At 44.7% G+C, this 48111-nt stretch carries 43 protein-coding genes; 18 read left to right on the top strand and 25 right to left on the bottom strand.

Features of this window, described 5'->3' with window-relative positions; genetic code table 11:
* Nucleotides 1-260 precede the first annotated feature (260 nt).
* From lpxA to JGK22_RS27605, 3 genes are all read left to right on the top strand, one after another.
* Entirely contained in the window at nucleotides 261-1055 is a 795-nt protein-coding gene (gene lpxA, locus JGK22_RS27615; RefSeq protein WP_293183966.1) for an acyl-ACP--UDP-N-acetylglucosamine O-acyltransferase, read from the top strand.
* Between the two features lie 169 nt (nucleotides 1056-1224).
* Nucleotides 1225-2397, top strand: a complete 1173-nt coding sequence (gene lpxB, locus JGK22_RS27610) for a lipid-A-disaccharide synthase (RefSeq protein ID WP_293183963.1) — start codon at nucleotides 1225-1227, stop codon at nucleotides 2395-2397.
* A 23-nt stretch (nucleotides 2398-2420) separates the two neighbouring features.
* On the top strand, nucleotides 2421-3686 hold the full coding sequence (locus tag JGK22_RS27605) for a DNA cytosine methyltransferase (protein ID WP_293183960.1): 1266 nt from the start codon (nucleotides 2421-2423) through the stop codon (nucleotides 3684-3686).
* 199 nt (nucleotides 3687-3885) lie between these two features.
* Here JGK22_RS27605 and JGK22_RS27600 read toward each other — a convergent pair whose 3' ends face one another.
* The 12 genes from JGK22_RS27600 to JGK22_RS27545 all read right to left on the bottom strand — a co-directional run bounded on the left by JGK22_RS27600 (nucleotide 3886) and on the right by JGK22_RS27545 (nucleotide 20852).
* The gene (locus JGK22_RS27600) at nucleotides 3886-4257 is read right to left on the bottom strand and encodes a four helix bundle protein (protein WP_293183958.1); all 372 of its coding nucleotides are present in this window, start codon (nucleotides 4255-4257) and stop codon (nucleotides 3886-3888) included.
* Nucleotides 4258-4399: 142 nt separating this feature from the next.
* A complete protein-coding gene (locus JGK22_RS27595; RefSeq protein WP_293183956.1) occupies nucleotides 4400-5731 on the bottom strand; it encodes an adenylate/guanylate cyclase domain-containing protein in 1332 nt (443 codons plus the stop codon).
* A gap of 412 nt (nucleotides 5732-6143) precedes the next feature.
* Entirely contained in the window at nucleotides 6144-7163 is a 1020-nt protein-coding gene (locus JGK22_RS27590; RefSeq protein WP_293183954.1) for a chemotaxis response regulator protein-glutamate methylesterase, read from the bottom strand.
* 498 nt (nucleotides 7164-7661) lie between these two features.
* Nucleotides 7662-10667, bottom strand: a complete 3006-nt coding sequence (locus tag JGK22_RS27585; protein ID WP_293217133.1) for a hybrid sensor histidine kinase/response regulator — start codon at nucleotides 10665-10667, stop codon at nucleotides 7662-7664.
* Between the two features lie 221 nt (nucleotides 10668-10888).
* A complete protein-coding gene (locus JGK22_RS27580) occupies nucleotides 10889-11557 on the bottom strand; it encodes a chemotaxis protein CheW (RefSeq protein WP_293183950.1) in 669 nt (222 codons plus the stop codon).
* Between the two features lie 274 nt (nucleotides 11558-11831).
* The gene (locus JGK22_RS27575) at nucleotides 11832-12038 is read right to left on the bottom strand and encodes a hypothetical protein (protein ID WP_293206718.1); all 207 of its coding nucleotides are present in this window, start codon (nucleotides 12036-12038) and stop codon (nucleotides 11832-11834) included.
* A 196-nt stretch (nucleotides 12039-12234) separates the two neighbouring features.
* Complete coding sequence (locus JGK22_RS27570) at nucleotides 12235-13215, bottom strand: transposase (RefSeq protein ID WP_293217136.1); 981 nt, start codon at nucleotides 13213-13215, stop codon at nucleotides 12235-12237.
* A gap of 283 nt (nucleotides 13216-13498) precedes the next feature.
* Nucleotides 13499-15091 carry a methyl-accepting chemotaxis protein gene (locus JGK22_RS27565; protein ID WP_293190600.1) on the bottom strand — a complete coding sequence of 531 codons (1593 nt, stop codon included), beginning with the start codon at nucleotides 15089-15091 and terminating at the stop codon, nucleotides 13499-13501.
* The gene (locus tag JGK22_RS27560; RefSeq protein WP_293230422.1) at nucleotides 15084-16718 is read right to left on the bottom strand and encodes a CHASE3 domain-containing protein; all 1635 of its coding nucleotides are present in this window, start codon (nucleotides 16716-16718) and stop codon (nucleotides 15084-15086) included. Before JGK22_RS27560 ends, JGK22_RS27565 begins: the two co-directional genes overlap by 8 nt.
* Before the next feature lie 92 nt (nucleotides 16719-16810).
* On the bottom strand, nucleotides 16811-18565 hold the full coding sequence (locus tag JGK22_RS27555) for a methyl-accepting chemotaxis protein (RefSeq protein ID WP_293206711.1): 1755 nt from the start codon (nucleotides 18563-18565) through the stop codon (nucleotides 16811-16813).
* Between the two features lie 169 nt (nucleotides 18566-18734).
* Complete coding sequence (locus JGK22_RS27550) at nucleotides 18735-20153, bottom strand: CheR family methyltransferase (protein ID WP_293314203.1); 1419 nt, start codon at nucleotides 20151-20153, stop codon at nucleotides 18735-18737.
* A gap of 213 nt (nucleotides 20154-20366) precedes the next feature.
* The gene (locus tag JGK22_RS27545) at nucleotides 20367-20852 is read right to left on the bottom strand and encodes a chemotaxis protein CheW (protein WP_325315537.1); all 486 of its coding nucleotides are present in this window, start codon (nucleotides 20850-20852) and stop codon (nucleotides 20367-20369) included.
* Between the two features lie 144 nt (nucleotides 20853-20996).
* On the opposite strand from JGK22_RS27545, the gene JGK22_RS27540 reads away from it, so the two are divergent.
* From JGK22_RS27540 to JGK22_RS27530, 3 genes are all read left to right on the top strand, one after another.
* Nucleotides 20997-21341: a BON domain-containing protein gene (locus JGK22_RS27540; RefSeq protein WP_293126189.1), complete on the top strand. Its 345-nt coding sequence runs from the start codon at nucleotides 20997-20999 to the stop codon at nucleotides 21339-21341.
* A gap of 348 nt (nucleotides 21342-21689) precedes the next feature.
* Entirely contained in the window at nucleotides 21690-22052 is a 363-nt protein-coding gene (locus JGK22_RS27535; protein ID WP_293206709.1) for a DUF4278 domain-containing protein, read from the top strand.
* A gap of 184 nt (nucleotides 22053-22236) precedes the next feature.
* A complete protein-coding gene (locus JGK22_RS27530) occupies nucleotides 22237-22887 on the top strand; it encodes an RNA ligase family protein (protein WP_293183938.1) in 651 nt (216 codons plus the stop codon).
* Nucleotides 22888-23030: 143 nt separating this feature from the next.
* Here JGK22_RS27530 and JGK22_RS27525 read toward each other — a convergent pair whose 3' ends face one another.
* The 5 genes from JGK22_RS27525 to JGK22_RS27505 all read right to left on the bottom strand — a co-directional run bounded on the left by JGK22_RS27525 (nucleotide 23031) and on the right by JGK22_RS27505 (nucleotide 27220).
* Nucleotides 23031-23267 carry a DUF4070 domain-containing protein gene (locus JGK22_RS27525; RefSeq protein ID WP_293183936.1) on the bottom strand — a complete coding sequence of 79 codons (237 nt, stop codon included), beginning with the start codon at nucleotides 23265-23267 and terminating at the stop codon, nucleotides 23031-23033.
* A gap of 99 nt (nucleotides 23268-23366) precedes the next feature.
* A complete protein-coding gene (locus JGK22_RS27520) occupies nucleotides 23367-24122 on the bottom strand; it encodes a hypothetical protein (protein ID WP_293314201.1) in 756 nt (251 codons plus the stop codon).
* Between the two features lies 1 nt (nucleotide 24123).
* Nucleotides 24124-25266: an AAA family ATPase gene (locus JGK22_RS27515; protein ID WP_293314199.1), complete on the bottom strand. Its 1143-nt coding sequence runs from the start codon at nucleotides 25264-25266 to the stop codon at nucleotides 24124-24126.
* A 138-nt stretch (nucleotides 25267-25404) separates the two neighbouring features.
* The gene (locus tag JGK22_RS27510) at nucleotides 25405-26586 is read right to left on the bottom strand and encodes an RtcB family protein (RefSeq protein WP_293183930.1); all 1182 of its coding nucleotides are present in this window, start codon (nucleotides 26584-26586) and stop codon (nucleotides 25405-25407) included.
* Nucleotides 26587-26833: 247 nt separating this feature from the next.
* A complete protein-coding gene (locus JGK22_RS27505) occupies nucleotides 26834-27220 on the bottom strand; it encodes a DUF2358 domain-containing protein (protein ID WP_293314197.1) in 387 nt (128 codons plus the stop codon).
* Between the two features lie 163 nt (nucleotides 27221-27383).
* Here JGK22_RS27505 and JGK22_RS27500 point away from each other — a divergent pair, with 163 nt between their 5' ends.
* On the top strand, nucleotides 27384-27998 hold the full coding sequence (locus JGK22_RS27500) for a glutathione S-transferase N-terminal domain-containing protein (RefSeq protein ID WP_293242755.1): 615 nt from the start codon (nucleotides 27384-27386) through the stop codon (nucleotides 27996-27998).
* A 225-nt stretch (nucleotides 27999-28223) separates the two neighbouring features.
* Here the strand turns inward: JGK22_RS27500 and JGK22_RS27495 are convergent, their stop codons facing one another.
* The 4 genes from JGK22_RS27495 to JGK22_RS27480 form a co-directional block, all read right to left on the bottom strand.
* Nucleotides 28224-29648: an NADP-dependent isocitrate dehydrogenase gene (locus JGK22_RS27495; protein WP_293242752.1), complete on the bottom strand. Its 1425-nt coding sequence runs from the start codon at nucleotides 29646-29648 to the stop codon at nucleotides 28224-28226.
* 160 nt (nucleotides 29649-29808) lie between these two features.
* Nucleotides 29809-30423, bottom strand: coding sequence for a DedA family protein (locus JGK22_RS27490; protein ID WP_293183920.1), 615 nt, complete (start codon nucleotides 30421-30423; stop codon nucleotides 29809-29811).
* A gap of 300 nt (nucleotides 30424-30723) precedes the next feature.
* Nucleotides 30724-32001, bottom strand: a complete 1278-nt coding sequence (gene ahcY / locus JGK22_RS27485) for an adenosylhomocysteinase (RefSeq protein ID WP_293242746.1) — start codon at nucleotides 31999-32001, stop codon at nucleotides 30724-30726.
* A gap of 135 nt (nucleotides 32002-32136) precedes the next feature.
* On the bottom strand, nucleotides 32137-32748 hold the full coding sequence (locus tag JGK22_RS27480) for a VTT domain-containing protein (protein ID WP_293277355.1): 612 nt from the start codon (nucleotides 32746-32748) through the stop codon (nucleotides 32137-32139).
* A gap of 152 nt (nucleotides 32749-32900) precedes the next feature.
* On the opposite strand from JGK22_RS27480, the gene JGK22_RS27475 reads away from it, so the two are divergent.
* The gene (locus tag JGK22_RS27475) at nucleotides 32901-33698 is read left to right on the top strand and encodes a mechanosensitive ion channel domain-containing protein (protein ID WP_293183911.1); all 798 of its coding nucleotides are present in this window, start codon (nucleotides 32901-32903) and stop codon (nucleotides 33696-33698) included.
* 927 nt (nucleotides 33699-34625) lie between these two features.
* On the opposite strand, the gene JGK22_RS27470 is transcribed toward JGK22_RS27475, so the two are convergent.
* Together JGK22_RS27470 and JGK22_RS27465 are read right to left on the bottom strand one after the other, a co-directional pair.
* Complete coding sequence (locus JGK22_RS27470) at nucleotides 34626-35309, bottom strand: PEP-CTERM sorting domain-containing protein (RefSeq protein WP_293183908.1); 684 nt, start codon at nucleotides 35307-35309, stop codon at nucleotides 34626-34628.
* 761 nt (nucleotides 35310-36070) lie between these two features.
* Nucleotides 36071-36670, bottom strand: a complete 600-nt coding sequence (locus tag JGK22_RS27465; protein WP_293190608.1) for a sulfite oxidase-like oxidoreductase — start codon at nucleotides 36668-36670, stop codon at nucleotides 36071-36073.
* Nucleotides 36671-37102: 432 nt separating this feature from the next.
* On the opposite strand from JGK22_RS27465, the gene JGK22_RS27460 reads away from it, so the two are divergent.
* The 10 genes from JGK22_RS27460 (at nucleotide 37103) to psbM (ending at nucleotide 46372) form a co-directional block, all read left to right on the top strand.
* Nucleotides 37103-39661 carry a sigma 54-interacting transcriptional regulator gene (locus tag JGK22_RS27460; protein ID WP_293314195.1) on the top strand — a complete coding sequence of 853 codons (2559 nt, stop codon included), beginning with the start codon at nucleotides 37103-37105 and terminating at the stop codon, nucleotides 39659-39661.
* A gap of 27 nt (nucleotides 39662-39688) precedes the next feature.
* A complete protein-coding gene (locus tag JGK22_RS27455; protein ID WP_293183901.1) occupies nucleotides 39689-39931 on the top strand; it encodes a hypothetical protein in 243 nt (80 codons plus the stop codon).
* Nucleotides 39924-40292: a type II toxin-antitoxin system RelE/ParE family toxin gene (locus JGK22_RS27450; protein WP_293183899.1), complete on the top strand. Its 369-nt coding sequence runs from the start codon at nucleotides 39924-39926 to the stop codon at nucleotides 40290-40292. The genes JGK22_RS27455 and JGK22_RS27450 overlap by 8 nt, the downstream gene beginning before the upstream one ends.
* Before the next feature lie 45 nt (nucleotides 40293-40337).
* Entirely contained in the window at nucleotides 40338-40673 is a 336-nt protein-coding gene (locus JGK22_RS27445) for a hypothetical protein (protein ID WP_293183897.1), read from the top strand.
* A 122-nt stretch (nucleotides 40674-40795) separates the two neighbouring features.
* Nucleotides 40796-41071, top strand: coding sequence for a hypothetical protein (locus tag JGK22_RS27440; RefSeq protein WP_293183895.1), 276 nt, complete (start codon nucleotides 40796-40798; stop codon nucleotides 41069-41071).
* On the top strand, nucleotides 41068-41436 hold the full coding sequence (locus tag JGK22_RS27435) for a clan AA aspartic protease (protein WP_293183893.1): 369 nt from the start codon (nucleotides 41068-41070) through the stop codon (nucleotides 41434-41436). The genes JGK22_RS27440 and JGK22_RS27435 overlap by 4 nt, the downstream gene beginning before the upstream one ends.
* A gap of 363 nt (nucleotides 41437-41799) precedes the next feature.
* Nucleotides 41800-43278: a DUF512 domain-containing protein gene (locus tag JGK22_RS27430; protein WP_293183891.1), complete on the top strand. Its 1479-nt coding sequence runs from the start codon at nucleotides 41800-41802 to the stop codon at nucleotides 43276-43278.
* Nucleotides 43279-43418: 140 nt separating this feature from the next.
* Entirely contained in the window at nucleotides 43419-45320 is a 1902-nt protein-coding gene (locus tag JGK22_RS27425; protein WP_293314193.1) for a TolC family protein, read from the top strand.
* A 395-nt stretch (nucleotides 45321-45715) separates the two neighbouring features.
* Nucleotides 45716-46012 carry a 2Fe-2S iron-sulfur cluster-binding protein gene (locus tag JGK22_RS27420; protein ID WP_293151570.1) on the top strand — a complete coding sequence of 99 codons (297 nt, stop codon included), beginning with the start codon at nucleotides 45716-45718 and terminating at the stop codon, nucleotides 46010-46012.
* A 246-nt stretch (nucleotides 46013-46258) separates the two neighbouring features.
* Nucleotides 46259-46372, top strand: a complete 114-nt coding sequence (psbM, locus tag JGK22_RS27415) for a photosystem II reaction center protein PsbM (protein ID WP_193970859.1) — start codon at nucleotides 46259-46261, stop codon at nucleotides 46370-46372.
* Nucleotides 46373-46470: 98 nt separating this feature from the next.
* Here psbM and JGK22_RS27410 read toward each other — a convergent pair whose 3' ends face one another.
* Both JGK22_RS27410 and JGK22_RS27405 read right to left on the bottom strand, forming a co-directional pair.
* A complete protein-coding gene (locus JGK22_RS27410) occupies nucleotides 46471-47325 on the bottom strand; it encodes a universal stress protein (RefSeq protein WP_293183883.1) in 855 nt (284 codons plus the stop codon).
* 422 nt (nucleotides 47326-47747) lie between these two features.
* A partial coding sequence (locus tag JGK22_RS27405; RefSeq protein ID WP_293314191.1) for a zinc ribbon domain-containing protein occupies nucleotides 47748-48111 on the bottom strand: 364 nt, incomplete at its 5' end.

Here is a 48111-nt window from a genome sequence, read left to right as displayed (position 1 = left end):
TCTTGAAGGAGTCAGTAGAGGCGCTTTGATTTCGCCTTTGAAAGTTCGCATTTGGACTCTTCAAGAATCCCCGTCCCGGAGCGGGCTGGGGAGTATCAAGGGACTACTGATACTAAATTCTGGTTTGTTACTCCTTGATGATTCGGCGATTGAAATCGCTACTACACAAGCGAAGTCCGCCTCCGCGGACTAAGAAATAAACGGGGTATTTAAGCTTGATTTGGCATGAAAACTGAAAACTGACAACTGAAAACTGAAAAATGCTTACTTTGATTCACCCAACTGCTGTGATTCATCCCCGCGCCGAACTGCACCCGACTGTAGAAGTGGGTGCTTATGCTGTAATTGGGGAAAGAGTGAAAATCGGGCCGGAGACTAAGATTGGTGCCCATGCAATTATCGACGGGCTAACAGAAATAGGTGCTCGCAATCAAATTTTCCCTGGTGCGGCCATTGGTTTGGAACCTCAAGATCTCAAATATGAGGGTTCTCTGACTAGGGTGACAATTGGCGACAACAATGTGATTCGGGAATACGTGACAATCAACCGCGCTACTGGAGCGGGGGAAAGCACGACGCTCGGCAATAATAATATGTTGATGGCTTACGTTCATGTGGGCCATAATTGCGATATTGCCGATCGAGTAATCATTGCCAACGCTGTAGCCCTAGCGGGACACGTCAAAATTGAGTCTCAAGCCAGACTCAGCGGGGTTTTGGGCGTTCATCAGTTTGTCCACATCGGCCGCTTATCCATGATCGGTGGCTTGAGCAGGATCGATCGAGATGTGCCACCCTATATGCTAGTCGAAGGGAATCCTTCGCGAGTGCGAGCTATCAACAAAATAGGCCTCGAACGTGCAGGTTTAACTCCAGAAGATTTGCTAGTTTTAAAGAAAACTTTTCGGATTTTATACCATTCTGGCTACACTCTCAATCAAGCTTTGGAACAATTGGATTTGTTACCGGAAAATCATCACTTGCAGCACCTGCGGAGATTTGTGCAACAGTCTGTAACCAAAGGGCGGCGAGGCTTGATTCCTGGTAAAAAATGAATGAGCCTTATATTAATTCTTGCGGACTCAAAGAATTAGTATTATTGAACCGCGAAGACGCGAAGGACACGAAGGAAGAGAAGGAAGCTGTACGGTGCGTCAGTCACCAGCTATAGGTAACTCAAACAGTTTTTGTCTGACGCACCTTACCGAGGATATTGAGGAGTTTATGAAAATTTTTATCAGCACTGGTGAGGTTTCTGGCGATTTGCAAGGAGCTTTGTTAGTTGCAGCTTTAAAACGTCATGCTGTCGCCGCTGGTTTGGAGTTGGAAATAACCGCATTGGGCGGCCCTCGTATGGCTCAAGCTGGCGCTACTATTTTAGGCGATACTCTGGGTATTGGTTCTATGGGTATTATAGAATCTGTGCCGTATATTTTGCCAACGATCGCAGTTCAGCAAAAAGCTAAACAATATCTCAAAAAATTCCGTCCCGATGTTGTTGTATTGATTGATTATTTGACTCCCAATCTCGGTATTGGTAGCTACATTCGCCGCTGTTTGCCCGATTTACCTGTGGTTTGGTACATCGCACCTCAAGAATGGGTTTGCTCGATTTCTCCTCGCAATACGGATCTGATTGTCAATATTGCCGATCGCATTTTGGCGATTTTCCCCCAGGAAGCTACTTATTATCGCGCCAAAGGCTCTCAAGTCAGTTGGGTTGGTCATCCTTTGCTGGATAGAATGCAATCTGCGCCCAGTCGGGAAGTTGCCCGCAAAACTTTGGGAATTGAGCCGGAACAGGTTTCAGTCGCTCTAATTCCTGCTTCTAGAAAGCAAGAACTCAAGTACCTGATGCCGGTGATATTTGAGGCTGCTCGCATTATCCAAGCTAAAATCCCGGAGGTTCATTTCTGGATTCCGGTTTCTCAAGCAGCTTTCCGCAGCAAAATCGAACAAGCGATCGAGAATTACGGTTTGCGGGCTACTTTGTTGGAAAATCAAAATCTGGAAATATTGGCTGCTGCCGACTTTGCGATCGCCAAATCTGGTACTGTTAATTTGGAATTAGCTTTGCTCGGCGTTCCGCAAGTTGTCGCCTACCGCGTCAGTCGCATTACGGCGATGATTGCCCGCCACCTGCTGAAATTGTCGATTCCTTTTATCTCTCCGCCCAATTTGGTGCAAATGAAGGCGATCGTTCCGGAGTTGCTGCAAGACGAGGCTACTGCCGAAAATATAGTTTTCCACGCCCTGGAATTGCTGCAAAATGCCGATCGACGCCAGCAAACTTTGACGGATTATCGCCAAATGCGGGAAAGTCTGGGAGATGTCGGTGTGTGCGATCGCGCTGCTGCCGAAATAATCAAAAATGTTAAAATAAATACAGCTTCTTAAAACAATTTTAGTATTGAAATATTATGTCAAGCTATCGGAAAAAGCGACCGATCGCTGTTGATTTATTTGCAGGTGCAGGCGGCATGACGCTGGGCTTTGAACAAGCAGGTTTTGATGTACTTGCTTCAGTCGAAATTGACCCCATCCACTGCGCTACCCACGAGTTCAATTTCCCGATGTGTTCTGTATTGTGCAAAGATGTCTCAGAGCTGACGGGAGCAGAAATTCGGCAAAAATCTGCGATCGGCAAGCGCGAAATCGACGTAGTAATCAGCGGTTCGCCCTGTCAAGGATTCTCGCTGATGGGGAAGCGCGATGTCGGCGATCCGCGAAATTCTCTAATTTTCCACTTTCAACGCTTAGTTTTGGAGCTCAAACCCAAGTTTTTTGTAATGGAAAATGTGCCGGGAATTGTAGCAGGCGAACACAAAGAACTCCTGAATCTTTTAATTAGCTCTTTTCTGGAAGCAGGCTATCAAGTAGAAGAAAACTATCAAGTTCTTAACGCAGCTCACTACGGAGTACCGCAAGCTCGCAAACGATTGTTTCTGATTGGTTGCAAAAAAGACTACGATCTGCCAAACTATCCTCAGCCAACTACTTTTTTGCCTAAAAAGAAACTTCCTAAACGCTATAAAAAAGTTAATTTACCTGCGGTTCCGACAGTTTTGGATGCGATTGGAGATTTGCCGGAAGTAGAAAAGTATAGCGAGTTGCTACACCGAGATTGGGTAATGGTGGAGTACGGAAAGTGCAGCAGCGATTACGCGAGTTTTTTGCGCGGATTCGATGATTTTGATAATGATTATGCTTACGATCGCCAGTACGATCGACAAATCCTCTCATGCAGTCGGCGCACCAAACATTCTGCCGAATGTATGGAAAGATTTGCAGCCGCAGCCTACGGCGAAAAAGAGCCGATCAGCCGTTTTTACAAGCTGCACCCCGACGGAGTTTGCAACACTCTCAGGGCTGGAACCGACAGGGCGAGGGGCGCTTATACTTCGCCAAGGCCAATTCACCCGATCGCGCCTCGGTGCATTACAGTCAGAGAAGCAGCGCGATTGCATTCCTATCCTGACTGGTTTAGATTTCACGTCACAAAATGGCACGGTTTTCGCCAAGTCGGAAATTCTGTACCGCCACTATTGGCGAAAGCTGTAGCAGCGCAGATTATTAGCGCTTTGGGCGTAAAACCAATTAAGCCGAGTTTCAAGCTTTCAAGTGGAGAAGATTCGTTACTTAAACTAAATTGGTCGGAAGCAGAACAATATTATCTCGAAACATAAGAGTTAGATTTAATAATTGGTAATTGGTAATTGGGAATGGGTAATTGGTAATTGGTAATTGGTAATTGGTAATTGGTGTTTCATAGCGGTTCTAAACTTTCGCGATCTACTCGCTATTTGTCTTGCTAATTAGCCATTACCAATTACCAATACTGTACCTCACTTGATAATTGCTATATATACTCTGATTATTAATCAATTATTTTTCTTGATTGTTACCTATTGACTGTAGATAAGCATTCAGCTTCGGTGACAATTCATCAATTATTGGTTGGAATCTTTTTACCTGTTCACTTCCCACTAATTTTCTGGCATATGCTAGCCTCAAAAAGCTGATTGTTTCATACAAAGAACCTCTGGCAATCTTGACAAAACGCCGATTGTCTTGATAATTATATCTACCACGTCCTTCTGCAATATTAGCGCAAACGCTATCGGCGGCGCGTACAAGTTGCTTCCCGATAGTATCTTTTGTAAAATAGTCCCATTCTTTGACGATAAACCAAACCTCATTTGCCAATTTTTCAGCCAACTTGTAAACATCCAAATCCTCAAAATCTGGTCTACTCATATCTCACACCCCTTAATCAATAATTACCAATTACCAGTTACCGGTTCCCAATTACCGATTACCAATTCCCAATTACCAATTCCCAATTACCGATTACCAATTCCCAATTACCAATTCCCAATTACCCATTCCCAATTCCCAATTAAAAATCAACTTCCAATCTTCCTTTTAATAAATAAGCAGCCATTTGGCCCTTACCTTTGACATTGATTAAACCGCGTTTTTCAAACTCATACTTGTCTTCTATAAGCAAATAAGTTGCGTCGGAAATCTGAATTCCGTCCGGGATACCGTGAGATTCCATGCGGGAAGCGGTATTTACTGTATCGCCCCACAAATCGTAAATAAACTTTTTTGTCCCGATGATTCCAGCTACCACTGGGCCCGAATGAATGCCGATGCGGATGCTAATAGTGAGACCGAACTCTTCTCTGTATTTCACTATGGCTTCTTGCATATCTATGGCCATTTCGGCGATCGCATCTCCGTGATCTGCTCTCGGATTTGGCAACCCCGCCACTACCATATAAGAGTCACCAATTGTCTTAATTTTTTCTAAACCGTGTTTTTCGGCGAGATCGTCGAACTTGGAAAATATATCGTTGAGTAAATGTACTAATTTTTTGGGCGATATTGATGCTGACAACTGGGTGAAGCCAACAATATCCGCGAACATCACGCTAACTGCTGCGAATTCGTCGGCGATTACACCTTGTTCTTTTTTTAATCTTTCGGCGATCGCCTCTGGCAATATATTTAACAGCAACTCCTGAGATTTTTTTTGTTCTATCTCTAATTTGACTAGATAATCCTGCATGGTTTGATAGGCGAGATTCCTTTCTTGCAGGTGCATATAAGCTTTTGAGTGATAGCGAATTCTAGCAATGAGTTCGACTGGATTGGGCAGTTTTACTAAATAATCGTTAGCACCCAAGGAAAATGCTTGCGCTTTTAGTTCCGCTTCTTCTTTACTGGAGAGAACAATCATCGGAATGTCTCGCGTCAGCGAATTCCCTCGAAAAAAGCGCAGCAACTGCAATCCATCTATTTCTGGCATTACTAAATCTTGGAGGATGACTGTTGGCTTCACCTCTAATGCTTTCTTAATTGCTTGAGCTGGATCGTTACAGTAATAAAATTTAATGTCTTTTTCATTAGCAAGCATTCGGCGCACCGCTTCGCCGATCATTTCCTGATCGTCAATCAGTAAAACTGTAACAGTGTATTCGGTCAAGCTAGATATTTTTTTGCTTTCTGAATTTAAAGGTAAATTTAAGTCGATCGAGTGACGGCTTTTCTCCAATTTGAGGTTACTGAGAATGGCGCTATCTCTGGCGGTAACTGGGTTTTTCCCATTGTTTCCCCTATCCTCAAACTTCAACTTTACCACGTTGCCGTTGACTATTTGACTTTCTCGTTGATTTAGTGCACAACTGCAATCGAATTCAATAGCCTGAGAGTGAGTTAATTTCATAACTAGATCGGGCAACGGCCATTGTCTGGAGAGGATCGAAACTTTTACTTAAATATTTTCTAAGTGTCAATAGCGACCCGGTATTATTTAAGTACGCTTACCAGGTGATAATACCAGGTTGGTAAAGTTTTATCCGCTGATTTTTGTAAAATCTTTACACAGCCTAGCACGCTTGACATTGATTGCAAGGGCTACGATCGCTAATTGTTGGGTCAGCCGACTGCTGCTTGCTAGCAGGTGCCCGGTAACCGCAGCATTCCGTGAAATTACAGACTGCTGGCAAGATACACGCGCGATCGCGATCCCAAAACATCACCCCAATAGATTGATTATGATCGCTGAGAGTCTGGCACGACCTCGGCCATTGTGCTCAACCACTTAAGCCTTATGGCCCAAACATCTCTAGTATTTTCTACACGAGATATTTCATGCAGGCTGGGGCGATCGCCTCGATCGGCAAAACCTGCACAGCCGCATTCAAATCAGCAGCAGCTTTCGGCATCCCGTAAACTACTGAGGTAGCGCGGTCTTGGGCGATCGTGTGCCAGCCAGCCGATCGCAAAACTTTGAGCCCTTTAGCGCCGTCTTTGCCCATACCGGTTAACAGCACTGCCACCCCTTTGCCCGGCCAGTATTGAGCGACACTCTCAAAAAAAGTGTCCACTGAAGGGCGGTAAGGATATTCTAAAGGTTCTTTCGTATACTTAAGTGTTAAATTCGATTGTAATACTAAGTGGTCGTTAGTCGCGGCAATTATCACCTTACCGACTTCCAAAGGTCGATCGGCAACTGCGACACTCACCGCCAACTTACTTTTTTGACTCAGCCAATCTGCCAAACCAGGAGCAAACTCAGCATCTACGTGTTGGACGATCGCCACAGCCGCCGATAAATTGGCAGGTAAAGCCGATAGCAGAGTTGCCAAAGCTTGGGGCCCGCCAGTCGAAGAGCCGATCGCCAGCAGCGGCGGAGTCAGGCATTTGGGAGTTGCGCTGTGAAATAAAGAAGTCGAGTTACTTTTACCAATCAATCTAGCGACTTTAGAAATAGTTTTTAACAACTCCATACCGCCGCTTGGGGAATTGCCCATCAACCCCAAAATTGGCGTATTAATAGCATCCAGAGCTCCATATCCCATAGCTTCAAAAACCCTGCCCGCATTACCTGTCACCGAAGATGTCACTAGCAGAATCGCGCAGGGAGATTGCTTCATGATCAGGCGCGTCGCCTCAACACCATCCATCACCGGCATGATCAAATCCATCAATATCACATCCGGTGTATTGCGGGCGCACTTGGACACAGCTTCGGCCCCATCCGCCGCTATCCAAATAATTTCATACTCCGGTACCGTCACCAAAACTCGGCGCAAAGCTTCAGCAGCAATCAACGTGTCGTTGACGATCGCTATTTTCATGTTGAAATTGCTCATAGTTAATTAATTTTCAGTTGCGGGTAGTTGTCGAAGTCTGCCGATCCAGTTTCTTAGGCTGTGGCCTTTTCTTTAAAACTGAGATATTGCACTATGGTCAATAAGCCTTTTATGAACAGGCAAGATGCCTGTTCCACAAGAGATGAATTTTTTTGTGGAACAGGCATCTTGCCTGTTCCTGAGAATGGTGCTCGTCGGTCAGTTAAAACTAAACTTGTAGACGGAGGCAGCAAACAGCTTCTCAATTAGCGATCGATACTGTTGGGTTAACACTTTTTCGGGCCCGAAGATCCCCCTAAATCCCCCTTAAAAAGGGGGACTTTGAGTGCTTCCGGTTCCCCCCTTCTTAAGGGGGGCTAGGGGGGATCTCCGGGTTCGGAGCCAAGCGTATTGAATTACCGATTGAATTACGAACTATCACGCACCCTACGACTATTCATACCACATTTTGGTCGTATTTTTAGTTTTTAATTAAAAAACTTAACCCGAGATTTTTTTTCAAGCCTCACCGATTAAATCAACCACCGCATTTAACAGCGTATCGTCGTGAAAACTGCTTTTAGTTAAATAATAATCCGCTCCCACTTCCAATCCTCTGATTCTATCTTGCTCGCGGTCTTTGTAAGAAACAATAATTACCGGAATCGACTTTAGGGCCGAATGATTTTTAATTTGACTAACCAGCTCAATCCCCGTCATGCGCGGCATATCAACATCGCTAATTACCAAATCAAACTGCCCGGTACGCAGAGCATTCCAACCATCCATACCATTAACAGCTATTTCTACCTCATATCCTTGATTTTCTAAAAGTTTGCGCTCTACTTCTCGAACAGTAATTGAATCATCTACTACCAAAACGCGCTTGCGAGTTGTTGATTCAGCAGTTTGTTCGGTTTTACTAACTTTCTGTAACTGACTTTCAGCCAGCAGTTTATCAGTCGATCGCACCAAATCTTCAACATCGATAATCAGCACCGGCGTACCGTCTTCCATAAAAGCAGCCGCGCTGATATCCGCTACCTTACCCAAACGCGGATCTAAAGGCCTGACAACTAAATCGCGTTCGCCCAGAAACTTATCCACAGCTAAACCATAACTGCTAGAGCGATCGCTCACAATGATCACCGGCAGCAAATCCAACTTTTCAGGTGGCGCAGCTAACTCCAACACCTGATAAGCTGTCACCAAACCAATATTTTGGTTGTCAAGAGTAAAATACTGTCGGTTTTCGGCGATCGCAATATCAGCAGACTCAACCATCACAATGCGATCGATCCGAGTCAGCGGAAAAGCATAAGGTTCCCCCGAAATTTCCACCAACAGCGTCCGAATTACCGACAGAGTTAGCGGCAACTGCAAATGAAAACTCATACCTTTTTCCGGCATAGATGTCGCCCGGAGAATGCCACCAACCTCCTGCACCATACTTTGCACAATATCCAAACCAACACCGCGGCCCGAAATTTCCGTCACTTGACTAGCAGTAGAAAAACCAGGCAAAAACAGAAAATCCATCAATTCCGGTTCAGTCAATTTCGCAGCCATTTCCGCACTTACCATACCTTTCGTGACAATTTTTTGGCGGAGTTTTTCCGGTTCTATTCCTTTTCCATCATCCGAGACGGTAATTGATAGCATCCCGCCCCGATGTGCAGCTTCCAGTCGGATCGTACCTTCAGCCGATTTTCCCGCAGCCAAACGTGCGTCTGGGAGTTCAATACCGTGGTCGATAGCGTTACGCAAAATGTGTGTTAGCGGTGCTTCTAATTTTTCTAAAATATCTCGATCTACCTGAGTAGATTTGCCAACAACTTCAAATTTCACTTGCTTACCCAACTGTCTCGCCAAATCTCTCAGCATTCGCCCAAAAGCTGAAACGCCGTCAGCAAACGGTCGCATATTGCTGGCAATAACTTCTCGGTACAAGCGATCGGACAAGTTGGCAGAACGGCGGGCAAACAGTTCTAGTTCGTTGAGGCGATCGGACAAAATATGGCGGCAATCATTAGCTTTTTTGCGAGCACTGCCGAGATAATCTTCCGAGCGCTGATCTAGAACAGAATCGCTTAAAGATTCCTGCAATTTCTCCAACAAATTATAAAGCTGTCCTTGGTTTTTTCTCAGTTTTAATAATGAATCAGCAAACGGTTGCAGCCATTTTGCTTCTACTAAAGATTCGCCTGCCAAACCCATAATTCGGTTTAAGTTTTCCGCATTTACTCGTACTACGCGGTCAGCGGTTTTAGGCTTTTGAGCGTTTTCCCTGAGATTTGAAGGTGCAGGTTTTGCGCTAACAATTTTAGTCGGTCGTTGCTCTACAGCTACTGCTGTAGAATTGGCGACGGGGGAAATTTGACCGCTATTCTTTGTGCGTTGGGAAGCATTATCTTGAGGTTTTGGTTGTGGTGTCGGGGTTGTTTGGGGACTCGTTGCTTCGGCAGATTTTTGTGAAACAACTGCGGCAGTTGTTGCCGATTGTTTAGTTGTTAATAATTCAAGAATCTTACTTATATCTGCGACAATATTATCTATTTCTGCCTCTTTTTTTGCCAGCCAAGCTTCGATTTTCAGTACCGGAATTTCCTGCATATTTACCAGAAAATTTACTCCGGCGAGCAGGGTGTCAATTTGACTGGGATTTAAGCTAGATTTGTGCTTCTGAAGTGCCACAAATGTATCTTCTATCGCCTTCGCAAGTTTAACAACTTCATGGAACTGAACTATTCTGCCAGCACCTTTTATTAAATGAGCGGATTTAACAAGGGAGTCTAAGTCTAAATATTCATTGGGGTCATTTTTGAGCGAGAGTAAAGTTTGGTTTAATAGTATTGATTGTGCTTCTACTTCTCCGGCAAATAAAGCTAACATCGATAAATCAGTTTTAAGCAACCGAGTTTCTGGACTTTCAACCTGTGGCAAATCGGGCAATATTTCATGAGGAATATCAGAATTGAATTGTACGTGGTCTGTTATTTCTGCGGTAAAATCAACAGGTAATTGCGGCTCCCATTCCGGCAGAATTTCTGTTTCAACAATGGTCTCTTGTTCTATTGTTTCTGCTTCATCTGGGCTGCCCAAATCTAATTGTTCGTTATTGATAATTGCTAAGATGGCAGTTTCTAAGGTTTCAATTTGCGATCGATTAACCGGGAGCCAATTTTCGATCTCGGTTTCCGGAATCTGGCTGATTTGGGCCAAAAGGTCGATCGCCCGCAGCATCACATCAATCTTATCAGGTGAGTCTAGGGCGATCGAGCCAGCCTGCGCCGCCACAAAGCAATCCTCCATCACGTGAGCGATTCGCACAGCAGCATCCAGTCCCACAATCCGCGCCGCGCCCTTGAGCGAGTGGGCCGCCCGCATCAAAGATTCCAGTTCAGCCGGAGAATTAGGGTTATTTTCTAATACCAAAATGTTCTCATTTAATACTGCTACTTGAGTGTCCGCCTCCATGCGAAATAAATCCATCATGGAGAAATTGCTCATATCTTGATTGCTCATTTTTTATTAGTCCTTAATTTATTCCAACCCACTTTCGCCCGGTTTTGTTCATGTAGGCGCGAATTCCCTTCGCCCGTTCTTCAACCCGCGGAGGCGGGTTTCGTCTGTGTAGGCGCGAATGACCTTCGCCCGCTTTTATTCGCCAGATTCCATTCACCCAATGCCCAATTCCCAATGCCCCATGCCCTATTCCCAATGCCCCATGCCCTATTCCCAATTCATTAGATAATCTTCTTATTCAACGTATAAAACAGCAAATCATCATCGAGATAACAAACACTTTGCCCCTGCCAACTGATAATCCCTTTAGTATAAGTTTCTGGCACTTTAGAAACAGTAGATGGAACATTTCTGATTTGTTCCGGGAGAATGCGGTGAATGCCGTAAATCTCATCCACTCCAAACACCCAGCGGCTGCCTTCTCTCTCAACAACTACCATCCTTTCGTAAACAACAGGACTAATATTTTGTCGGCTAGCATCTGCTGCTTCCAATCCCAAAAGTGCTTTTAGGGAAACGCACAACTGGATTTCACCGCGAATATTCACCAAGCCGATAAGTATATTATTACTGCGGTGTGGCAAAGTGTGGATAACAGAAATCTGCGTCACTTCCTTAAACAGCGCCGCCGGTAAAGCCAACCATTCGCCGTTAAGCCTAAAAATACCTACAGATATAGTACCCGCAGCCGTGACGGCGTTAGTTACTCCTTGACTCGATCGCAATAAATTAGTCCACTCTTCCAGATATCCAGTCGGCAATTCCTGTTCCAGCAAACTCCGGCCCGCGTCGGAATAGACTGGACAGTTGCGGCAGTGAATAAATGTTTTTAATTGAGGACAAGTGCGATCGCCCCCAACTCCGATCCGATTCCAGCAATCATCAGTCATTCGATTTTAGATTTTAGATTTTAGATTTTAGATTGTAGGGTGTGCACCGCGCACCAGTTTGTAGTTTGTAGTAGTTTGTAGGGTGTGCACCGCGCACCAGTTGATTTAACTAACCGTAGGGTGGCCAGCGGGGAGAAATGTTTAGTTTTGCGATCGTCACATTCAGCCCTCGACCGCACCCTACAATAACTATTGTACAAAAAAATAGATTTTAGACTGAGCCTTGCTACACCTGTTATTCTTGTGACATACTCCCACGTCAAGCCTCGTGGTGCTATGACGTGGGCATCTTTGCAGCCCGATGAAGGGTATCCAAAATTTCCTTCGCGGTACTGTCATCTATAGTTCCTACTACAGAAAGATTCCCACTACGGCGTTTTATTTTGGGGAAAATGTCCAACCCCAATTTCTTCAAATTAATCGAAGCGTTGATATCGCGATCGACCATTAAAGAATGTTGCTCGTCCCAATAGCTTCGCATACCGCAATCGGTGAAAACGATTTCATTCCGATAGCACAGAAGCATTGAGGTATAAGCAGGTTTTTGCGGAACGACGGCTGATCCAGCTTTTTCGGCTATGTATTCCAGCGTCTTGAAAAATTGACCAAACGCAGCATCCAGCCAAGACTTGTTTAGTCCTGATTTGGCTGATTGACCGTTTGGGAGGTAGTTACCCTCATCCAGAAAGCTTAACTTTATTCCGCTTCGTTAAGCCTTTTAAGTTCAAATCTTCGTGAAAAAAGAATTTAGCTCCAGACCTGACAAGTTTGTGAGCTGTTTTATAGTGGAAGTCTTGGCGAGAACGCGCTATTTTTTGGTGCTGTCTCGCTTCTTTTTTTGCTAATTTCCGTCGGGCGCTACAGCCACGCTTCCGCTTATTCCGCTTTTTTGAAATGCGGTCTAACTTAGCTTGGTTTTTGCGAAGCGGTTTCAATGAAGGCAACTTTTCGCCCGATGACGTTGCTAAATAGACATCTTCATGCAGCACCGCATCTAACCCAATTGAGTTATCCCAGTTTGGGGTAACTTTGTCAGAAATAAACTGGGGTACTGAAGCGTCTTCAAGCATTATCTGGGCGAACCAACCATCAGCCTTTCTAGTTACACTAATTTGCTTGACGGTAAATCCATCGGGGATTGGGCGGTGCCTCCGAACTTTTATCACGCCCAACTTCGGCAATCGGATATAAAACCAATTCTTGCGAACCAACTTAATCCAATCGCTGTTAGCCGTAGAAAAAGTCATCGTCCGGTAATCAGCTTCAGTCTTGAATCGGGGTTTACCCGATCGACCGCCTTTACTATCCCCTACTATAAACCGTTCAAAGGCTTTATCTACTCGTTTAGAAACATCTTGCAGGATAGTTGAATCTACCTGCTTGAAGTCCAATAGCTCACCACTGTGGAAGACTTTTACTAGGTCTTTTTTGAGGGCTGGCAATTGTTGCTTTTGAGAGTAGTAGTTGGGCTTTTCGCGAGGCGCAGAGATGCTAGCAACCAATGGACAAGCATTTATAGCAGTGCGGTTTCTTTCCCACCAATCAAATCGATCGCCTAGCTGTCTGTTGTACCAATAGCGACAAATTCTCAACCAATGGTTGAGGGTTAATTTTTGATTGGTGTCGGGATAGAACTGATACTGATACGTTACTTTCATTGCGCTACGACCTTTACGCATTTGCTGGTCATAAAAATACCAGAAAATACTAGATAAAGTCAAGTAGTAATTTAATAATTGTGTCGAGTAATGATGCTAGCAGATAAAGATTTGTTGATCTCGTCATCCACACCTTCATTGCTCGCCCGCTATGCTGACGAGGACATGAAGATGTGGAATCCTCGGTTCACGCGCCTTTCATCCCACACTAATCGAAGCGATATAGTGTGGGGATTCCCGTCTGACTAGCTAAAAAAACCGACTCGATCCGCCGACTCCCTATTTACTTTAAAAACGCTAGCATTTCGTGGCGCAAACCGAGTGTAGCATCGTTCACTTGCCCGATCGCCCCATTGATATCCCGGAGCGCCGACGCAGTTTGCGAAGAAGCCTCACTCAACTGCACCATCGCCTCGCTAATTTGCACAGCACCCTGAGACTGTGCATCCATCCCCTCATTCACCTCTTCAAAACGCGGAGTCAAAGCTTGCACCCGCTGGATAATCGATTCCAACTGCAAACTAATAGTTTGCACATCTTCCACCCCGCGGCGCACCTCATTAGTAAACTTATCCATTTCCATCACGCCAACACCCACCGCAGACTGCATTTCTTTAACCATATTTTCAATATCCAAAGTAGCCACCGCCGTTTGATCTGCCAGTCGGCGAATTTCCCTAGCCACCACCGCAAAACCCAACCCGTACTCTCCCGCTTTTTCCGCTTCAATAGCCGCGTTGAGCGAAAGCAAATTAGTTTGATCTGCCACCTTCGTAATCGTCGTGATAATACTGTTAATATTATTAGCTTTTTCGCTAATAACTCCCAATTTACCCGAGATCGCACTGGTAGAATCTGCTAATTTATTCATCGTGGATTCCATGCGACCAATTTCTTGTTTACCGCCGCCGGCAGATTGAGCAGCTTGGTGGGACATCTCCGAAACTTCATCCATTGTCCTCGCCAGTTGCATAGCAGTAGCAGCAATTTCTTTAGCCGTGGCTACTACTTCATTAGTCGAAGCCACTTGTTGATTCATCGTCGCTTCCAATTCCTTGCCGGAGGAGGCAATTTGGTTCGTAGATCCACTAATTCTGAGGCCCGACAGATCTATTTGATTTTCCAGAGTTTGGGATACCGCGCTCGTGAGAAACAGTCCAAACAGTCCAGCCGTTAGCGGCCCGAGAATCATGCCCAAAATTACCCAGAATGTGGTTTGACTAATATCGTTTTTAGACTGCTGTTTAGCTAGTTGTCCCGTTGTTTCATTGATTTTGAGGTCTTCCAATATTAAGTTAGTAGCTGATTCAAACGAGGGTCGATTCGCTTTGGCGCGATCGCTCAATTGATTGTAAAACGCCCCAGCCCTTCTAGCAGCCTCGATATCGGGCGACTTAGTATTCCCTTGGCCAATCAGTTCGATCTGCCTTTTAAATGGGTTGAGAATTCCTAAACTCTCAAATCTTTTATTTAAATCTAAAAAAGCTTCGTGATTTTTCTTCCAGATATCCCATTTAGCCTGCAATTCTTTGTATATCTTATCTTCCTCCGCAGTTCTGGATGTGGTTTCATACTCTTTGAAACCCTCATTAATCTGCTCCCAAGCTTTCTGAATTCTCGTCAACTCACTTCTCCTTTCCTCTGGGCTGAGTTCCAGATCCAGTAAAGCCCGTTCCGACGACTCAATTTGCGTTTGTCCTTCATTAACTTTCCACAATCCACTAACGCTCGGCAGGCTATTACTAGCTAGCGTATCAATATGTCCACCCAGCCGAGAAGTGCCGCTCCAACCAATACAAGCCACAGCTAAAACAATCACAGCTAGAAAAATAAATGCAGCATTCAGGCGCTTTTTAAAACTGATATTTTTAAACATTTTCTACATCCTTATTGCTTACTTTAAACCGATAAATTTCTTGACGCAAACCTTGAGATGCCTCATTTAATTGAGAGATAGCACCGTTAATTTCGCGCAATGCGCCCGCCGTTTGCGACGACGATTGACTCAGATACACCATCACCTCGCTAATTTGCTGAGCGCCTTCCGATTGAGCCTCCATACTCTGATTTACCACTGAAAAACGCGGAGTGATAGCCTGCACCTGCTCGATAATTTCAGTCAGTTGCCAGCTCACACTTTCCACATCCTCAACGCTATCATTTACTTCTTCAGTAAACTTGTTCATTTCCGTCACCCCAGTAGAAACTGCTGCCTGCATTTCTTTAACCATTTTTTCAATATCTAAAGTAGCAACAGCAGTTTGATCGGCTAAACGCCGAATTTCTCTAGCAACTACAGCAAAACCCATACCATATTTTCCTGCTTTTTCTGCTTCTATGGCAGCATTCAAAGAAAGTAAATTAGTTTGGTCAGCTACCTTGGTTATTGTAATAATAATTCGACTAATATTATTAGCTTTTTCGCTGATGTTGCTAAGTTGGCTAGAAATAGAAGTTGTGGCGGTTGATAATTCCCGCATGGTATTTTCCATGTGGCTTAAATTCCGCTGACCGCCCTCTGCTGCTATTGTGGTAGTTTGGAAGGTAGAAGTAATTCCCTGCATTGCTTGCTTCAGTTGTCGAGAAGTAGCAGCTATCTCTTTTGTAGTAGCTTCCACCTCTCTAATCGAAGCTGCTTGTTTGGCGATTACTTCCTCCAATTCCTTGCCTGAGGCAGCAATTTCATGAGAGGAAGCAGTTACTTGAAGACCAGAATTTTGTACTTGCCCGATCAAGGAACTTAGGCTTTGAGTCATGCTTTGGAATCCGGCGAGTAGTTTGCCAACTTCTCCCTGATAATTTGCTGAAATATTGGCAGTTAAATTGCCCGCCGATACCTCTTCTGCAACTTTTACTGCTATTCCCAAGGATTGCGCGATATTCCGGATAATTACCCAAGAAATTAACACCCCAACTCCGACAATAATCAAAGTGCTCGCCCCAGCAAAGTAAGTTGAAAAAATTTCAGCTTCCTGGGCGAATTTCTTTCTTTCATCCAAGAATCGATTTTCAGTTTCTTTGATTTCTGTGATTTTACCCCTCAACTTCGCCATAATTTCTAGTCCTGTTCCAGCACTTACTATTTTTTTTACCTCCTCTTCTCGACCAGATTTGCGGAGTTGAATAGTTTTTTCTAAATAATCGATTCTTTCTCTAATCAGGATTTGCAATTGACCGAGTTTTTCTTGTTGTGTCGGATTTTTCATCTTCTCTCTCAACTCTGCTAGTTGCACGTTAATGCTTGCATTTGCTTCATTGTATGGCTCTAAAAAATTCTCTTTTCCCGTGTACAGATAGCCGCGCTGACCAGTCTCAGCTTCCAGCAAAAGCATATCTAACTGTGCCAATTCTTGCAAAATTTTATGGCTCGAAGTAACGTTATCTAAAGACTTAACTAAAGTATTTTTAGTGTGTTGTGCTACAATATTTGCTATAAGTATTAACGTAAAGATTGTACCAAACCCCCTCCACAAAATTTGTTGAATAGTTGAATTTTTCTGCACTTAATTTACCTCTTTTTTGCCTGCTACAAATAATGAATAAAATTTGATATTTTAGAGTTTAGATACTGACGAATATTGGGTGTGAGTAACTATCAATTGACTTTGAATCGCGAAATTTCGTGGCGCATCCCGTGGGCTGCTTCGTTCAAAAGGCCGATCGCACTATTGATTTCCCGCAAAGCATCAGCCGTTTGCAGGGAAGTTTCGGCCAACTGCGCCATAGTTTCGCTAATTTGCTGAGCTCCTTCCGATTGAGCTTCCATGCCTCTATTTACCGAATCGAAGCGGGGAGTGAGAGATTGTACTTGCTGAATAATTTCGGCTAATTGCACGCCGATGTTACGAATATCTTCCATCCCTTTGCTGACTTCATGGGAGAATTTATCCATTTCCATCACCCCAGTAGAAACGGCTGACTGCATCTCTTTAACCATGTTTTCAATATCGAGTGTGGCAACGGCTGTTTGGTCGGCTAGGCGGCGAATTTCGCGGGCGACGACGGCAAAACCCATGCCGTATTCTCCGGCTTTTTCGGCTTCGATCGCTGCATTTAAGGAAAGTAAATTAGTTTGATCGGCTACTTTTGTAATCGTGGTAACAATGCTGTTGATATTGTTGGCTTTTTCGCTAATGATTCCGAGTTTGTTAGAGATAGAAATGGTAGCATTTCCCAAGACTTTCATGGTATTCTCCATGCGAACTAACTCTTTTTGACCTGTGCTAGCTTCGCGGGCAGTTGACTCTGCCATGTGGGAAACTTCATCCATCGTTTTTACGAGTTTACCACTGGTGGCTGCGATTTCTTTGGCAGTAGCTACAACTTCGTTGGTGGATGCTGCTTGTTCGTTGACTGTGGCTTCTAATTGTTTGCCAGAAGCGGCTATTTGGGTGGCTGATGAAGTGATTTGTATGCCCGATGTTTGCACTTGTTTGATTAATCCGGCCAAACCGCGATTCATGCTGCGGAAGGAGTTCTCCAATTTGCTAATTTCGTCTTTGGTGTCGCTGACATGAACTTCTCCTGTTAAATCGCCGATCGACATTTTCTCTGCTACATCCACCACTCCGGCAATTTTAGCCCCTAACGGTTTGGCGATCGTATTGCTAAAGTACAGTCCAAACAGTACGGCCGTTAAAGGGCCCAGCAGCGTGCCTAAAATCACCCAGAACCGAGTTTGACTGATATCTTCGGTGGCAGCTTTGCCTGAGTCTGCTGCTAATTGGCGATCGTAGTTCAGGAGTTCCAGCATTCCCTCTGTCGCAGCTTGAAATGTAATTACTTTCTCGTTCAAAGCTTTGTCGTTCATTCTGTTAAGCACCTCAACTGCTGATGCAGCAGTTGCTAGTTCAGGTGATTTAGTTTTACCCTGTTTGAGCAAATCAATTTGGATTTGCCGGGGATTGACAATGCCTATTCTTTCATATTCTTTATTGAGTTCTTGGAATTCTTTGTGAGCCTCAGTCCACTTTTGCCACAGCGGTTTAAATTTTTGATAAAGTTTGTCTTCTTCCTCGTTGCGCCCAAGTTTATCGTACTCTTGAAAACCTTGATTTATCTGATTCCAAGCATTATTTATTCTCGCGATTTCTCGGCGTCTTTGGTCAGCATTGATTGCTTCGTTGAGCAGCATCCGATCGGAAGACTGCACCTGTGTTTGTCCTTCGTTGATTTTCCACAAAGCGACGGTGCTGGGATAAGCATCGTTGGCGATCGATTTCAGGTGCCCGGATAGCCGAAAATTTCCGCTGGCGCCGACTAAAGCTACAACAAGCACGATCGCCCCCATGAACACAAACGCAGCGATCATGCGTCTTTGCAAAGTCATATGCTTAAAAATATTGTCCATGCTTCGATTCTCAGTTATTACCAGAAAGAATTGGTTGAAAGCCTCTCCCTTTGAGGGAGAAATTAAACTCAGACTATTAATTACTCCAATCCTCTTCCTTGTAGGTAGAGGTCGCCCTCAACTGTCAACTGTCAACTATCAACTGTCAACTGTCAACTGAATTCTTAGGCTATTTTTCCATTCGCTGAATGCGCCGGCGGACGATCGCAGCACCGGCAATATCTCCTCGCTCTTCTTTGAGCAAAGCTAGGTGAATTAGTCCTTCATAGTGATCCGGCTTGAGGTAAGTTGCTTTTTGGAAAGATTGCTCAGCTTGTTGGCGATCGCCCCTTGCTTGGTAAACTTGGCCCAATAAGACGTAAGCGTCAGCATTCGTGGGATTTTGACTGAGGTAAGTTTCGCACAGTTTGGCCGCTTCCTGCAATTGTCCGCGATCGGCCAAACGTCGCGCTGCGTCTAAATCCGCACTCGCAGACTTAGCAGGATCTGGTGGTGGGGCGATCGCCCGAATTGGCAAAATCCCCGAATTCTCATTCTCTCTCGGATATTTTTGATGGGAAGTAGAGGATTTACTGTTAATACTTGGCAACTGATCGTTGCGAAGATTTTCCCTATTTCCCGCGTGTTTAAACTCTCGAACAATCCGCGAATAACTGATATTAGTCGGCTCTTTTTTGACCTGAACTTGCGGGCTGTATGGAATATCTGTTTTGCGGTAAGCAAATGCTAGGGAATGACGCACCGAGACAAATTGAGGAGGCAGTTTCTGCCCGCTTTCTGAGTGACCCAAAAATAATATTCCTGTTTTGTTTAACAATCGATTTAACAGTTGAATGGTCTGATTTCTGCCTGTTTGATCGAAATAAATTAACACATTGCGACAAAAAATTGCATCGTAAGGAAGTTGGTTAGATAAAAAATAGCTATCTAGAATATTACCCTGAATAAAATTAACTTTCCTTCTCACCAAGTCGTTCAACTGATAAAGATCTCCCGGCACCGGAGTAAAATAGCGATCGCGAAAATCCAAGTTTTTGTCGCGGAAAGAGTTTCTGCCGTAAACTGCGCGCTGGGCTTTTTTGAGAGCAACTTTGCTGATGTCTGCCGCATCGATGCTGAAGTTGATCGGATTTAAACCAGCGTCTAGTAGGGCGATCGCGATCGAGTAAGGTTCCTCTCCCGTCGAACAAGGAAGGCTCAACACGCGCAGGGTTTTGCCGGGATTTTGTGGAAACCATTCCGAAAGCGCGTAGCGGCTCAAAAAAACAAAAGGTTCGCGATCGCGAAAAAACCAAGTTTCCGGTATCACGACAGCTTCGATTAATTCTTCCAATTCTGGAGCGGATGTTTGCAATTTTGTCAAGTAAATACTGATATCCGTTAAACTGCAATCTTCCATCCGACGGTTAACGGCTCTAGTAATTGTATTAGACCCAATAGTCAGGGCATCTAAACCAATTTTTTGTCTGAGTAGAGCTTCAATTGCCAGTTGACAGTTGACAGTTGACAGTTGACAGTTGACAGTTGACAGTTGACAGTTGACAGTTGACAGTTGACAGTTGACAGTTGACAGTTGACAGTTGACCAATTACCAATTACCAATTACCAATTACCAATTACCAATTACCAATTACCAATTACCAATTACCAATTACCAATTACCCATTGCCAATGACTAATGACCAATTACCCATTGCCAATGACTAATGACTAATGACCAATTACCCATTGCCAATGACCAATAACCAATAACCAATAACCAATAACCAATAACCAATAACCAATGACCAATGACTAAATCTCAGTCTTCCTGCTGGGGAAGCAGATAAGTTTTTTGGGATTCAGGCAGCAGATGTTCTACCCTGACAAATTGAATCATACCGCGATCGTCTGCAATCATTTCTCCCAAATAAGGAGTGCTGTCAATCTTAATGCCGGGACTAACAAATTCGGTTTCTGGTTTGTCGAGAGTTTCTGTCACCCGTTCCGCCATCAGCCCTAAAATTAGGGGGCCGTGCAAACTGTGGTTGTTCCCCTCAGAAGTATTGGGAAACTGGCAATTGACTAAGACAATGCGCGTGCTCAAGTAAGCGCGGGCGGCCGTCCCCTGTATCATTTGGCACAAATCAATGACCGGGACGAGATGTCCTCGGTAGTTAAACAAGCCGGGAATGTATTCCGGCGCGTTGTGGAGTTTTTTCAAGGTGACAGTGGGAACTACTTCGACTACGCGCCTGCTATCGAGGGCATAGCGATCGTCCCCGACATAAAAAAGTAACATCAACATAGGGATACCATTGGAGATTTTAGATTCTGAAAGTCGGTCGAAAAAGCATTTTCAGAAATTTCGCTTAGTTTTGCAACAATTACGATTCTTTTGGAATTCTAGAGCTATCTTGGAAAAAGTGTATTTTCTGGAGACTCAACTTCTATGGGTTGGTTTAAAAGACTGTTTGGAATGGAAAAGCCTGAAGAGCAGGCTCAACCGATGGCAGAAGTAGTACAGCAAGCTGCCGAAGCACAATCGATTGCTCCTGCTAAAGTCGGCCCAGACGGAAATTTTGACGAAAGCGGCCTGGCGAAGCGGGTGGCCTTGGCTTTTGACGGCGATTCAGAAGTTGCTGATATCGAGACTGTTTGGGTTGCTCAGCTCAGCGGCACGGTTGTTCTCAAGGGTCAAGTTCCCAGTCAGGAAGTTCTTGACAAGTTGGTGGCCATTGCCTCTGCTGAAGAGGGTGCGACGGGCGTGCAAACCGATCAAGTGACAGTCGGGTAGTTCTTCGGATCTCGATCCGTTTCGTTCTGAGTACGATCGAATTAGTCAAAGCTCGATTAAACCCGCTATGGCGGGTTTTTTCCTGCCTTCTCACCCTCAAAATATTAATTTTTGTAAGTAAGCGCGCTTTAGTTAAAAAACAGTATAATTGAATACAGAAACTAAATAAGTTTTAGGTAACAAAAAGCAAACCTGACCTGACCCCGCCCAAAAACGGGTACAAGCCGGGACACTCATGAGGGTCGATCGCAAAATTTTAGACGAAAGTCCCAGCTACCAGATTCATCTGTGAAGTAAATCTAAAATCGACTGACGATCGTTTTTATCTCAATATAAGGATCGAAAAATATGAAACTCACTTATCGCGGTGCCAACTACGAGTACGACATTCCGACAGTGGATATGATCGAAGGGGAAGTCGCGGGCAAATATCGGGGTCAAGACTGGAACTATCGGTATCCGAGACACCTGGCTGTCCCCAAAAAATACGGCGGTATCAACTCTACCACAAAGCGAGATTTTCAAGCCCAGCAGCAGGTCACAACACCTTGCGCGGCGGTTGAATCTGCACCAACTGCTGCGGATTTGGCGCAAGTTCACCGATCGCATATTTGCAGTATTCTCGATCGGCGGAAACAAGTAGCCACAGCCAAAGGTGATGAAAGATTACTGCGCTTGCTAGAAAGAGAGTGGCAGCAAATGGCCTGTTAGGAAATAGCTTGGGAAAATTACAATCCCCGGTTCAATAACCAAAAAATAGGTTTGTAGTGAGGACTTCAGTCCGCATAAATCCAAAAACTCGCATTCCTCACTACCAAAACCTCGATCGCGCTTAACTAACCGAAGATAATATAAACTACGATCTTAAATTCAGCATCAAAAGCAAGTCAAGAAAGTGACAAAAATCCAACTTGCCTATCCCAAAATTCCCGACAGCAAAAACGCTCCATTAGATAAGTGCACAGCCTTTGAAAAGTACGATGGCACTAATCTGCATTGGGTTTGGGAACAGCAACTGGGCTGGTATGCGTTTGGAACACGTCGCGACAGATTTGATTTAGACGATCGCGGAATTGCAGAATTTAACGCTGCACATCCGGGTTTGGAGGAAGCGCCGCAGATTTTCGTCAGAGACTTCGCGAAATCTCTGGAAGTTGTATTTCAGGCGAACCCAGAATATCACAGCCCAGAAATCACGGTATTTACAGAGTTTTTTGGTGCTAGCTCATTTGCAGGAATGCACAAACAGGAGGAACCCAAAAATTTGGTGCTGTTAGACGTGCAGGGCGATCGAGGTATTGTCGATCCAGAGCAATTCCTTCGAGATTTCAGTTTAGTAAACATTGCCAGAGTTGTGTATCGCGGAAAGTTGACAGGCAAATTTATCGATGAAGTCCGTCAAGGAAAATACGGTGTAGCCGAAGGAGTTGTTTGTAAAGGAAAGGATAAGGCTAACAGTATCTGGATGGTCAAGATTAAAACTATGGCTTACATGAAAAAACTGCAACAAGCGTTTAAAAATGATTGGGAGACATATTGGGAATAAAATAGCGTTCGATCGATACCACGATTTTGTAGGGCGGGTTCGCCAAGATATCCAGCACAAATCCGAAATCTTGTCAACCCGCCCCGCCTCGATCGAGATCTGACGATCGCTAAATCGAACACGATCTCAAGGGCGAAACCGATTTAAACAATTGAAACTGGTTCCAGCACTTTTTGCTGTTTTGGGCGATCGATGGTTTCTAGCTGTTGCAGCAGTTGCGCTTTCACTTCATGACGGTAATTAAAGAAATGTTCGCCTAGGCCTAAAACAGTCATGTAATCGTAGAATAGACGAGGTTTAATCAGAGCGATCGCCATCATTTGCCACCAGAAACGAAACCGCGTCGAACGCATGACACCCTGACGCCAACAAACAGCCAAAAAATAGAACTTAATTGGGGCAATACTTAAGTGGATAAAAGCCCACTATAATAATTAAATACTCACATCGAAACGGCTAAAATATAAAGAGATAATGTATTATTTATTTAATTGCCCCTTGATTTTTAAACAAAAACTTATAAAATCTTGAAAATTCAGTAAATGATCTGAATTTGCCTCAACTCTTGCCATCAGTTGTTTAAGATAATATTCTTCTTGCACTTCTCTCGGTCTAGGTTTACTATAAGATAAATGCGTTTTTGAAGCCAAACTACGTTCTTTAAAAATTTCTCTAAGATAACCTTCATGAAACAGAGCTTTTGTTTTATATCCAAAAATATCCTTTGTATTTTCCCCATCTTGAACAAATTCACTCGCTAAATCTTCAGGATTATCTTGACTGACATCAAAATATTTAATATATTGCTTCAAAATTTCATTATGTTGTGGATTTCTCACAAAAAATTTTCGATTTCCTAAAAACCAAGTTTCCAGACAAACTTTCTGCACAATAACTTCAAGTTGACAATTTACCGGTAGAGATTGAAAAGGTTTATCTTTTAATTCCGACTTAATTTGCTCATCAGCTTCCGCTTGTTTCTCCGAAACTGTAAAACGATCTGCGTCTGTGAATACAACCAAGTAATTATATTGAGGAAATAGGTTTATTTCTTGGATAGCATTAGCAGTAACTCTATAGCAACTGGGAACGCCCATATCACTTTCGTAATAATAATTATTCTGAATTACCGCATCAAAACTATCCACTTCCGTCAATTCTGGAAGCAGCACAGATAACCACTTTTTATAAACAATCGGTTCTGTCTTTCCTTCAAATACAAAATACAAATTCATACTACGATTGTTTTTCGAGAATTTTATTTAACTGAATAAATGCGTCTTGTTTAGATTTACCTAGATGATAATCCGAGGCATTACAGGTTCTAATGTGTCCGCCTTGTCGAGTAACAATTTTCCAATATTCATAGGGAATATTATTTATAATATAAGGGTGATGACTGGTGGCAATAAATTGCAAGGTTTTATTTTCGTGAATCAGGTCATCAGTTAAGATATCAATACAATTAATTCCCAAACTATTCTCAAATTCATCAATCAATATTACCGAACCTTCATTTGACAGAAAAATTTCGCCAAGATGAATAATTGTACGTAACATACCCGAAGACATCCTATCTTCCCTAATCCATTTAGGCACAGATTTCTCTTTGATAGAAATAACAGGGACAAATATATCAGCAAATCCTTTGAACAAGTCGTCTGTTTTAAAAGGCTCAACTCTGACATCTTCGATTTGTTGAAAAACATCAATGAATCTTGACTTAATTGCTTCAAAAATATCTAACTTATTTTCATAAATCAGATATAGCTTAGTTCTAATATCCTCATCGCTATTTACTATGCTCTCTAAGGTTTGATATTTGTTTTTAATCGAGTGCAAAGATTGCTTTGAGCTTCTAAGACGCATACCGTTGATTGTATGGTCGCGATATTCTATTTTATTTACAGCATCAAAGGCTTCTTTTATAACAGTTTCTTCTTTTAATAAATACATCATTGATTGATGTGAAGAAAGCTTTGGTATTTGGCTATTTTTGAATTTTATCTCCTCTTTATTCCGCTCAACTAATACCTCATTTTTTGAAATTAATTTTTCATAAATAAATGATGATTTTTCATTTTCATCTGGGTTTTCTTTTTCAGGATCGTCAAAATTTAGTTCATTTGTTTCAACAGTATCAAAACCACCTTCCCAAAGAAATTCAGTGCCGCTTACAGTAGAAAATATGATTTTCCATTCCAATCCATTGATAGCTTTTCCATTAGCTATACGTTTTAAATCGATAATTCCACGCAGGATTTGGGTCTTACCTGCACCTGAGATGCCAACTAAAAGAGTTAAATTTGATGAAAATTTGATTTCATCAAAATCCCAACCCAAAAAATGATTTTTTAATTGGAGTGAAATAATTTTCATAAGTTAATTCTTTTTGTTCAAATTGCTAAAAATATTTAAATTGTTGCAGTTGAGCAATATTGTAGCATGGAAGAAAGAGGAGACGATCGCAAAACTTCAACCCTAAAATAGGCTGAAAATCTCTCCCCACTTCCCCCATCAACCCTTGACGCAAACCACCTGCTTCAGAGTCGCCACAACTTCCACCAAATCCGACTGCTGACTCATCACCTCCTCAATCGGCTTATAAGCCCCCGGAATTTCATCTAAAAATTCCTCATTTTTTCGACACTCAACCCCATCAGTTTGCCGCACAAAATCATCGAGAGTGAATACATTCTTCGCCTTACTGCGAGACATCAATCGCCCCGCACCGTGACTGCAACTACAGTAACTTTCAACATTTCCCTTACCTTTAACAATAAAAGATTTCGCCCCCATCGAACCAGGAATAATCCCCAAATCGTCAACTTGCGCGCGCACAGCACCCTTGCGAGTCACATACACATCTTCACCAAAATGCACCTCTTTTTCCGCATAATTGTGGTGGCAATTCACCTGCAACAGCGGCTTCGTAACTTTGCCACCCGCGAGATGCTTTTCCACAATTTTCTTAAACCGATTCATCATGATATCGCGATTAAAACTCGCATAATCCTGCGCCCACTGCAAATCGTGCCAATAAGCAGCAAACTCCGGCGTACCCGCTACAAAATAAGCTAAATCTTTGTCAGCCAAACTAATTTCTGCGAGTTTAGCTAAGTCTTTGGCAGTGTCGATGTGGTGTTGGGCTAGCAGATTGCCGATACCGCGCGAACCAGAGTGCAGCATCAGCCAAACCGAGTTTTCGGTGTCAACGCAAACCTCAATAAAATGATTGCCGCCGCCGAGGGAACCTAACTGTTTTAAAGCTTTATTATCTTGGTGCTGGACTCCTTGATGCAGTTCCTTGAAATCGCCCCATCTTTGCCAGTTGGTGACAGATTTTTCGACTTCTTTGTTTTCTGCAAATCCGACGGGAATTGCTGCTTCGATATCGAGGCGAATTTGTTTGAGTTTGCCTTCTAATTTGTTGGCGCTGAATGGCATTTTTACGGCCATCATCCCGCAACCAATATCCACGCCCACAGCAGCCGGAATAATTGCTTCTTTTGTGGCAATTACTGAACCGACTAAAGCTCCTTTTCCTAAATGTACGTCGGGCATTAATGCGACGTGTTTGAATACAAAGGGCAAAGATGCTACATTGGTTGCCATCTTGGTCTCTTTGTCGCCCAGGGCGTGATTTGCCCAGGATAATACTGGTTTTGGGGTGGATATTTCTAATTTTTCGTAGGGCATTTTTGTTTAAATATATTTAACTCGATCTACTGTGTAGTATATTTGTAGCACAAATATCGGCTAAGGTCAATAGCCCGATCGCCCAAAACGCGGTTTTCAACCAAAAAACTTACTTCAAACCTCGAATATCCGTTAAAAACCCCGATCGCAGGCAGAAAGTTTGTAGTGAGGACTTCAGTCCTCCAAAAGAGCGCCCTACAAGCTCAACCCGCTCGCAGTGCACACCCTACAGGCTACTTACAGGCGGTTATTTGTCGATCGCAAATACCAGTTGTTTCAGCACATCCAACCGCGAACAGTTCCAGTAATCGATGTGGGAAACGATTAAACCGTCGCCGTTAACCTTCAGTTCGCTTCTACCCGCGATCGCCATTTTCGGTTTCCAAGGTAGCGGCGCGATCCAACTCAGAGTCCAGCGAGTTTGTACAGTATCTCCAGACTGAGAAATATCGTGCAAGTCGAGTTTAATCTGTTGAAAAAAAGTTCCCATAAACCCGATCATTTTTCGGTAGCGATCGACTCCAGTAAATCGATTTACTGGGTCTTCAAAATAAACATCTTTTGCATAAATGCTGTAAGTCTGATTTTCAGGAAATCTGCGGTAGTCATCTTTAAGAATTTCCAGAATATTCATTATTATTAATCATACGCCTTAAATCACTATAATATAATCATACCAAAAAATAGGGTTTCCCATCCGGGTTCCCAGGATTCCCCAAGTTTTTAGAACAGGGTATAAATTCCAGTCTTAAAAACCTTGTCCTCAACTGTCAACTGTCAACTATCAACTGTCAATTATGATCGACCTCTACACTTTTACCACACCGAACGGCCGCAAAGTCTCGATCATGCTCGAAGAAATAGGTTTACCCTACAACGTGCACGTCATAGACATCAGCAAAAACGACCAATTTAGCCCGGAATTCATCGCCATCAACCCCAACAGCAAAATACCCGCTATAGTCGATCGCGATAACAGCATTACAGTCTTCGAGTCAGGCGCCATCCTGATCTATCTAGCCGAAAAAGCAGGCCAATTTCTGCCCACAGACAAACACAAATACTTTCAAGTCATGGAGTGGCTGATGTTTCAAATGGCCAGCGTCGGGCCAATGTTCGGACAACTAAACCACTTCAGACGTTTTGCACCCGAACAAATTCCCTATGCAATTCAACGCTACGAAAAAGAAACCTTGCGCCTCTACGGAGTATTAGATTCTCAACTAGCAAAATACGAATACATTTGCGGCCACTATTCGATCGCGGATATCGCGACTTATCCGTGGGTGGCTATTTACGAATTTCAAGGATTAACCCTCGACAACCATCCCCACCTCAAACGTTGGGTAGAAAACTTGCAGAAGCGTCCCGCCGTTGAGCGCGGTATGGCTGTTCCAGCTATACAAAAATAGCACTTTTTGTAGCGGGCTAGGAGCAACGCCCCACAATCAAATATTCTGGTTTTGGGCGGGCTAGAAGCCCACCCCACAATCAAATATTCTGGTTTTGGGCGGGCTAGAAGCCCACCCCACAATCAAATATTCTGGTTTTGGGCGGGCTAGAAGCCCACCCCACAATCAACTTCACTCTTTCTTTGTGGAACGGGCTTCTAGCCCGTTCAAAAAAATCCCTCAAACCTAATCAGCAAAGTGCTTAATAATCGCTTCAGCAAACTCCGAACACTTTAACTCAGGTACAGGCGGCTCCATCAACCTTGCCAAATCGTAGGTAACTTCACCGTTAGAAATTGCCGCGCCCAAACCCTTCTTAATCAAATCTGCCGCTTCCTGCCATCCCATATATTCTAACATCATCACTCCCGACAAAATCAGGGAACCGGGATTAACTCGATCGAGACCGGCGTGTTTAGGTGCAGTGCCGTGAGTCGCCTCAAAAACAGCACATTCATCACCAATATTCGCACCGGGGCCCATGCCCAATCCGCCGACAATTGCTGCGGCAGCATCTGACAAATAATCGCCGTTTAAATTCATCGTTGCCAAAATCGAATATTCGGCTGGTCGAGTTTGAATTTGTTGGAAAATACTGTCAGCAATTCGGTCATTGACCATAATTTTTTCCTTCCACTGCCCGCTACCGTGACTTTCCCAAATTGCGGACAGAACATCGGCAACTTCTTTACAAATTACTGCTTGTTTTTCCGGAGTCAAAGCATCGTAGCCCGGATCTATTTGGCGGGCATTTTCTTCTAAGCTAATCTCGGAATTGTGCTCTTTGTTGCCGAGAATCCAGGACTCTCTTTCTGTTACGCAATCAGCACGAAATTCGGTGGTTGCCAACTCGTAACCCCAATCTCGGAAACCTCCTTCGGTGTATTTCATGATGTTGCCTTTGTGCACCAAGGTTACTTGCTGCTTATCTTTTGGCAACCGCAAAGCGTGGGTAATTGCCCGCCGCACTAAACGCTGAGAACCACTTTTGCTAATTGGTTTAATGCCGATCGCAGAATCGAGGCGTATTTGTTTTTTGCCGTGTTCTGGCGTTGCAGGAATTAACTCATTGTTGAGGTATTCAATTAGTTTGTTACCGATTTCGCTGCCTTGTTTCCATTCAATTCCCAGGTATATATCTTCTGTATTTTCCCGGTAAATAATTACATCTAGCAGTTCGGGAGTTTTGTGCAGCGATGGGGTGCCATCGTAATATTTGCAGGGCCGCACGCAGGCGTAGAGGTCAAATATTTGGCGCAATGCTACGTTGAGCGATCGAATTCCGCCACCTACTGGGGTTGTCAGCGGGCCTTTGATGGCGACGCCGTACTCTTTGATGGCATCTAGGGAATCTTGGGGTAAATACTGGTAAGTACCGTAGACATCGCAGGCTTCGTCGCCTACGTAAATCTTGAACCAGTTGATTTTCCGCTGGCCTCCGTAAGCCTTTTCTACGGCAGTATCCATGACTTTCTGGGATGCTGGCCAGAGGTCTACGCCCGTACCGTCACCGCGTATGAAGGGGATAATTGGGTCGTTGGGGACGATCGGCGAACCGTCTTTGAATGTAATTTTAGAACCAGTTGTGGGGGCTACAATCTTTTCGTACATATCTTAACAGTGCGGATAGCAATTCTCCTTATTTTGCCACGATTATCTGTCTAAACCTCAAATTTTTCTAAATAATTGCCAAAAATTTGGATGACTTTATTTTTTACCGCACAGCAAAGCAGATGAACGCAGATAAACGCAGATTCTTTTGATGATGTCTTTATTTGCGATATTTTTCCTTCTGCATATTCTTTTTCACAACCCACAAAATAAAGCCGATGACAATAGTCACGGCAACTATTTTGGAAACGGGAGCGAGGTAATCATCTACAAGTGCATAATTTTCACCTAATTTATATCCGGCAAAAGTGAGGAAACTCACCCACAAAATTGTGCCGATTGTTGAGTAGACTAAAAACGGGATTAAAGCCATATTGTTGATGCCGGCGGGCAGGGAAATCAGAGTGCGAACTCCCGGTACGAGGCGACACAAAAATACGGCTTTGTTGCCGTGTCTGTTAAACCATCTATTTGATTTGTCAATATCTGCACCGGATACTGTAATCCATTTGCCATATTTGTCTGCTAAATTTCTCAAGCGTTCTTCGCTCAATAATTTGCCGGCATAGTACCAGGGAAGTGCTCCGAGAATGGTGCCGATTGTCCCTGCTGCGATCGCCAGGGTTAAGTCCATATCGCCCTTCGATGCGGTGAATCCTGCCAGCGGCATGATCAATTCTGAGGGGATCGGCGGGAACAAATTTTCTAAGAACATCAACAGTGCAATGCCGAGATAGCCCATCGACTGCATTGTGTTAGTTATCCATTCAACCATTTTGATTTAATAATTGGTAATAGGTAGTCAGTAGTCAGTAGTCATTAGTCAGTAGTTTGCTCGTTCCTAGGCTCTGCCCATTGGTGACAACTTAAGACTGAAAGCCCTGAGAAATGTCGTTTTTACCTGAGTCTAGATCCCCCTAAATCCCCCTTAAGAAGGGGGACTTTGAGAAGATTCCGGTTCCCCCCTTATTAAGGGGGGTTAGGGGGGATCTAGACTTCGACACAAACAAGAAAGACTATCGGTTTAACATTAACTTGCCAGCAATGGGATTGCCGCTACAACTCAATACTATGATTAAGTGCCCGAAGTCCAGGAGTTGGTGTACTCAATTTGATCGGGAGTCAAGGTATCAATGTAAATACCCATTGCTTCCAATTTGAGACGCGCGATTTCTCTGTCAACTTCCACAGGGATTGAGTGAATACCTGGCTCTAGTTTGCCTTTGTTTGTGACAAGATGTTCGGCGGCTAAAGCTTGGTTGGCAAAGCTCATATCCATCACGGCGCTAGGGTGTCCTTCGGCGGCGGCTAGGTTGATCAAACGGCCTTCGCCCAAGACAATAATCGACTTGCCATTATTGAGACGGTATTCTTGAGTGAAAGAACGTACTGTCTTCACGCCAGTGCTTTTTGCACCGAGGGATTTGAGGTCAATTTCGATGTCGAAGTGACCGGAATTGCAAACCATTGCGCCGTCTTTCATGGTGTCGAAATGTTCGGCACGAATGACGTGTTTGTTGCCGGTGACGGTGATGAAAATGTCTCCGACGGTGGCTGCTTCGTCCATTGGCATCACGCGGAAACCGTCCATCACTGCTTCGATCGCCCGAATCGGATCGATTTCGGTGACAATTACGTTAGCGCCCATGCCGCGAGCCCGTTGTGCCGTGCCTTTGCCGCACCAACCGTAGCCTGCAACTACAATATTTTTACCGGCTAACAAAATATTGGTAGCGCGGATAATGCCGTCTAGAGTAGATTGACCGGTACCGTAGCGGTTGTCGAAGAAGTGCTTGGTGTCGGCGTCGTTGACGTTCATTGCGGGGAAAGTCAGCACACCGTCTTTCAACATAGCGCGCAGGCGCACGATGCCTGTGGTGGTTTCTTCGGTGGTGCCGATCAAGTCGGAAATTTGGTTGGGGCGGTGCTGGATCAGGGCTGCTACCACGTCGCTGCCGTCATCGATGATGATGTTTGGACGGTGATCTAGGGCTGTGTTAACGTGACGTTCGTAGGTAGCCGCGTCTTCTCCTCTCAGGGCGAAGACGGAAATGCCGTAGTCTTCAACTAGGCAAGCTGCTACGTCATCTTGGGTGCTCAAGGGGTTGCTAGCGATGAGTACAGCGTCTGCACCGCCCATTTTCAGCGCGATCGCCAAATGAGCTGTTTCTGTGGTGACATGGCAGCAAGCTGAAATACGGATGCCTGCGAAGGGCTTTTCTTTAGCGAAGCGTTCTTGAATTTGACGCAATACCGGCATTTCGCGGCCGGCCCACTCGATACGTTGCTTGCCCAACGGGGCGAGGGATAAGTCTTTGACTTCGTGTTTAATCTGAACTGATGTTGCAACCATTTTACGTAATTTCTCAGAAATCATTCAACTTTGTTAGTTGTACCAGATTAACCTAGGTCGCTGCAAGTTCCCCGATTTATAGATATTGTGCCCGATCGACCTTTTTGACACACACCAGTCTCGCACTCCTCGCCATCAATCTTTTTTATTAGCGCGGCGTTCTTGAATTATATGAATAACTGAAGGCACAAAAGAAAGTACAATTATTACACCAACAATCGGCAGTAAATATTGGTCAACTTTGTCCGGAGGAATCATCTTTCCCAAAAAATAACCGAGTAGAGTCAGCCCCACCGTCCACACAAACCCGCCGATCAGGTTGTAAAACATAAAAGTTTTGTATTTCATTGCCGCCACTCCCGCCACTATCGGTGCAAAAGTGCGGACAATTGGCATAAATCTCGCCAGTACAACTGCTTTTTGGGCGTGTTTTTCGTAGAAGTTTTCGGTTTTATCTAAATATTCTTTCTTAAACAGCCACGAATCTTCCTTGTTAAATAAGCGACGGCCCCAACGGTGTCCGCTTGCATAGCCGACATTATCGCCAGCCACCGCGCAGACAAAACACCCAAAAATTAGCGTCCAAATATTCATAGAGTTTGGCCCCGACGCCACAATTCCCGCAGCAAAAAGCAAGCTGTCTCCCGGCAGAAAAAAACCGAACAGCAATCCGGATTCTGCGAACACAATAGCCCAAATTCCCAAATAGCCGAAGGTTTTAATCAGTTGCTGCAAATCAAAATTCATCTTTCTGTTTTTCCGGGGAATGAACTCAGCAGTACATATGACATCTCGGATATCATTGTCTGTTGAATATAGCATAAACGAGGGTCAGGCAAAATAATAAATTAGCCAGCGATCGATATATTTACCTAAAAATTTTTAGTTCAAATTTAACAATGGGCGCCATAATTCAACAAATCCAAACTAGCTTGTTAAATCTGCTGGGTCAAGCGATCGAGGCAATGCCTTCAATAGCAGCGGCTGTGGTAGTTATTGTGCTGACGAACACGGCAGCAAAGTTTGTTAGCCTCGCAGTCTCGGCAGCTACTCAACAGACTGTCAAAAGTTTATCCTTGCGATCGCTCTTGGTGCAGATAGCCTTTGCCCTCACTTGGGCGGCTGGCAGTTCGATCGCCTGCGTCATTGCTTTCCCGGCTTTGCGTCCCGGAGACATCATCGGTTTGTTAGGATTGGGTTCAGTAGCTGTTAGTTTTGCCTTCCAAGACATCTTCAAAAACTTTTTAGCGGGAATATTAATGCTGCTGCACGAACCGTTTCAATTAGGCGACCAGATAGTTGTAGAAGGCTTTGAAGGTACAGTCGAAGAGATTTCGATGCGATCGACTCAAATTATGACTTATCAGGGAGAGCGAGTGATTGTGCCGAATGCGATCGTCTTTACCAATTCAGTGCGGGTACTCACAGCCATGCCGCACAGGCGAACTGACTTGCCTTTAATTTTGGACTACGATACCGAACCTTCCTTGGCAATTGAAACCTTGGTCAAAGCTATTTCTGAAGTCGAAGGTGTTTTTTCGCAACCAACCCCAGAAGTAGATATTTCAGGTCTTAACGATGGTTCTTTGCATCTGATTGTCCGTTATTGGACGCTGCCGGAACTTTTCACAGGTGCGACGGACAAAAACCAGGGCTGTGGTGGCGATTCTAGCCGCGTGCGATCGAGCGGAGATTAAAATTCCTCAACCCGTACCGGTAAAGTTGTATGACTTACGCTCCTCGAACAACTCTGCGTCAAATTCAGCTAGCGACGCATAATTAAGGATCGCAAATTAAATAATTTACACAAGTTTGTGGAATGGGCGTCCCGCCCGTCCAGAAAGGACGGGCGGGACGCCCATTCCACAAGAATAATAAAGATTGTAAGTTATTTAATTCTCATTCCTAAGCTACTGCCAGAGTGGGAGAGTGGGAGAGGGGGAGAGAGGGAAAGGGGGAGATGGGGAGATGGGAGCATCTCAATTTTTGCAAAAAGCATTTTTTATTCTAGTGCTGTCCCCGCTCGCGTATTTTATAAGCCAATACGGTTGACTTAACGCTTTTTGACGAATGTCATCTCAGGATTTTCTAGGCAATACAGGCATTTCTTGAAAGTCAGATTGTTCTTAAGTCAACCGTATTGTTTTATAAGGAATGAGAATTAAATAACTTCCACAAGTTTGTGGGATGGGCGTCCCGCCCGTGCTTTTTGGACGGGCGGGACGCCCATCCCACAATAACAATTAAAATTGTAAGTTATTTAATTTGCGATCCTAAGCAAGCGAGTGGGGACAGCACTACAAATGCAAAACAGAGATTCTCCCTGCGAAACATCCTCTTCCCTTTTCCGGCGTTGCTGATTTACGGTAACGGTATGAAAGGCTAAATATGCCAGTCATAGAAACCAGTATCGACAAAGCTTGGGGATTTTTAACTTATTTTTTTCATACCCTGATTAAGCAACGCCCCTTTTCCTTCTTCTTTCTTCCTTATTCCTGATGACTACTGACTAATGACTTCTTTCTTCAAGCAAAAGGCGAGCCGATTTCCCATCAGCGCGCCTGAAAATTTTATGCTTTTTTTGTCAAACGTAATTGAACAGATCGTTCCGTTTCAAAAAATTATCAAACTGTCTTGCTAGCGCGGCGGCGGCGGGCTGCAACCAAGCCGCCCAAACCGAGAGCCAAACCAGTCATGGTAATCGGTTCGGGAACTGCTTCTGCGCTGACGGTGAAGTCTTGGAAGTCTGCGTCGTTACCGCCACCGCGATCGTCAAAGGAGATCAGAGTGCCTCCGTTAGACAGAGAAGCTGTTCCATTTGTATAGCTTCCAGCAGCTTGGAAAGCGTTTGTTGTTTCTCTGCCGAGCGCTGTCCACAACGAGGATCCGCCAAACACGGCTTGTTGGGTGCCAGCGTTCAATGCCGAGGTCGAGTAGACAGTGCCGCCATCGCCGCTGTTGAGTCCCAAAGTGTAAACTTGATTTGCCAGGAATGTGAATACTGCTGTTCCCGAACCCAAGACTGTATTGCCCAAAGATCCTTTCCATTCGTTCTGGTCGCCATTGTCAGAGGATTTAGTTTCCGAAAACAGCGTGCTAACTAGAGATGTCACCGAGCCCACGCTGTAAATTCCCAAAGAGGAAGTGTAGCCACCGTGAGACTCTTTGAAGTTAAACTTGACATCTGTATTGTTGGCGAAGGTGATACCGTTGGTACCAAAGGAGAAGGCTTGGGCTGGAGATCCTGCCCCTAACAAAGCGGTGGCGACTGCGGTAGCTGTTAGGGCGGATAAGAGTTTGGTATTCATGACCTGATTCCTTGTGTTGCAATAATTAATTAATAATTTCATTATCTGATAGTTTGTGTTTGTTTTTTTCACTTTATGTGAATTTTGACCAACTCTTTATCAAGCCTTTACAATACCTTTATAAATGCTGTCGAGCCAATCGGTAAGCGGGCGATCGCTCCCTAAAAATACACACCAAAAATTATAAAAATTAGGGCTATAAACCTTGCACTCGCGGTCATGCGAGCGCTAACCCCCAACATAGATTTCGGTGAGTTTATCCTAATTTTTAATTTTCTTCCAAGTCTAAATCTTTAACAGCCAACACTTAGGTACAAACACTGTCAGTCTATTTTAGATTTTAGATTTTAGATTTAGTTGCACGATTGAATCTGGGAGATTGAACTCGGGTAGAAAATTTTGGCTTGTACCCTGACGCTCGTGCACGTGGGACGGTACCTGTTTTTGGGCAGGGTCACTGTCTGGGAATCTAACAGTTATAAAAGTTTTCTATTAATCCAGAAACTAGGAATATTTGTTGTTTCCAACTCGCGTATGGGAATTAAAGTAGTCGATCGCTCGGGTAAATTACTTACAAAGTGCGATCGTTTGGTTTAGGTCTTGTGGTTGAACAACACAGAGCCCGCACCGTGATGGATCCCAAAGATGCGATCGAGAGGGGCTTTCTGCTTTGAAAATTGCCAAAAAGCAGATTTCCATCAGAAAATACCATATATAGATGCGCTTGGCAAGCCCTATTCGCGATAGATCGTCAGATCGCATCAAAAAAGACCGCTGTAGCGTTCCTCAGCCCAAGGTTCGCCCCTGCGGTGGTAGCCGTTGCGTTCCCAAAAACCGAGTTGTTCGGTTTCTGTAAACTCCAGGCCGTTAATCCATTTCGCGCTTTTCCAGGCGTAGAGGTGCGGAACTACCAACCGCATCGGGCCGCCGTGATCGGGGGATAGCGGTTCGCCGAAGACGGTGTGGGCGAAAAAGTTTTCTTCTCGGAGGAAGTCGGCGATCGCAATATTAGTAGTATAGTCGCCGTAGCAGTGTTCCAGGACGTGGAGGGCTTTAGGATCGACTTCTATGCTGTTCATAAAATCCGTGACTTTGACTCCTGTCCACTGCACGTCTAGTTTTGACCAGCGGGTGACGCAGTGAAAATCCGCAGTAAAGTTACTTTGGGGCATGGCCTGGAAGTCAGACCAAGTGAAGGTTTTTGGTTTTGCCAATCCCCAGACTTTAAATTCCCAAGTCTCAATGCTGACGGAGGGTGTATCGCCGTAAGTCAGAACGGGAAAGCCGTTGGCGAGGTATTGACCCGGGGGGACGCGATCGCTGTTATCTGATTCTGGCTTGCGAAAAAATTTGCCCTGCATTTATTCAAACTCTACAGTAAATGACTGCAATCCTCAGTATAACTTAGAGACAACTACAAACAACAGCTTTACCGGTGGATGATTTACCGACTTTGACCGAAATTGCAACGCTTGATTTTTTCCCGTTTTCGCCACCGAAATGATGCTGATGAACATTGGCGAATTATTAAAATATTGCTGCCGCAAGTGGAGTTTGCGAGATCGTTTTAGGATGGCAACCTCAGCGACTGGGGAAACGTTTTCACGTGCAGATTGCCCGAGGATGCGTAGAAAAAATATATTAGAACTGGGAGTGTCGATCGGCTATGCTAAAGAGAGAAAATTCACACCACACTCAAACTCAAAAGGCTAGTTCCAGCATTTAATATTGATGTAGCACAATGATATATCCTACACCAACTACCACGATTCGGCTTTCGCCGGCGCTAAGCGATGTCTACCGAAACATTAGTTAACTGGCTCGAAGAGAACACCGAATTAGGTATATTATCCCGCGATATCTTACAGGCGATCGCGCTTGAAATGGAAATCTCAACTTTTCCCCCGGGATTTCGAGTGGTAATCGAAGATGCACCAGTCACCAATCTCTACATCCTAGAAAGAGGACAAGCCGATCGCTACCGCCGCAAACAACCGGGTTTAATGTGGGGGAGTAGTTTGTTACCGGGGGCGATCGTCAATTTATCGGCACTCCAGCGATCGCAAGCTGCGGATAGTCGCATTATTACTCGTACAGAATGTCAATTTTGGGTCATTAGTGCCGATCGCTGGCGCAGTTTGCTCGAAAGATATCCACGCATCACCGAAGCCTACGCTCAACGCTTGGCCGCGAAATTAGAGCAGCTAGAAGCAGAAATCGCCTACGAAAGAGAGCGTCAAAATGCCCTTCGTAGCTATCTAGTACCGCAGGCGAAACGGGGAGTAATTGGGAATAGCCGTTATGCGGTAAAATTGCGCCAACAAATTCGGGCTGCATCGAGTGACGAGCGATCGGTGTTAATCTCTGGCGAACCTGGTTTAGAAAAAGATAATTTAGCTGCTTTAATTCATTTCGGTTCAAGTCGTCGCAGCGAACCAATTATTCAGATCAAAAGTGCCTTGCTTCAGAGCAATGGAGCAGAAATATTCGGGCGTTTGGGCGGTAAGCCAGGGTTGTTAGAATGGTTGGGAGAAGGGACGTTAATTTTAAATGACGTTCAAGAATTACCCGCTCAATTAAGCCCCCAAATTCAGCAACTATTAACCCAGGGAACCTATACCCCAGTTGTCAGAGAAGGACAAATACCGCCGCAACCGCGTTCTAGCAATGCTCGAATAATTTTAATCTCAGAAATCGTCCAACCCCAGCTAGATAAGCTGACGCAACACAAGATTAAAGTACCGTCATTGCGGGTGCGTAAAGAAGATTTAGAAGCACAAGTCAACTATTATCTCAACATCTTTTGTCGCCAAAAGAAATTAGTCAAGCCCCAAGTCACGCCCGAAGCAATTCGCCGCTTGCAAGCCTACGATTTTCCAGGGAACTTGCAGGAATTGCAGGGGATGGTCGATCGCGCTTTAGTTCAAGCACAGGGAAGTCAGGTATTAACAGAAGAAGTGTTTTGGGCGCAGGCGGCGAAGCAACAAAAATTTCGACTCAATTTATTCAAGATATATCCCAAATTTCGGCAATTTTTACGGAGCGATTGGTATCCCGATCGCGTAAATTATTGGTTTACCACTTGGGTATTTGCATTAGTGGTAACTATCCTGTTTGTTGCTCCCCAAGATCGACAGCATAATTTTGCCCTAAATATCTTTTGGGCTTGGTGGTGGCCGTTAATTTTATTATTATTCCCTATCCTCGGGCGATTGTGGTGTGCTTTTTGCCCCTTTATGATTTATGGAGAAATCGTCCAAAAGCTCTCGCTGAAAATTTTTCCGCGAACTCTCAATAAATGGCCGCGCCAATTAGCTGAAAAATGGGGCGGCTGGTTTCTATTCGGAATGTTTACTTTGATATTTCTGTGGGAAGAGTTGTGGAATTTAGAAAATACCGCCTATTTATCCAGTTGTTTGTTATTGCTAATTACGGCGGGCGCGGTAATTTTTTCGCTGATATTCGAGAGGCGGTTTTGGTGCCGTTATTTATGCCCGATCGGCGGCATGAATGGATTATTTGCTAAACTCTCAATTATCGAACTGCGCGCCCAACAAGGAACCTGCGCGGCGGAATGCAGCACCTACCATTGCTATAAAGGAGGCGAAGGTTTTGGGGAAGGATTAACTACTAATGGATGTCCGGTTTATTCCCATCCCGCGCAATTAACCGATAATAAAGATTGCGTGTTGTGCATGACTTGCTTAAAAGCTTGTCCGCATCGATCGGTAGAATTAAATCTGCGCCCTCCCGGAATTGAATTGTGGACTACCCACGTTCCCCACGGTTATGAAGTTGCACTATTATTTCTATTATTAGGCGGAATTTATATCCACCGCTTGCCGGAGATAAATATTTTGTTGGGGCTGGGCATCAATTTAGAACAATTTTTACCACATTTAGGAATGTCAATCGCGGTGTTAATTATTCCGCCGATGATTCCGTTATTTGCCTATGCAGTCATGCAAGCAATTTATCGATTGGGAAAAGCAGAAACTCTCCCATTTAAAATTACTAAACCCCTTTCATTTGTCTGTCTCGCCTACGGATATCTACCTCTAGTTTGGGGCGGTAGTTTGGCTCACTATTGGCGATTGGGTTTGCAGGAAGGCGGGCGAGTGATTCCCGTAGCTTTTGCGACTTTCGGACAAATTAGAGATGATTTGCCGAGTTTTGTGGGAGATCCGGCGGTGATTAGTTTCTTGCAAGGTCTAACTTTAATTGTGTCATTGTTGGTGACGATATTTGTGACTCAGAAAATTGCCAAGCGATCGATTAAATCTTTGATGCCGCAGCATTTAGCGAGTTTGTGTTTGATGGTGAGTTTGTGGTATGCGATCGTGGGAAATTAATGTAAAATAAAACAAGGAGGATTTACTATGACTTCACAACTTCAACAAGCGATCGATCTTGCTCAGTCACTGTCATTGACAGAACAACTTGAACTACTTAAAACACTATCCGATATTATTCAACGCACCCATTCTCTGGAAACTCAAGCTGCAACAACAGAGGAAGATACAGATTTTTCACGTCTCAGCTTTCGCCAATCTTGGGAGCAAGCAATAACCGGACAAACCTTACCCCTTTCTCAACTGTGGGAGGGAATCGACGTTGACTAATTCTCCCCTTGTTGAGATTCGTCTCACACCTGAATTTCAGCGAAAACTGAAAAACCTCGCCAAGAAATACCGCCAAATTCCAACCAATATTCAACCTGTGCTTGAACAATTACAAGTTGGAGAATTTCTGGGAGATAGAATCCCTGACATTGGCTTCCCAGTTATGAAGGTGCGGATTAGAAACAGCGATACTCAAAAAGGTAAGAGTGGTGGTTATCGCCTAATTTACTGGATTTCATCAACCACGCTGATTGTTTTACTGGACATTTACTCAAAATCAGAGCGCGAAGACATTGAGATAGAGGAGATTCGTCAAATTATCAAAGGGTTCAGCACAACTCCTGAAGAAACAGATGCTTGAGTTTTTTCGTTTTAATCACGCAAGTAAGCCAGCTTGAAGCAAACTATGTCAATACCGAAAAAAGGAACAAGAAAAATCCTTGTTGACGGGGAGCCTTTCATCTGGCTCATCCGCAGACAAGCTAGTAATATGCAAGCAGACTACGGTTGCGGAAAGCTTCATGTTGCTGTCGAACACGCTGAAAATTCTGGTTCGGTATTAGTTATTATTACCGATCGACCTCACCCTCAAGATTGTCTTCGATCCAACAAAGTAATACCAGTAACACCCTCTGATGTAGCACAATGGATACGGCAAGCGATGCAACTCGGATGGCAGCCAATGCGATCGGGAATAACTTTTCGCGTGCAAATTGCAGGGCAGTGTATGGAAAAAATATAATGCTTTATGCTGTTGCCCAACATTAAGCATTATATTAAAGCTAATTCAGTTGATTTGGTAAATGTAAACATCGTCTGAAAGTTAAAAGTGTATAATTAAGTTGACAACCACAGAGAACTGCGATGACTATTCTGAAACCCCGTTATAGCAAGCAAGAGTTTGCACGACTTGGCGATGAGATATACGATCGCATAGTGCGATCGCAAGTTGAGCCGAGTAACAAAGGTAAAATTGTGGCGATCGATATTGAGACATCTGCATGGGAGATCGATAGTAACGAGATAGTTGCCTGTAGCCGACTCCGAACAAAGTACCCCACTGCTCAGATATGGATCGTGCGCGTTGGTTCAACCTATGTGCGTCGTTTTGGTGCCGGTCGCATCCAAAAAGCCAAATGATTACAGGAGTAGTTAACGGCGATTATGAACCAATTCTTCGCATATCCATCTACAGCAATAACGGTGAACTATACGAGCGAGATGCTGTTGTAGATACGGGTTTTAATGGCTGGCTATCTCTACCACCAGATTTGGTTGTTATTTTAGGATTGCCTTGGCAGAGACGAGGACGGGCAATACTAGCTGACGGCAGTGAGAGTATATTTGATATCTATGAAGCAACTATTCTCTGGGATAGTCAGCCAGTTACTATACCAATTGATGAAGCTGATTCAGATCCACTTATTGGTATGTCATTGATGGATGGCTACGAGCTAACAATTCAGATTGTAGACAGCGGTATCGTAACTCTCAAAAAAATATAAAGTCTAACAAATTACTACGCTCGATGCTGGGCAACAAAGTTGACAAAGGACGCTAATTGTGATAATAATATTTACACATTCAAATATATATAGCCTTTCTCAAAAAGATGAGGTATGACTGACAGCTTGTATAACCAGTTCAACTAAGAGGGCCCAAGCCCAACAACATACCTCATCTTTCTGAGAACCGCTATAGTTATCGACCCACTCCAAACAAAGAAACCGGGTTCTCAACCGAGATAGAGGGCCTCAAGCAAGTATTTGGATAAAAACCAGGTTGTCGATCGCCACCCGTGCGTAAGTCCTAATCTCCCAAAAATTGTCAAAAATAATTTATTAAATATAAAAAATCATCGCGAACTTATGAGCGAATTATCAACCAGACCAGCCCTAATTACCAAAGTTATCCCCGACAGCATCTGCGCGGAAATGGGATTTGATGCCGGAGACTCCATCGTCGCCATCAACGGCCAAAAACCCCGCGACTTGATCGACTATCAATTCCTGTGCGCCGATGAATTTCTGGAACTAGAAGTTTTAGATGCTAAAGGCAAAACTCACAAGTTGGAAATAGAAAAAGAGTATGACGAAGACTTGGGTGTGGAATTTGAAACCGCCCTCTTCGACGGATTAATTCAGTGCAACAACCGCTGTCCTTTTTGCTTTATCGACCAGCAGCCTCCGGGAAAGCGCGAAACTTTATATCTCAAGGATGATGACTACCGCCTCAGCTTTCTTTATGGCAGCTATCTGACTCTCACCAATCTGACTGAAAAAGAATGGAACCGAATCGAACAAATGCGACTTTCTCCTCTTTATGTTTCCGTGCACGCTACGGAACCGGATGTGCGAATTCGCTTGTTGAAAAATTTTCGGGCTGGGAAGATTTTAGAACAAGTTAAATGGTTTCAAGAGCGCCGCTTGCAAATTCACGCTCAAGTTGTGGTTTGTCCGGGGATTAATGATGGCGAACATTTGGAACGCACTTTGTTGGATTTGGCAAAGTTTCATACTGGAAATATCCCGGCTGTAGCGTCGGTGGCTGTGGTGCCGGTGGGTTTGACTCGCTTTCGTCCTGCTGAAGATGAATTGATTGCTGTAACTGCGGAAAAAGCGCGGGAAGTTATCGCGCAAGTGCAGAAAATTCAAGCGGTTTTGAGTCAAGGGAAAGGCGGTAAAAAGGCTAATAAAAAAAGTTCAAAATTCACCCCCCCCAGCCCCCCCTTACTAAGGGGGGGAGAAGAGTTAGAAGATTTAGAAGATTTAAACTTCCCTGTGGTAAGGGGAAATTCAAAATCGCGCTGTATTTGGCTGGCTGATGAGTGGTTTTTAATCGCGGGTTTGGATTTGCCGTCGGCGGCGGATTATGAAGATTATCCCCAAATTGGTAACGGTGTGGGTTCGATTCGGCAGTTTATTGGGCAGTTTGAAACGGCTTTTGCTAAGCTGCAACCGCTGCCAGTTATTGGGCCGCGCCGGTTGGTTTGGGTGGTGGGAAATGCTGTTGAAAAGGCTTTTTTGCCGATCGCACAACAACTAAACCAAATTCCCGGCTTGTCTGTCAACATGGTGGCACTGTCCAGCCGCTACTGGGGACAAACTATCACTGTTACGGGTTTGCTCACCGGGCAAGATTTACTCGAAGCTTTGCAGGGAAAAGACTTGGGAGATGGTATCCTCCTGCCCTCGGTTATGCTAAAACAGGGGGAACCTCGTTTTCTTGACGACATGACCGTAGAACAGCTCGAAAAATCGCTGAAAACCCGGATTTTGCCGGTAAGTGGCGTAGAGGAACTAATCTCGGGGGCGATCGGTCTGGCAACTGCTGAAGTTCAATTGTAAATTTTGAATCAAGCCTTTACAAGCAAGACAAGTACGGTAATTGTGACTTGCAACTGTCGAGTTCAGGAACCAAACTAGAAACTTGAGACCTCAATCTTGCTCTAAAATTGTCTCTAGAATTGCAAAGTAATTAAAAAATTATGCGTGTTTTTCGTCAAATCGTGGTGGTCGGAGTGGGCGCTGCAATTACTTTCAGCAACGCCGGACAGAGTGCTTCAGCACAGCCTCCGGCTCAATCTCAGGACGGTTCCCCCCTTAGCAATCCGATCGAATTAGCGCAGAATATTCGATCGACCTCCAACACATCCTCAGAACCAACATCAGAAGATCCACAACAGTCGATCGCCCAAAACCCACCAACCTCGGAGTCTCAGGAACCTGGGGAAGCTACGGCAGCAACTCTCCCAACCGAGTCAGACCAAGCATCAAAGCCCCAACAGGCTGCTCCGGCTGCCCCATCAACCCAGCAGCAGGAGTATTTGGCGCAGTCTCCAAAACCAGCACCGGCAAACAATCGGCAGAAACCTGTCCCGAGCAACCCCAACAATGTTCCGGTGCCGAATTTACCAGCACCAGTTCCCCGCGGCACTCCGAATGAAACTTTCCCGCCTCTGACCCCGAAGGGCATTTTAGACACCAAGCCCCCGGCTTCCCTAGCACCCAACCCGAATCCGCTACAGTTTCCGACAAAGCCCGAGGATGTCAGAATCGAGGAAATTCAGTCAATTACTTTGCAGCAGGCGATCGATCTGGCCCGCCGCAACAGTCAAGTTTTGCAAATCGCCCAGAAACAAGTCGAACAAAATCGATCGGGCGTGCGCGAACAGCAGGCTGCTTTATTTCCAGATCTGACTTTTCAAATGGCCGCAACCCGCCAAGTCAGCGCCAGCGGACAGATTGGAGTGCAGACTCGACTTCGCCAGAATGCAAATTTACCCGTCAGCCGCCAACTTCCGACCAATTCTCCCGAGTTTCAAAATTTCGGCACCATCGGTCTCAACAACACTTTACAGTTGAGCTACGATCTAGACATTTTCGGCCGCCGCAACGCTAATATCCGCGCGGCTAGGGAACAGTTGCGCTTTCGGGAACTGGATTTGGAACGCCAAGCCGAGCAACTCCGCTTCGACACTTCTGAGGCTTACTACAACCTGCAAAACTCCGACGGACAAGTTGCTATCCGCCAAGCTTCGGTGAGAAATGCCCAGCAAAGTTTGCGGGATGCGGAAGCTTTGGAACGCGCCGGGGTGGGAACCCGCTTTGCTGTGTTGCAGGCTCAGTCAAATGTGGCCAACGAAGTGCAGCAACTGTCCGTGGCTCGTCGCGATCAGCGGGTGGCCCAGCGGCGGCTGGCTGAGATTTTGAATATCAGTCAGTCGGCGAACTTGACGGCGGCTGACCCGGTGGAGCAAGCTGGCTCCTGGAGGCTGTCTTTGGAAGAGAGTATCGTGCAGGCTTTTAAGAATCGCCCTGAGTTGGAACAGCAGTTAGTACAGAGGAATATCAGCCAGCAACAAAGGCGATCGATTCGGGCGGGGGGGCTACCTCAAGTTAATGTCACTGGTTCCTACAACTTTCAAGGGCTAACTACTGACGATACAAGACCGTTTTCAACTCGCGGCTGGGCGAGTGGGTATGCGGTACAAGCCAATTTGACTTGGAATTTCTTCGACGGGGGCGCGGTGAAGGCGAGGGTGAAACAGCGGGATGCCGATATCTCGATCGCCGAAAGTCGATTTGACCAAATCCGCAACCAGGTGCGCCGAGAAGTTGAACAAGCTTATTTTGGTTTGGAGTCGAGTTTTGAGAATATCGAAACTTCTGAAGCCGGAGTTTTGCAGTCGAGGGAAGCTTTGCGTCTGGCCAGACTCCGGTTTCAAGCTGGCGTAGGCACTCAGACTGATGTGATTCAGGCGGAAACAGATTTGACTAGGGCTGAGAGAAACCGATTGTCGGCAATTGTCAACTACAACCTGGGGCTATCGTCTCTCCAGCGCGCTGTGAGCAATCTTCCCACTAATAACCTCTCGGATGCTCCTTGATATCAGTTGACAGTTGACAGTTGACAGTTGACAGCGACCTCGACCTGTAACTTGAAGGAAGAGGATTGGAAGAATGAATAGTCTGATTTTAATTTCTCCCGACAAGGGTTCCGGCTTTCAACCAATTCTTTCTGGTAAAAAAAGCCCACTGTACCTCAACTCCAAGCCACGATCTGCATCAGTCAATCCCACTCATCACTCATTCCCAATTCTAAAATCTAAAATCTAAAATCTAAAATGGGTTGGGTTGAGTTGGGTTGGGGCTATTCCTTGTCGGGATAGCTAGGCCACGTGTCCTTGAATCAAAAAAGGCAATTAGACATTTGTTAAATATCCGACACTTCACTTAATATTTTGTAATAGAGTTCTATGTCAACTGCGTTAAAGGATCGGCAATGGCTAATATCAAGTTTGTGAAGGAAAATCAGGAAGTCATCGCAGCAGACGGAGCCAATTTGAGATTCAAAGCTCTAGAAAACCGCATCGACTTATACACGTTTTCGGGAAAGATGATGAATTGCGGGGGCATCGGTCAATGTGGCACCTGCATTGTGGAAATTGTTGAGGGTAGTGAAAATCTGTCGCCACGCACTGACTTTGAGAACCGCAAGCTCAAGAAAAAGCCCGAAAACTATCGGTTGGCTTGTCAAACTATGGTCAACGGCCCGGTGAGCGTCAAGACTAAGCCTTAACTGCCGGTGGGCGAAGTGAAGCGGAGGGATGGGGGATGGGGCATGGGGCATGGGGCATGGGGCATGGGGCATGGGGCATGGGGCATGGGGCATTAGGAAATAAAAATTCTTGGATTTTGAATGTGGATTTTTTACCTATTCAACTGTCTGGTGCTACCTTCTGCTCCATTCCAGTTTCCCTTTTGCCTTTGAGTGATATCCTAGTGGTGTGTATTTTCCTATTTTCCGATACAGGCGGGGGTCTTCATGGAAGTTAACGATTTAGGGTTTGTGGCAACCATTCTGTTTGTATTGGTTCCCAGTGTTTTTCTAATCATTCTGTACATTCAAACCGCTAGCCGTCAAGGCGGAAAAGAGTAGCAACTGCTGCTATTTATTTCTGGTGAAAGCTAGTTGTAAAAAAAGCGCCAACAGTTTTTTGCTGGGGCGCTTTTTTGTTAACTATTAGTATTGAGAGTTTAGCTGACGATCGTCCGGGCTAGCAAGACGGGACAGTTGGCGTAGACTCGCACGTAATCTGATAGGGAATTTCCTAGGAGTCGATCGAGATCCAGGAAATTTTTAGCAACGTTTGGCCGCCGATCCGGGGAACCGATGACCAACAAATCTGCATTCACTTCCTCTGCAATCTGACAAATTGCTTCACCGGGCTTACCTGTAGCACTCACGCAACGGTAGCTAACTCCCATTTGTTTCGCCAGTGCTACTCCCTCAGCCAATACGGGGTCTTTTTCAGCATTTGCTGTCACATCTTCGGTGTATTTTCCCGTCAAATCTTTGGTGACGTGTACTAGAATTATCTGCCCGCCACTCACTTCTTTAACCAAAGATAGCGCAAGCTGCAATGACTGTTTGGCAGATTCTGACTTGTCGAGCGCCACCATGACGCGCCTAATTTTTTTGACGTAGATGTCGTCTTTTACTAACAACATCGGTCTCGATGTTAGCTGGAAAACGTACTGACTGACTGAGTTTTCCAAAATCGATTGCAGCCGTCCAAATCCCCGCGAACCCATAATCACTAAGTCGGATTGTTCTTCTTCTGCGACTTGGCAAACTGTGGTTTTCGGGTCTCCCTGTTTCAGCCGCGGATTGACTTTGCTGGGATCTATTTTCAAAGACTGCACTGCTTGTGCTAAAATCTTCCCTCCTTCTTCCAACTTGTCGGCCATGCCATCGGAAGTTACTTGCTGCGGCACGACGTGCAAAACGGTGACAGAGCTTTGTTGCAAGGAAGGGATGTCCATCAACATATTAAACATCTCTTCGCACAAGCCGCGACCGGCGACGGCTACTAAAATTTTTTCTATCATGGTTTTTGGTGTGAAAACAGTTGAGTTTTGTTGTGGGGCGCTCTTACTAGGGCGTTGTTATACCAATTTAATGTGAAGTTGCACATATCTTGATCCCCCTAAATCCCCCTTAAGAAGGGGGACTTTGAGCGGAATCTTGTCCCCCCCTTATTAAGGGGGGCTAGGGGGGATCGGATTCTATGCAGCTTCATAAAAAATTGGTATTACTCTAGTGGGTTAATGTTAAGCATAAGCCTGAAGTTTGCTTTATGATTTGTAGAAATGTAGCGTTTTGGAACAATTTGTAACGTGTTAGAGAACGATCGAACTCAACCAGAACTTGCAGCGGCTGGCGCTATTCAAAAGCGGTCGGGGATGATGGACTCGGAGGGCTGGTTTGAATATTTGGTGCGAGTCTACCGCTCGTAAAAACCTGGACAAAGCTACCCAAAAGTAGTCAAAATAAACGGCAATCCCTCTATTCCCTTCATGAAGTCGGGAATTACTTTTCTCGCTATATTTATGCTGCCATTAGTATCAGCATTGATTGTTTTGCCAGTGGAGGCTCTATATAAACCACGCTGAACGCGTTTACCACTAAAAACAGGCTTTATCTCTGTCTTTTTGTTATAAATCGGCAAATTATCACCATCTAAAGCACTCGCTTTCGATGTGTAACTTTCCTCAGTTAATGTAACAACAATCCCTACCAATTGTGCTTTATAGGTCAACAAACTAATCAGCTTGGCATGGGGAATATTGGTAAAGGCTTGATTGTTTTTTTGACCAATATTGATTGACTGTTTC

This window comes from Microcoleus sp. PH2017_08_TRC_O_A, assembly GCF_020738665.1.
Classification (GTDB): Bacteria; Cyanobacteriota; Cyanobacteriia; order Cyanobacteriales; family Microcoleaceae; genus Microcoleus.
The sequence above is the reverse complement of the archived record's forward strand: the minus strand, read 5'-3'. Positions and strand labels throughout refer to the sequence as shown.

Bases quoted from the DNA above. Each gene is read 5' to 3' on its own strand.
- lpxA (WP_293183966.1), top strand. From the start codon at position 261: ATGCTTACTTTGATTCACCCAACTGCTGTGATTCATCCCCGCGCCGAA.
- lpxB (WP_293183963.1), top strand. From the start codon at position 1,225: ATGAAAATTTTTATCAGCACTGGTGAGGTTTCTGGCGATTTGCAAGGA.
- JGK22_RS27605 (WP_293183960.1), top strand. From the start codon at position 2,421: ATGTCAAGCTATCGGAAAAAGCGACCGATCGCTGTTGATTTATTTGCA.
- JGK22_RS27600 (WP_293183958.1), bottom strand. From the start codon at position 4,257: ATGAGTAGACCAGATTTTGAGGATTTGGATGTTTACAAGTTGGCTGAA.
- JGK22_RS27595 (WP_293183956.1), bottom strand. From the start codon at position 5,731: ATGAAATTAACTCACTCTCAGGCTATTGAATTCGATTGCAGTTGTGCA.
- JGK22_RS27590 (WP_293183954.1), bottom strand. From the start codon at position 7,163: ATGAGCAATTTCAACATGAAAATAGCGATCGTCAACGACACGTTGATT.
- JGK22_RS27585 (WP_293217133.1), bottom strand. From the start codon at position 10,667: ATGAGCAATCAAGATATGAGCAATTTCTCCATGATGGATTTATTTCGC.
- JGK22_RS27580 (WP_293183950.1), bottom strand. From the start codon at position 11,557: ATGACTGATGATTGCTGGAATCGGATCGGAGTTGGGGGCGATCGCACT.
- JGK22_RS27575 (WP_293206718.1), bottom strand. From the start codon at position 12,038: ATGCGAAGCTATTGGGACGAGCAACATTCTTTAATGGTCGATCGCGAT.
- JGK22_RS27570 (WP_293217136.1), bottom strand. From the start codon at position 13,215: ATGAAAGTAACGTATCAGTATCAGTTCTATCCCGACACCAATCAAAAA.
- JGK22_RS27565 (WP_293190600.1), bottom strand. From the start codon at position 15,091: ATGTTTAAAAATATCAGTTTTAAAAAGCGCCTGAATGCTGCATTTATT.
- JGK22_RS27555 (WP_293206711.1), bottom strand. From the start codon at position 18,565: ATGGACAATATTTTTAAGCATATGACTTTGCAAAGACGCATGATCGCT.
- JGK22_RS27545 (WP_325315537.1), bottom strand. From the start codon at position 20,852: ATGTTGATGTTACTTTTTTATGTCGGGGACGATCGCTATGCCCTCGAT.
- JGK22_RS27540 (WP_293126189.1), top strand. From the start codon at position 20,997: ATGGGTTGGTTTAAAAGACTGTTTGGAATGGAAAAGCCTGAAGAGCAG.
- JGK22_RS27535 (WP_293206709.1), top strand. From the start codon at position 21,690: ATGAAACTCACTTATCGCGGTGCCAACTACGAGTACGACATTCCGACA.
- JGK22_RS27520 (WP_293314201.1), bottom strand. From the start codon at position 24,122: ATGAATTTGTATTTTGTATTTGAAGGAAAGACAGAACCGATTGTTTAT.
- JGK22_RS27515 (WP_293314199.1), bottom strand. From the start codon at position 25,266: ATGAAAATTATTTCACTCCAATTAAAAAATCATTTTTTGGGTTGGGAT.
- JGK22_RS27510 (WP_293183930.1), bottom strand. From the start codon at position 26,586: ATGCCCTACGAAAAATTAGAAATATCCACCCCAAAACCAGTATTATCC.
- JGK22_RS27505 (WP_293314197.1), bottom strand. From the start codon at position 27,220: ATGAATATTCTGGAAATTCTTAAAGATGACTACCGCAGATTTCCTGAA.
- JGK22_RS27500 (WP_293242755.1), top strand. From the start codon at position 27,384: ATGATCGACCTCTACACTTTTACCACACCGAACGGCCGCAAAGTCTCG.
- JGK22_RS27495 (WP_293242752.1), bottom strand. From the start codon at position 29,648: ATGTACGAAAAGATTGTAGCCCCCACAACTGGTTCTAAAATTACATTC.
- JGK22_RS27490 (WP_293183920.1), bottom strand. From the start codon at position 30,423: ATGGTTGAATGGATAACTAACACAATGCAGTCGATGGGCTATCTCGGC.
- ahcY (WP_293242746.1), bottom strand. From the start codon at position 32,001: ATGGTTGCAACATCAGTTCAGATTAAACACGAAGTCAAAGACTTATCC.
- JGK22_RS27480 (WP_293277355.1), bottom strand. From the start codon at position 32,748: ATGAATTTTGATTTGCAGCAACTGATTAAAACCTTCGGCTATTTGGGA.
- JGK22_RS27475 (WP_293183911.1), top strand. From the start codon at position 32,901: ATGGGCGCCATAATTCAACAAATCCAAACTAGCTTGTTAAATCTGCTG.
- JGK22_RS27470 (WP_293183908.1), bottom strand. From the start codon at position 35,309: ATGAATACCAAACTCTTATCCGCCCTAACAGCTACCGCAGTCGCCACC.
- JGK22_RS27465 (WP_293190608.1), bottom strand. From the start codon at position 36,670: ATGCAGGGCAAATTTTTTCGCAAGCCAGAATCAGATAACAGCGATCGC.
- JGK22_RS27460 (WP_293314195.1), top strand. From the start codon at position 37,103: ATGTCTACCGAAACATTAGTTAACTGGCTCGAAGAGAACACCGAATTA.
- JGK22_RS27455 (WP_293183901.1), top strand. From the start codon at position 39,689: ATGACTTCACAACTTCAACAAGCGATCGATCTTGCTCAGTCACTGTCA.
- JGK22_RS27445 (WP_293183897.1), top strand. From the start codon at position 40,338: ATGTCAATACCGAAAAAAGGAACAAGAAAAATCCTTGTTGACGGGGAG.
- JGK22_RS27440 (WP_293183895.1), top strand. From the start codon at position 40,796: ATGACTATTCTGAAACCCCGTTATAGCAAGCAAGAGTTTGCACGACTT.
- JGK22_RS27435 (WP_293183893.1), top strand. From the start codon at position 41,068: ATGATTACAGGAGTAGTTAACGGCGATTATGAACCAATTCTTCGCATA.
- JGK22_RS27430 (WP_293183891.1), top strand. From the start codon at position 41,800: ATGAGCGAATTATCAACCAGACCAGCCCTAATTACCAAAGTTATCCCC.
- JGK22_RS27425 (WP_293314193.1), top strand. From the start codon at position 43,419: ATGCGTGTTTTTCGTCAAATCGTGGTGGTCGGAGTGGGCGCTGCAATT.
- JGK22_RS27420 (WP_293151570.1), top strand. From the start codon at position 45,716: ATGGCTAATATCAAGTTTGTGAAGGAAAATCAGGAAGTCATCGCAGCA.
- psbM (WP_193970859.1), top strand. From the start codon at position 46,259: ATGGAAGTTAACGATTTAGGGTTTGTGGCAACCATTCTGTTTGTATTG.
- JGK22_RS27410 (WP_293183883.1), bottom strand. From the start codon at position 47,325: ATGATAGAAAAAATTTTAGTAGCCGTCGCCGGTCGCGGCTTGTGCGAA.